Genomic DNA, 56,093 nt, shown 5'->3' on the forward strand with positions numbered 1-56,093 from the left:
GCGCTCGGCGCGGAGGTGATCGCCGTGGCGTCCTCGGCGGCGAAACTGGCCTCCGCGCGGTCCTATGGGGCGGCGCATCTGATCGACCACCGCGCGGACGATCTCCGCGCTGCCCTGCGCGCGGCCGCACCCGAGGGCGCGGCCGCGGTCCTGGACCCGGTCGGTGGTGATCTGTCGGAACCGGCGCTGCGGGCGCTGGGCCGGGGCGGGCGCTTCGTGACCATCGGCTACGCCTCCGGCACCGTCCCCCGTATCCCGCTCAACCTGGTGCTGGTCAAGGGTGTCCGGATTCTCGGGTTCCAGTTCCAGGACGTCCCGCCGGACGAATTCCGTCGCAACGACGAGGAACTCGCGGAACTCCTCGACGAACGCCGGGTCGCTCCGCATATCGGCGCGGTCCATCCCCTGGAGGACACGGCACTCGCCCTCGGCGAAGTGGCCTCGGGCCGGGCGATCGGGAAGATCCTGATCGACCTGACGATCTAGCGACCGCCCGCGTGCTGCACGCGACTCCCGATACCGCGCCGGATCGTCCGGGCGGCCTTCGGGTCCAGTGGGCGCCGCCCGGCTACGACGGTGCCGATCGCGGGCCGGCGCCGTCGAAGTAGGCCGCCGTCAACTGTTCCCGATCGCCGCGCAACCGTTCGGCCTCGCCGGACAGCACCACGCGTCCGTGGTTGAGCACGATCGCGTGGTCGGATACGGCCAGCGCGAGATCGACATGCTGTTCCACCAGCAGGACCGCGATCCCTTCCGCGCGGGCCATCGTGCGTATCGCCGGCAACATGTCCTGCACGACCATCGGTGCCAGACCCAGGCTCATCTCGTCGACCATCAGCACTTTCGGACGGCCCACCAGCGCCGCGGCGATGGCCAGCATCTGCTGCTCGCCACCGGACAGCAGCCCGGCTCTTCTGCCGCGCACGCCTTCCAGCGCGGGAAACCGGTCCAGCACCGCCTTCTCCCGGGCCGGGTCGGGGGTGGGAGCGGCAAGGCGCAGATGCTCGGCGACGGTCAGGGGTGCGAAGAGACCGCGATCGTCGGGGACGAGGCGCAGCCCTCGCCGAGCCGTCCGGTGCGGCCGCCGGTGGTCGACCGGGGCACCGAGTACGGTCACCCGGCCACTGATCAGGGGTAGCAGACCGGCGAGCGCGAGCAGCGTCGTGGTCTTCCCGGCGCCGTTCGGTCCCAGCAGAGTAGTCACCGCGCCGGCGGCGACCGTGAGATCCAGGTCCTGAACCGCGGGTATCCCGTTGTGGCCGACGACGAGCCCTTCTGCCACCAGCACGGCCTCAGACATCGGCCGCCTCCCTCGGCGCTCCCAGATAGGCGGCGATCACGGCCGGATCCACCCGCACCTCGGCCGGCGTCCCCGAGAAGATGATCTGCCCGAACTCCATGACGTAGATCCGGTCGCAGACGCCCAGCACCAGCGATATGTCGTGGTCGATCAGCAGTATGCCCGGACCGCTCGCGGCGATACCGCGCATCCGCTCGGCGAAGTCGAGGCTTTCCTGGCTGTCGAGTCCGGCGGCGGGTTCGTCCAGGAGCAGGATCCGGCAGTGTCCGACGAGCGCGCGGGCGACACCGACCAGCTTCTGCTGTCCCAATGTCAGATCCCGGGCCAGGACGGCGCCCACGTCACCGAGGCCCACCGCGCGCAGAGCTTCGGTGACACCCGGGTCGATCCGGTTACGCCGCCGCCCGAAGAGATCGGTGAGGATGGTGGAGAAGCCGCCGGGACGCAGTGCGGCCGTGACATTTTCGACGACGGTCATATTCCCGAACAGCTCACCCGATTGCCAGGTCCGGGACAGCCCGGCCCGCCGCCTCCGGTGGGGTGCGAGCCGAGTGATATCGGCGCCGTCGAGGGTCACCGCGCCCGCGGATCCGGTGAAGCCGGTGATCGCGTCGACGAACGAGGTCTTGCCGGCCCCGTTGGGTCCGATGAGCCCCACGATCTCCCGCGGCCGCAGCGTGAGTGATACGGCGCTGTTCGCCACCACTCCCCCGTATCGGACGGTCAGGTCCGCGGTCGCCAGCCCCTCCGGCGTCGGATCGGTCATGGTTGTCCCACCGCCTCTTTCGTGTCGTCGGCACTCCGCGCGCGGACCTCCGGCGTCCGGTCCGGAGGCCGTCGGCGGTCCCGCACCCGGTCCGCCATCCGGCGGGCCTCGCCCGCCATCCCGACCGGGTTGAGGATCGCGGTGACGATCAACGCGATACCGGAGATCAGCGCGTAGTAGTCACCGAGTTCGAGGACCTCGTGCAACACCACGTAGAGAATCCCGAGGGGTCCGAGGACACCGGCGAGGGCGGCGCCGCTGAACGAGGTGATCCCGCCGAGGTACGCGACCGCGAGCACCTGCAGCCCCACGAACACCGTGAACGATTCGGCGGACAACTGGCCGGCGCTGTAGCCGATCAGGCAGCCCGCAAGACCGGCGATGAAAGCCGACAGCCCGAAGCCGAGCAGCTTCGTCCGCCGGACATCGATACCCACCGACGCCGCAGCACGCTCGTTCGCCCGGACCGCCAGGAAGGTCCGGCCGGTATCGCCCGAGGCGAGCCGGATGAAAGCCCAGACGACGAGGGCGGCGACGGCAAGCACCAGCAGTGAGAACGGCAGGCGGGCGATGTCACTGCCCTCCCGGATACCGAGGTTCAGCCCGAAGAGGGTCGGGTTGGCGATGGGATTTCCGGAGGCGGGCGTCAGGCTGTAGTTGTTGAAGACGAACCGTTCGATGGCCAGGGCGGCCGCGATGGTGACGATGGCGAGCTGGGCGCCGCGGATGCGGAACGCGGGCAGCGCGACCAGCATTCCCAGCAACGCCGCCACCAGCGCACCGAGAAATACCGCCAGCGGCATCGGCATGGCCCAGTCGGTGGTGAGCTTGGACAGGGTGAACCCCGCCGCCCCGGCGAATGCCGTCTGTGCCAGCGAGATCTGCCCGAGGTATCCGGTGATCACCACGTAGGAGAGTGCGAGCAGCATCAGGATGATCGAGTAGGTCAGCCCGAACCGGTAGGTGCTCGAAGACAAAGCGAGCGCGACGCCCACTGCCACGAGCAGGACCACCGCCGGGACCGGGCGGAACCGGGGAACGGACACATCCGGCAATCTGATCGTCTGCAACGACCCGCGCGACGGCAGCCTGCTGCCGAACACCAGCAGGATCACGATGACCACCACGAACGGCACCACCTGGTCCAACCCCGACGCGGCCCACTCCGGCCACCACTGCTTCCCGGTGAAGAGGTTCACCAGGGATTGGAAGGCACCGAGGACCAGGGCCGCGACCGCGATCACACCCACCGATTCCATCCGGGCGACCAGCAACACCGCCAGGGCCGGCACCACGAGCAGGGTGTAGTTCAGCGGGTTGAGACCGGTCAGGCTGGATCCGAGCAGCACCCCGAGAGTGGCGACGACCGCGGCCAGTACCGTCGCGATCGCGGCCAGCCGGTCCGGCGAGAACCCGAGCAGGACGGCGCCGCGCGGGTTGGCGGCCGCCGCGCGGGTCGCCGCACCCAGCCGGGTGAATCCGAAATATGCCCAGATCAGAACGGATGTCGTCACCATGATCGCCGCCATGACGAGTTCCGACGAGGAGAGCCGGGTGCCGAACAGCTCCACCGACCCCGGCGGGATCAGCGCCTCGACCGGGATGTTGTTGGGCCCGAACCGGATGACCACCAGCGCCTGCACCGTGAGCATCAACGCGACGGATACGACCACCTGCGCCAGCGCCGGCGCGTCGCGCACCGGACGGAACACCAGATAGTGGGTGATCAGTCCGAGCGCGACGGCGGAAAGCAGCCCGATCAGCAGGGCCACCCAGATCGGCGGCGGTTCCGGGAATCGCACGCTCCCGATCGGCAGTACCAGGGTGCCGTCGTCGCCCAGCTGGGCGAAAACATACGCGCCCCACATGGCGGTGGCGCCCTGCGCGAAATTGATGATGCCGGTCGAGCGGTAGACCAGCAGCAGACCGTTCGCCAGACCGATGTATACGGCACCGAGGCCGAGGCCGAGCACTACGAACTGAAGGTACGTCTCCATCGGGTCGCTCCCCTGTCGCCGCGGCTCAGGACTGCGGCAGTACGGACAGATCCAGATCGACGTAGCCGGCCTCGTTCACCGGCGCCAGGGTGCCGTCGTCCTGGACCTCGAAGAAGATCGCCTGGCCGTTGCAGGTGGTCGGCACGCCGGGCCACTGTTTGCCGTCGCAGGTGACGGTGGGTCCCGCGAACGATTCGAAGCCGGCGACCTTCGTGAAGGCCGCGGTGACCGATTCCGCCGTGACCTCGGTGCCGCCGGCCGCGTTCAGGATGTTCGCGATATTGACCAGGGCGGCGAAGGTGTAGAGCGAACGGGACGAGAGTTCGTCACCGTGCCCGGCCGCCTCCATCGACTTCTCGAAGAGGTCCAGCTGTTCCCGGACCTCCGGTGGCGCCGACTCCTTCGCGAGCGGCACCCACAGGCGCGGTTGCGTGACGACACCGGCGCCCTGGGCTCCCATCCGTTCGATGAACTGTGAGCAGGAGCCCGCCAGGATCGTGCCCTGGTAGCCCTGTCGCCGCAGCGCCGTGAACAGGTCGGTGCAGGCGTCCTCGGGCAGCGCGATGACACCGGCGACATCCGGATCGTCGGCGATCTGGGTGGCGGCGACGACATTGAGGTTCGCGCCCGCGGCGGGCGGGTACTGCACCTTGACCTCGATGCCGAGATTTGCGGCGATGGGTTTGATCAGATCGTCCACGTAGGCATGGCTGGTCGGCGATTCGTTGACCGCCAGCGACGCCGACTTCTTACCCATCGAATCGAACAGGGTCATACTGCTCAACGAGGCGAACGACACCGGGCCGGTGAAGTAGAACGCCTTGCCGTAACCCGCCTGGTCGGCGAGGAACGATCCGGCCAGTGTGCCGATGATCGGAATATTCGCCGACCCCAGGATGGGTACCGCCGCGCCCATGCTCTGATCCACCGCGTCGACGACGAGCGGAACCTTGCGGGAGACGAAGCCGTTCGCGCAGTTGATCGACGTCTCCGGGCTGCCGTCGCCGCTGCACACGTCCACCTCGATGGGGCGGCCGTGAATACCTCCCAGTACCTCGTTGATGTAGTACTCGGCGGCGTCGATACCGAAGCCGCTCTGCGGATACGCCGTGGCGCCCTTCAGCGGCGCCTGCGCGCCGATGACGATCGGCTCTCCGACGGCCTGGGTGCCACTGAGTTCGGTCCCCCCGCCGGAACCGCCACATGCCGAAAGGACCAGCGCCGCAGCGAGTCCCAGTGCCCCCATCGGAAGGATCTTCTTCACCACTGCAATACCTCATCGAAATTGCTGTGCTGCCGGTTCCGAGGGGGTCGCGCGGCGCGGTTCACGCCTTGCCGGACGATTGCCCGGACCCGCCGGTGCACGGCACCGATATCGGCCCTCGTGTTCATCTCGGGCACGACAGCGAGAACACCTGCCTGACAAACCTTCCCGGACGGGCAGACACGACTTCAGTGTGACCGACATTACGTCAATCATCGTAAGGATTGCAACGTTTGCCCGAATTTCGCGCACCGCAGCTACAGGCGGGCCGCGCCGATGGCGGCGGGGTCTTCCCCGGAAGCGGTTTCCCGACCATGACCGGACTGTTATCGAGGATCTCTATCATCCGCCGGATGACGTTCTCGATCGTGGCCTGTGACCCGTCGACCGGCTCCTGGGGAGTCGCCACCGCCTCCAGATATCTCGCCGTGGGGTCCATGGTGCCCGCGGCGGAGGGTGGTGTCGGAGCGATCGCCACCCAGGCGCGTACCAACGCCGCGTTCCGGTCACTCGGGCTCGACGCCCTGCGCGCCGGCCGTACCGCCGACGAGGTGCTCACCCGGCTACTGGACGCCGATCCGGGCCGAGCGGCACGCCAACTCGGGATCGTCGACAGCACGGGAAGCACCGCAACCTGGACCGGCAGCGAATGCGGGGGTTACGCGGGCGGGTATGCCGGGGAGGGTTACGTTGTCCACGGAAACCTCCTGACCGGCCCGGAGGTCGTCACAGCGATGCAAGAGGCATGGACGAAAAGCAACCCGGACGATCCGCTGGCGCACCGCCTGCTGGCGGCCCTGACGGCCGGCGACGCGGCAGGCGGCGATCGGCGAGGCAGGCAATCTGCGGCAATTCTGGTCGCGCGCAAGGGTTCCGACTATATCCTGGGTACCGACGTCGAGATCGATCTGCGTGCCGATGACCATATCCGGCCCATAGCCGAACTCGGCCGTCTTCTCACTCTGAGGTACCAAGAGGTATAGCCGTGAGACCAGCGTTCGAACGCCGTATCCGTCGCATCCGAGTCCGCTGGCGCTTGCTCAACCAGCCTTTGCGGCTGACCGTCCAGACCATGACGACCGCGCTGGCCGGCGTCACCGGATTCGTTGTCCTGCAGGCCAATACCGCCATCGATGCGACCGCCGCCTCGGTGATCGTCGCGGGGGTGTTCGGTAGCGTCACCGTGCTGCAGCACCGGCAGGGCCAGCGCCGGCAGTACACCGTCGAACTGATCGCGGCATTCCAGATGACGGATCAGCTCGCGGTGGCCGACGCCTGGATGGCCCGCCGCATCGCGGCCGGCCTGCCGATCACCGCCGAAATCGGCGAAGCCGATGAGCCGTTCGTCATCGCCATGCTCGACTACTACGAATTCCTCGCCGTGCTGGCCGAACAAGGAGTCGTCGACGTCGCGCTGATCCGCAACCTACGGGGCGGCACCATGACCAGGTGCTTCGATCTGTGCCGAAGCTATATCGACGACCGCCGCGACCGGGTGGGGACGGAGCTCTACCGCGGGCTGGAGATATTCACCGATGCCGCGCGACCTCCGGTACCATCCCGGCCGCCCCGCACGACGATCGCCCCGGCGGCGAATGTCGCGCTGAGGGGCCTCCCCGGCACCGACGGCGTCGCCACGCCCTGAAACCGGGAATACCGCACTCCGGGACGAGGTTCCCGCTGAGGCCGACGGTCCGAGCACCGTCTCCGGTCGCCTCGGCGCCGGGTGAGTTACCGGAAGGGAACCATGAAGTACGCCCTCAGCTACAACACCGCCTATTTCGGCACCGACCCCGACCACATCGCGGAGTACGCGCGGCACGCGGAAGCGCTCGGATTCGAGGGGTTGTTCCTGCCCGAGCACCTGGTGCTGTACCCCGGTGCCCGGATGCACACCGTCGAGGTGGACCCCGCCCTGCCGTTCCTCGACCCGCTCGACACCCTGGCCTTCGTAGCCGGGGTGACCGACCGGCTGCTGCTGGGCACCGGCGTACTGCTGCTGCCCTACCGGAATCCGGTCGTTCTGGCCAAACAGCTGGCAACCATCGATGTGCTGTCCAAAGGCCGGATGCGTCTGCTGACCGTGGGTCTGGGGGCGCTCCCGGCCGAGGCCGCGGCGACGGGGGTCGACTTCCGGACCCGCGGGCGTCGCGCGGACGAGGCGATCGACGTGCTGCGCCTGCTCTGGGCGGGCGACGCGGAAGGCGTCACCTACCACGGTGAATTCTTCTCGTTCGACAACCTGGTCCAGTTCCCCAAGCCGTACCGGGCCACGACCCTGCCCATTCACGTGGGCGGCTCGAGCGAGGCCGCCGCCCGGCGCGTGGGCCGGCGCGGCGACGGATATTTCGCGGGCGGCGCACTGCTACCCGACCAGCGGGCCGCCCAGTGGGAGCTGGCCCGCACGACCGCGGCGCAGGCCGGACGCGATCCCGACTCCCTGGAGTACACCCGCTGGAGCGGATTGGACCTCACCGAGGAACGGCTGGCGGCGTTCACCGCGCAGGGCGTCGGCCGGATCGTCGTCAGCGCAACCGCCACCGACCCGGCCGCGCGGCGCGACGAACTGTCGGAATTCGCCCAGCGGTTTCTACCCGCGAATCCCTGATCCGGCGAGACCGAACAGGCGGACCACGGACACACAGCGCCAGAGGGCGCCGGCAGACGGCGCCCTCCCCCGGACCTTCAGACGGCGCGGACCAGGCCCTGCCGGCCGCGCAGGTCGGCCAGCAGTACTTCACCGCTGTGGAACACCTCGACATCCGCGTCGCCCGACTCGGGGACACCCGCCGCGCCGAGGGCGCACCGCTTGAACGCCTGGGCCGCCGAACTCAGCCGATGGTGTGCCGAGGCGACCCGGCAGGCGAGTTCGGCGGGCAGCTCGTCGCCCCAGACCGCGAATTCGGCCAGGCCGTTGTCCAGGCAGGCGATGGCCCCGGTGCGGACCCATTCGTCGGACACGAAAACATCCGGTGCCAGCAAGACGCTCTCGGGCCAGGTGTCGTGCACTGGGGAAGCCATGGCGGTGGGCAGATCCAGGACGGTCGCGCCGAGGATCTCCAGGGGGCGTACGTCGTCGTGTTCGGTGAGCACGGCGATCACCTCCCAGCCGCCCATCATGCGGTCGAAGATGAAACCGCCCGCATAGCGGACCGCGTCCAGTGTGTTCGGCGCGACTATTGCCAGCCGGTGCCGTAGTGGATGACGGCGGGCGTGGGCCCGCATGATATCCACGGGGCGTAGACCCGGGCCGACCACACAGTCGGCGTCCAGTAGGCAATCAGCCCCATGTTCATCCCGCGAACCGATCACCGGGTACTCCGTTCGATAAACCAACTGCTGAAACAGTAGGGTCGAACGGGCATCTGTGACGCACATCTCATCAAATTATTAAGTGTGCTATACATCACAAACCGAGGTCTTTGGCAATGATAACTTTCATAACCTCGCTGGTGCCCGCGTAGATCCGCGCCACCCGGGCGTCGGTGTAGAGCCGGGCGATCGGATACTCCATCATGTAGCCGTAACCGCCGAACAGTTGCAGGCAGCGATCCACGACCCGGGCCTGGGTCTCGGTGGCGAACAGCTTCACCCGGGCCGCGTCGGCCCCGGACAACTCCCCGTCCACCAGATCGCGCACCGCACGATCCACCATGGTCTGCCCCGCCTCGATCTCGGCCGAGATGGCGGCCAGTTCGAATTTGGTGTTCTGGAACGAGGCCACCGGCGTACCGAACGCCTTGCGCTCTTTGACGTATTCGATGGTCGCCGCCAGCGCCGCACGCGCCTGCGCCACCGAACCCACCGCCACCGTCATCCGCTCCTGGGGCAGGTTGTGGCCGAGGTACCCGAACGCGGCGCCCTCCTCGCCCAGGCGGTTCTCCACCGGAACCCGCACATCGGTGAACGACAGCTCCACGGTGTCCTGCACCTTGCAGCCCATCTTGTCCAGCACCCGGCCCCGTTCGAAACCGGCCATCCCGGCCTCCACCACGAGCAGGGTCAGGCCCGCGCGCCGGTTGTCCGGATCGGTGGAGGTCCGCGCGACCACGACCACCAGATCGGCGAGCAGGCCGCCGGTGATGAAGGTCTTCGCGCCGTTGAGCACGTAGTGGTCGCCGTCGCGGACGGCCGTGGTGCGGATCCCGGCGAGATCCGACCCGGTACCCGGTTCGGTCATCGCGACCGCGGTCAGCAGGCTGCCGTCGGCGAGACCGGGAAACCAGCGCTCACGCTGGGCATCGTCGGCGTACTCCAGGAAATACGGCAGGATCACATCGAGCTGGGTGCGCACGGTGCTGAGCGTCACCAGAGCCCGCTGCGCCTCCTCCTGCAACACCACGTTGTAGCGGTAGTCCCGCTGGCCGGTGCCGCCGTACCGCTCTGGAAGGGCGGTGCCCAGCAGGCCGAGTTCGCCCATGCGCCGGAACACCTCCCGCGGCATCCGGCCCTGTTTCTCCCACTCCGGGTAGTGGGGGACGATCTCCTTCTCGATGAATTCGCGGGCCAGGTCCCGGAACGCTTCGTGGTCGGGGGTGAACAGATCGCGACGCATGATCTTCCTAGGAGACGAGTTCGACGACGGTGGCGTTGGCGGTACCGCCGCCTTCGCACATGGTTTGCAGTCCGTAGCGGATCCCGTTGTCCCGCATGTGATGGATCATCCGGGTCATCAGCACCGCCCCCGACCCACCCAGCGGATGTCCGAGCGCGATGGCACCGCCGAGCGGATTCATCCGCTCGGCGGTGGCGCCCGTTTCGGCCAGCCACGCCAGCGGTACCGGGGCGAACGCCTCGTTCACCTCGTAGACGCCGATATCGGAGATGTTCAGCCCGGTTTTGCGGAGTACCTTCTCGGTCGCCGGGATGGGCCCGGTGAGCATGAGCACAGGGTCGGCACCGGCCACCGCGCCGCCTCGATAGCGCACCAGCGGGGTGAGGCCGAGTTCGGCCGCTTTCTCCGGAGTGGTCACCAGCAGCGCGGCCGCGCCGTCGGAGATCTGTGAGGAATTACCGGCGTGGATCACGCCGTCGTCCTGGAACGCAGGTTTCAGATTCGCCAGCTTGTCTGCGGTGGTACCCCGCCGGATCCCCTCGTCCGCGGTCACCTCGCCGCCTTCGGTGAATTCCCCCGATGCCGCGTCCACCGCGACGATCTGATCGGTGAAGGCACCCCGGTCCTGGGCCGCGGCGGCCAGTTCATGCGACCGCGCGGAATATTCGTCCAGCCGGGTCCGGGTGAAACCCCACTTCTGCGCGATCAGTTCCGCGGAGATCCCCTGATTGAACGAGAAATCGTCGTACCGGGCGAGCACCGTCGGACCGTAGGGCTGCCCGGTCGCGCGCGCAGCACCCAGTGGTACCCGGCTCATCACCTCCACCCCGCCGGCGACCACCAGATCCTGCTGTCCCGACAGCACGGCCTGCGCCGCGAAATCCAGCGCCTGCTGGCTGGATCCGCAGGCCCGGTTCACCGTCGTACCCGGAATCGATTCCGGCCAGCCGGCGGCCAGCACCGCATAGCGGCCGATATTGCTCGACTGGTCACCGACCTGCGAGACGCATCCCCAGATCACATCGTCGACCAGTGCCGGATCGACCCCCGTGCGCTCGGCCAACGCGCGCAGTACCACCGCCGAGAGGTCCGCGGCATGCATACCGGACAGGCCGCCCTTACGCTTCCCGACCGGTGTCCGCACCGCACCGGCGATCACAACTTCCCGCATCTACCCGCTCCTTTTCTCACCGCCGGCCGGTGGCAGCGACCAGGTGCCGGTGAACCGCGGTGTGCGTTTCCCGGCGAAGGCCGCATACGCTTCCGGCGCGTCGGCGGTAGCGAAATTGACTCCCTGGGCCCGGGCCTCACCGGCCAGGGCCTCCCGCAATGTCAGATCGGCGCCCTCGTTGAGCAGCGCCTTGGTCTGTGCCAGCGCCACCGGCGGTCCGGCGGCGAGCCGATCGGCGATCTCCTCGGTGAACGTATCGATCTCCTCGGCCGCCACCACCCAGGTCACCAGCCCGAGCGCTTCGGCCTGAGCGGCGTCGATGGTTTCGGCCAGCAGGGCCAGACGTTTGGCCTGCTGCAACCCGACCATTTTCGGCAGTAGCCACGAACCGCCCAGGTCCAGCGACAGGCCGCGCCGGGCGAAGATCTGGGCGAACGACGCCTCCGGGGTGGCCACCACCAGATCGCAGCCCAGCGCGAGGTTCCAGCCCGCGCCGACCGCCACCCCGGTGACCTTGGCGATCGAGGGGGTCGGCAGGTCGTGCAGTTGCTGGGCCAGATCGGAGAAGATCCGCATCTTGTCCATCGGATGCCGGGCATCGGGTACCGAAATATCGGCGCCCGAGCAGAACGCACCCCCGGCACCGGTGAGCACCAGCGCCCGGATCGCCCGGTCATCGCCGGTATAGCGCAGCACATCCGCGAGTTCCCGCCACATCGCCCAGGTCATCGCATTCTTGCGCTGGGGGCGGTTGAGGGTCACGGTGCGCACGCCGTCCCGGTCGGCGACCAGCAGCCCGCCCGCTTCGCCGGTTCCGGCCGCCGCCGGCCCCGCGCTCATCGGCGGTCCCCGAATGTCGGGCGCGTAGGCGCCAGGCCTCGGCCGGTGCCCGGTGGACCGGATCCACCGGCGACGGTCCGGTGCTGCCCGCTCACGATCGCCCGCCGTTCGCCGCGGCGTAGGCGGGCCCGATCACCGATCCCGCACGCAACTCGGCGATCTCGGCGTCGCCGCGCCCGAATTCGCGGAGGATCGCGTCCGTATGTTCACCCAGTCCCGGGACCGCGCCCATCGGCGGCTCGAAACCGTCGATGACCGCCGGCGGCAGCAGGGCCGGCACCGGACCACCGGGGCTGCCGATATCGCGCCACCGATCCCGGGCCGCGAGCTGCGGGTGGTCGATCATCTCCGCGGCGGTGTTGTACCGGGAGTTGCCGATTCCGGCCTCGTCGGCCACCTTCTGCACCTCGGCCAGCGTGTGCCGCGCACACCAGGAACCGATGGCCTCGTCGAGCAGCGAACGATTGCGCACCCGATCGGAGTTGGTGCGGAACCGGGCATCCTCGGCCAGATCCACCCGGCCCAGGATCTCCCGGGCCAGGCGCTGCCATTCCCGGTCATTGGTGGTGCCGAGCACGACGGTCTGGCCGTCCCCGGTGTCGTAGGCGCCATAGGGGGCGACCGCCGGTGAACTCATTCCCAGCGGCTGCTGTTCGACACCGGAGTGCCGGGTGTAGTTCAGGTGGTAGCCCATCATCTCGGCCATGGTGTCGAACAGGCTGATACTGATGGAGGATCCCGCGGCGCCACCGTCACGGTGACGCCCACACAGGGTAGCCAGGATCGACAGCGCCGCATACAGTCCCGTGGTCACATCGGCGACCGCCGGACCGGGTTTCGCGGGTTCGCCGGGTCGCCCGGTCACCGAGCACACCCCGGATTCCGCCTGCACGAGCAGGTCGTAGGCCCTTTTGCGCGAAAGGGGTCCGCCCGTGCCGAATCCGTCTATTTCCAGCGCGATCAGATGTGGGTGCCGCTCGGCCAGATCAGCCGGGGAAAGGCCCAGGCGCGCCGTCGCACCGGGCGCCAGATTCGATACCAGCACATCGGCGCGGGCCAGCAGATCATGCAGAACGGCCAGGCCACGGTCGGATTTCAGGTCCAGTGTCACCGATTCCTTGCCACGGTTGACCCAGACGAAATGCGCCGCCTGCCCCGCCACCACATCGTCGTAGTGGCGGGCGAAATCACCGCCGGCCGGATTCTCGACCTTGATCACCCGGGCGCCGAAATCGGCCAGGGTACGGGTGCACATGGGCGCGGAAACCGCCTGCTCCAGCGCCACCACCAGCACCCCGGCCAGCGGGCCGGAGGAGGTCATCACATCACCATACCGCCGTCGACCGGCAGCACCTGCCCGGTGACGAACGACGCGGCGTCGGAGGCGAGGAAGACGAAAGCACCGGCCACCTCATCGGGTTCGGCCCAGCGACGCAACGGGATCCGGTTGATCATCTGCTCGGCGAATTTCTCGTCGGTGCGGATGGTTTCGGTCATCGACGTCGCGGCCAGCGGCGCCAGCGCGTTCACCAGGATGTTCTTCCGGGCCAGCTCACGGGCCAGCGACTTGGTGATACCGATGATCCCGGCCTTGGCCGCGGAGTAGTTCACCTGGCCCAGGGTGCCGGTCAGCCCCGCGGACGAGGTCACGTTGATGATCCGGCCGGTACCGTCGGCCGGCAGATACGGCAGCGCGGCCTGGCTACAGTTGAACGTGCCCAGCACATGCACATCGAAGATCTTGCGCATGGATTCCGGGGTGGTTTTCGGGAACATCGACGGGGCAGTGATCCCCGCGTTGTTGACCACGATATTCAGCGTGCCGCCGCCCAGTTCGGCGCCCTGGCGGGCGGCCTCCACCGCCGAATCCGGATCGGCGACATTCAACGCGCAGGCCCGTGCCGTCCCGCCGTCGGCGCCGATCTTCTCGGCGACGGCCGTCGCGGCGTCACCGTCGAGGTCGGTGACCAGTACCGCCGCCCCCTGCGCGGCCAATGCCCGCGCCACGGCCGAACCGATACCGCCCGCCGCGCCGGTGACCAGCGCCGTACGCCCGGTCAGATCGAATAGTCCGTTCTTCGCTGCCATCAGTAACTCCTCGGCATCTTCAACACATGCGACCCCAGATAGTTGAGGATCATTTCCTGACTGATCGGCGCGATCCGCATCACGCGCGACTCCCGGAAATACCGGGAGACGTGATATTCCTCCGAATACCCCATCCCGCCGTGCGTCTGCATCGCCCGGTCGGCGGCTTCGAAACCGGCCTCCGCGCACAGATATTTGGCGGTGTTGGCCTCTCGGCCACAGGGTTTGCCCTGGTCGTACAACCAGGTCGCTTTGCGCAGCACCAATTCGGCCGCGTCCAGGCGGGCCAGCGAATCGGCGAGCGGGAACTGGATGCCCTGGTTCTTACCGATCGGGCGCCCGAAGACCACCCGTTCGTTGGCGTACCGGACCGCCCGGTCCAGGGCGACCCGGCCCAGCCCCAGGGCTTCGGCCGCGATCAGCATCCGCTCGGGATTCAGGCCGTCGAGCAAATACTCGAACCCGCGGCCCTCCTCCCCGACCCGGTCCTCCACCGGTATCCGCAGATCGTCGATGAACACCTCATTCGAGGAGACCGCGTTGCGGCCCATCTTCGGGATCGGGCGGATATCGATGTGGTCGCGGTCGATATCGGTGAGGAACAGCGTCATCCCGCTGGTCTTCTTCTCGACGTCCTCGTACTTCTGGGTACGGGTCAGCAGCAGGATCTTCTCCGACTCCAGCGCTTTGGAGATCCAGACCTTGCGGCCGTTGACCACATAGTGGTCGCCGTCGCGGCGGGCGAAGGTGGTGATCCGGCTGGTGTCCAGGCCCGATCCGGGTTCGGTGACGCCGAAGCAGACGTGCAGGTCACCGCGCGCGACCCGGGGCAGGGTGCGCTGTTTCAGCTCTTCGGAACCGTGCACGATCACCGGCTGCATACCGAAGATGGACATATGGATCGAACTGGCGGCGTTCATCCCGCCGCCGGACCGCGAAACCTGTTCGGCCAGGATGGACGCCTCGGTGATACCGAGACCGTGCCCGCCGTACTCCTCCGGAATACACAGGCCCAGCCAGCCGCCGTCGGCGATGGCGCGATAGAACTCCGTGGGGAATTCGTGTTCCCGGTCTTTCTCCATCCAGTACTGATCATCGAATTTGGCGGACAGTTCGGCCACCGCATCCCGGATCAGCCGCTGGTCCTCACTCAGCTCGAAACTCATACCGTCGGACACATCAACTCCCTCTCGTCATGGGTCACCGCCGTTACCGGGCGTGCCGTGCTGGCACGGCACACCCGACACGACCGCACCGCGACCCGGCCGGTTCACTCGCGGTGGCCCTGCGCCGTCCACCTCGGGTGACTCCGGTGCACCGCGGTGACCGCGCTGTTCACCGAGGTGCCCGTGGACATCTCATCGCTGCGTGGCGCCGACCTCCCCGTACTGTTCCGGCGCGGCGCCGGGCACCCGGCCGGCCAGCTGGGCCAGATCGTAGGACTGCCGGGCCATCCAGTAGCGCAGCACACCGGTCAGCGAATAGCGCAGGAACAGCGCCGCGCCCACCACACTCAGTGCCACCCCGGCCAGGGCGATGGTGAGCGCGTCACGCTGCACCAGCGCGTCGGAGGTGTTGTGCGACATGAGGTAGGCCAGCAGCGTCACCACCGGTCCGAGGACCAGCAGGGCGACGCCGAGCCGCAGCCACAGCGCGCCGCGGCCGGCGGCGGGATCGGGGATCTTCAACTCCGCGAGCTCGTGGACGAAACGGTCCGCGCGGGTGGATTCGGTCATGATGAACTTCCTAGATAGAGGGTGGCCAATTCGTTGCGCAGCCCGGCGTCGGGCGGGCCCTGATATTCGACCCGGCCGCGGACCAGCACGGCCGCGGAGTCGGCGATATCCAGTACCGCGGCGGCGAACTGTTCGACGATCAGCACCGCGACACCCTGCCGGGCGATCTCGGCGACCTGCTCGTAGAGCCGGCCCACCACCAGGGGCGCCAGTCCCATGGACAATTCGTCGAGCATCAGCACCGCGGGGTCGGTGGCCAGCCCGCGCGCGAGGGCCAGCATCTGCTGTTCCCCGCCGGACAGCGTGCCGGCGGTCTGACCGGCCCGCTGGGCCAGGATCGGGAACCGGGAGAACGCGATCTCCTCGATCTGTTCCCGCGGCCGGCCGGTGAAGGTCATCATCAGCAGGTTGTCGCGGACGGTCAGATTCGGGAAGACCCCGCGTCCTTCGGGGATCAGGCAGACCCCGGCGCGCGCGAGACCGCGCGGATCGACTCCGTTCACCGGGCGGCCGCCGAGCCGCAGCTCGCCCTCGGCCACCGGATGGACTCCGGCGGCGACCGCGAGGGTGGTGGTCTTGCCCGCGCCGTTGGGGCCGAGCAGCGCCACCACTTCACCGGCCCGCACGCTCAGGTCGACACCGTGCAGCACGGTGATCGCCCCGTACGCCGCACGGATTCCGCGCAGTTCCAGCATGGTGGTCATGCGGCCCCCAGATACGCGGCGAGCACCTGTTCGTCGGCGCGGATCACATCCGGCGGACCGTCGGCGATCACCGTGCCCAGATCCAGGACGTAGACGTGATCGCAGACGCTCATCACCAGCCCCATATCATGTTCCACCAGCACCACCGCGGTGCCGTCGGCGGCCACCGAGCGGAGCAGTCCGGCGAACCTGTCGGTTTCGGTACTGTCCTGGCCGGCGGCGGGTTCGTCGAGCAGCAGCAGGGTCGGCCGGACGGCGAGCGCCCGGCCGACCTCCACCAGCCGGGCCAGACCGGTGGGCAGGGCGTCGGCGAGATCACCGGCGCGCGAACCCAGTTCGAGACGATCGATGATCTCGTCGGCGATCTGTTTGGCGTGCCGCCGGTGCGGGCCGAGTTCGGCGGCGACGAGCAGGTTGTCCCGCACCGACAGCCGGCCGAAGAGTTCGAGCCGCTGGAATGTCCTGGCCATTCCGTGCCGGGCCCGCCGGGCCGGGGCGTGCCCGGTGACGTCCTTGCCGCCCAGATGGATCCGGCCCGCCGCCGGCCGGCGCAACCCGCAGATCACGTCGAACAGCGTGCTCTTCCCGGCCCCGTTCGGCCCGATCAGCCCGGTGACCTGCCCGGCCTCGGCGCGCAATCCCGCGCCGTCGAGCGCCCGGCGGCCGCCGAAGGTGACCGTGATATCGCTAACGTGCAGCAGCGATGGCATTATCCAGCACCTCCTTGTCCGCCGCCCGCCACGGGCGTTTCACACCCCACCATTCGACCGGTACGTCCGCTTCGCCCGCGGCCGCCTTCTGCTCCCGGTTGTCCGCCCAGATCCGTACCGCGAAGACGCCGATCACCGAACCCCAGAACAGGATCCAGCCGTCGACGGCACCGGCCAGCCGCAGCAGCCACAGCACCACCGGGATACCGATCATCGCGGCCAGCGCGAACCGGTTGCGGATCGCGGCCTCGAATCCCTCCCGCATCCGGGCCACGGCGCCGTGGCTCACCACACCGCCGCCGAACGCGATACCGGCGAGCGCCGGAATCACATGGATCAGGTTCTCGGTCGAGGGGAACAGCACCGGCACCGCCAGCAGCGGTCCGTAGAGGGCCACGCCGACGAACAGGCCGTTACCCAGCGCGCCGAGTCCGGCGAACACCGCCACCAGGAAGATCGGCATACCGGCCACGAAATTGAACTGCTCCGGGGTCACCGACCCCATCTGCATCCCGAACAGCGCGCCGCCCAGTCCGGCCAGCCCGGCACTCAGCGCGAACACCGCCACCTTGGCCAGCAGCAGGTTCCCGCCCAGCGTCGCGTAGGCGGCTTCGCTGTCCCGCAGGGCGATGAGCCGGCGGCCGAACCGCCCGCGCCGCAGCACCGCGACGCCGAGGGTGGCGACCGCCAGGCAGACCGCCGCGAAGATCGTGACCCGCTCGACGGTATCGAGATGCAGCCCGAACAGGTTCAATCCGGCGACCTCCACCGACCCTTGATCGAAGAAGGAGATCCGCACCCCGGCCACCTCGAAGGCGGGCAGGTTGAAGATCCACCGGTCCATGATCACCGCGAACGCCGCGGTGCCCAGCGCGAGGTACACGCCCGACAGGCGCAGCGCCGGCACGGCGACCACCGCGCCCGCGACCGCGGCGATCAGCACGGCTCCGATCAGGCCCCACCACTGTCCGTCCGGCGCCAGATGCGCGTAGGCGACGGCACCGATACCGGCCATGGTCAGCTGGGCCAGTGAGATCTGCCCCGCGTATCCGGACAGCGGAACGAACGACAGCGCGATCACACCGAAGGCGAACATCGGCCCGTAGGCGATCAGATCGCTTTCACCCAGTGACGTGGCGACCATGAGCCCGAGCAGCACGATCACCCCGGCGAAGAACACCGCACCGCCGCGCGAGGGTGTGGGGACCGGGCTGAGTTTGCGGTCGCGCCCGCGCAACCGGCCGTGCGGGAACAGCAGCAGCGCCGCCAGCAGCAGCAGCGCCGGCGCCGCCAGGCGCAGACCCGGCAGGTACTCGTTCTGCGGCAGATACCCGGTCAGATAGCTCTCCATCAGCCCGACCACGACCGCGCCGAGGAAGGTCATCGGCAGGCTCCGCAACCGTCCGAAGATGGCGGCGGTGTAGGCGCTGACGATCAGCAGGGAGAGCGTGGCGGCGTCCAGGGACACCGTCGGTGCGATGAGAATGCCACCGATCGCGGCCAGTTCGATGCCGAGGATCCAGGCGACCCGATTGGCGCGGATCGGGTCCGCGCCGGTGAGTCCGGCCAGTGCCCGGTCGTCGACGGTCGCCCGCATCTCCGCGCCGGTGCGGGTGTTGAACAGCAGCACCCGCAACACCACCGCCACCGCGACCGCCACCAGCATGGTCAGCGCCTGATGCCAGCTGACGGTGGCCGATCCGAGCCGGATCGGCTCGGCCCCGGCGAAGAAGGTGGGCAGTGTCCGGGCCTCCATGGGGTCCCAGATCCAGCGCGCGGTGGCGATGAGACCGCTGAGCAGCGCGACGGTCATCACCAGTTTCTCGGCGTCGCCGAGACCCTGCACGGCCCGCAGCGCCCGTTCGACGAGCAGACCGGACAGCGGTGCCAGCACCAGCAGCACCACGGGGATGGCGATCGGTACCGGGACACCCCAGCCGGCGGTGAGCTGCCAGTAGGAGAAGGCGGCCATCATCCCGGCGGCGCCGTGCGCGAAATTGAAGATTCCGGTGGTCGTATGGGTGAGCACCAGGCCGCTGCCGATAACGGCGTAGACGGCCGCGGTGCTCAGCCCCACGATCCCGAAGGCGAGGAATTGATCCATGGCCGGTTACTTGACGTCCGCCATGGTCTTACCGACATCGGCGAGCGTCATCGGCTCCCCGTAGTTGCCGGTGTACCGGTAGGGCGGGGTGCCGCAGCGGACCAGGCCGTTGTTGGCACCGAAATCCGCCGGTTTCCAGCCGTCCGCGGTGGCCTGCATAACGTTGAAGCAGCTCGGCGGTGCGTCGGAATTCGACAGGTCGTTCGGGCTGTGCAGCCCGCCGCCGGTCCATTCGGTTTCCTTCTTCGCCGTATCGATCAGGCAGGTGCGGGTGAGTTCGGAACCGCACGCGCTCGCCGATTTCGCGAACAGCAGCCAGGCCGAGAAGGCGCGGACCGCGGGCAGTGTCATCACGGCGTCCGGGGCGTACTTCTGGTACAGGTCCTGCAGCTGCTTCATGGACGGGGACTGATCGGCCAGCTGCGGCGGCGTCACGCCACCCAGATCCACCAGGTTGTTCTGGTAGCTCGCCGATTGGCCCAGCAGGTCGACGTAGTCGGGCCGGAAAGCGTTGTTGTTCGGGTCGATCCAGTCCAGTTTGTAGTCCATCGAGGTCAGTTTCTCCTCGAGTTTGGCCAGCGGCGCGTCTTCGCCGTACCAGATCAGACCGCGCACCCCGCTGTTCTTGATGGCCTGCGCGTACGGCGTCCAGTCGGTGACCCCGCCCACCGGGTACAGCTGGTTGTAGATGACGTTCGCGCCCATCGCCTTCAGCGATTCGACGGCCTTGTCACCGAGGACCTTGGTCACCGGGGAGTCGCCGTTGATGATCCCGACGGCCCCGGCCGACTGCGGATAGGCCTCCTTGGTCAGCCACTGCCGGAAGGCGTTGTAGGGGTCGTAGTGGGCATAGGTGCTCGGCGACGGGATCACCTGCAGGTCGGTGCCGAGGTTGGGCTGCTGGGAGACCTGCGCCGGAATATCGGGCAGGGTGCACTCCAGCCGCTCCTTGGTGCCGAGGCCGTCGAGGCCCGCGCCACCGCCGACCAGGGCGAAATCGGTACGGCAGGCCTCGACCATCTTCTGGCGGACGGCCATCACCTTCGAATCGTGGGTGACGGTGGTGATGGTGCGCCCGTTGATCCCGCCGGCCGCGTTGCACCAGGAGGTGAAGACCTTGGCGGCGTCGACGAATTCAGGGTTCTTGGAGTAGCCGACATCGGAGAAGACGCCGATCGTGATCTCGGAGTCGGTGACGCCCTGGGTCGGCGAGCCGGTGGCGTCACCGCCCTGGCAGACACCGCTCAGATCGCCGAAATCGGCGACCACGGTGTCGTCCGAGGACGACGACTCGACTTCGCTGCCACTACGGCCTCCACATCCTGCGGTGGCGAGCAGAGCAACGGCCAGCAGTGCTGCGGCGGCTGTTCGCTTCGGTCTCACGACGGTCCTTTCTGCGCTGGGCCCCATCGGCCAGCCGATCGTGATCAGGCGGGACAACAGCCCGCCCGGACACCGAGCTCCGCGTGGGGGCCTTCCCGGGGGACCGGGTCGATTCCGTAGCTCTCGGTGAATGAAAACTAGCTTCTCACTTATCGAGAATCAATATCCTGTTTTTCGGGTACTCCAGCCTCCGGAGGACCGTGTTCAGACAGGACGAGCTTCGTTGTCACCCAGACCCCGCCGATGCCCACGACCTGCTCGGCAAGCCTTCGCGTTGACTATCCGGCCATCCCGTGGAAATCTGTTATCCGAAAGCGAGAATATCATTCTCATCGAGAGGAGGCGCGATGCGGATACCACCGCTACCCGCGGACCGGTGGGACGAGGAAGTCGACAGCGCGCTGCGGGTGATGCTGCCGCGCCGGTTGCGCAATCCGGAGTCGGCGAGCAACGCTCTGTCGACACTGGTCCGGCACCCCGCGCTGACCAAGGCGTTTCTCACCCTGAACGTCCACCTGCTGTTCCAGTCCTCGTTGCCGGCCCGGCTGCGCGAACTCGCCATCCTGCGGGTCGCGCACCTGCGGGACTGTGTCTACGAGTGGAACCACCACCGCGAGGCCGCACTCGCGGAGGGCATCACCGAACCGGAGATCGAGGCCGTGCGCCGCGGGGAGGCCGAAGCCGGACTCGACCGGCTGATCCTGCGCGCGGTCGACGAAATCGATGAGAAATCGAACCTGACCGACGCGACCTGGGACGCGTTGTGCGCAGAACTCGACGAACACCAGCGGATGGATCTGATCTTCACCATCGGCACCTACAACACGCTCGCCGCAGCCTTCAACACCTTCGGCGTCCGATCCGAGTACGAGAGGTAATCCCTTGGCACACTTCAACAAACCGGCAGCGGGTAGCTGGACCGAGCATTACCCGGACCTGGGCACCGATCCGGTCGACTACAGCGATTCCATCGACCCGCAGTTCTACGAGGACGAGCGCGAGGCGATCTTCAAGCGCACCTGGCTCAATGTCGGCCGCGTGGAACGCCTGCCGCGCAAGGGCAGCTATTTCACCAAGGAACTCTCCTCGGCGGGTACCTCGCTGATCATCGTCCGCGGCAACGACGACGAGATCCACGCGTACCACAATGTCTGCCGCCACCGCGGTAACAAGCTGGTCTGGGACGATTTCCCCAACGAGGAGACCTCGGGCTTCTGCAAACAGTTCACCTGCAAGTACCACGCCTGGCGCTACAGCCTCGAGGGCGAACTGACCTTCGTCCAGCAGGAGAAGGAATTCTTCGGCCTGGACCGCGCCGACTACGGCCTCAAGGATGTGCGCTGCGAGGTGTGGGAGGGGTTCATCTTCATCAACCTCGATCACGACGCCGAACCGCTGACCACCTTCCTCGGCCCGATGATGAAGGGCCTGGAGGGTTATCCGTTCCACGAGATGACCGAGGTGTTCAGCTACAAGGCCGAGGTCGGCAGTAACTGGAAACTGTTCATCGACGCGTTCGCCGAGTTCTACCACGCGCCGATCCTGCATATGAAGCAGGCGGTCAAGGACGAAGCCGACAAACTGGCCGGCTACGGCTACGAGGCCCTGCACTACGAACTGCAGGCCCCGCATTCGATGATCTCCTCCTGGGGCGGGATGGCACCGCCGAAGGACCTGAACATGGTCAAGCCGATCGAGCGCATCCTGCGCAGCGGTCTGTTCGGCCCGTGGGACCGGCCCGATATCGAGGGCCTGGACCCGCTGCCCGCGGGCATCAACCCCGCCGGTCACAAGGCCTGGGGCGTGGACGAATTCGAGATCTGGCCCAACTTCTCCCTGCTGTTCTGGGCGCCGGGCTGGTATCTCACCTATCACTACTGGCCGACCGCGGTGAACAAGCACATCTTCGAGGCCAACCTGTACTTCGTGCCCGCGAAGAACGCTCGGGATCGCCTGGCCCAGGAGCTGGCCGGGGTGACCTTCAAGGAATACGCGTTGCAGGACGCCAACACCCTCGAGGCCACGCAGACGATGATCGCGACCCGCACCGTCACCGATTTCCCGCTCAACGACCAGGAGATCCTGCTGCGCCACCTGCACAAGACCGCTCAGAAGAAAGTCGAGGAGTACCGCAATGGCAACTGAGTCGAAACTGCCTGCCGAATTCGCCGATCTCGCGAAATTCGAGGACTGGATCCTGCCCACCGAGCCCGAGCGCTACGCCAAACGGCTGGCCTCGACGATGCCGGAGATGCAGGAGTTCTACGACGCGGGGATGGCCCGGCTCGAGGATGCCATCGCCTACTGCGACCGGTTCGATCTCGACGATCTGCCCGACGACGCCCGCAATCTGTTCCATCTGATGCAGTCGCTGGTGATGGCCTCCTTCCCGGTGGAGGTGTGGAAACAGCCCCGGGTGCCCGACAGCGGCGCGGCCTACCTGGACATCGTGCGGGAGCCGGTGGTCTGACATGTTGACCCTACGAGCCGCCGGGCTGCTCGACGTGGACACCGGCGAGATCATCCGTCCCGGCATCCTGCGTGTCGACGGCGACAGGATCGTCGGTGTCGGGGGAGAGCCCGAAGGCGAGGTCATCGATCTCGGTGATCTCGTCCTGCTACCGGGTCTCATGGATATGGAGGTGAACCTGCTGATGGGCGGCCGGGGCGAAACCGGCCTCAGCTCGTCGGTGCAGGACGATCCGCCGCTGCGGATGATGCGGGCGGTCGGCAACGCCCGGCGCACCCTGCGCGCCGGGTTCACCACCGTGCGAAACCTGGGCCTGTTCGTCAAGACCGGTGGTTATCTGCTGGACGTGGCGCTGGGCAAGGCGATCGACGCCGGTTGGATCGACGGGCCCCGGATCGTGCCCGCCGGTCACGCCATCACTCCGACCGGCGGCCATCTGGATCCCACGATGTTCTCCGCCTTCGCCCCCGATGTGCTGAAGCTGACCCTCGAGGAGGGTATCGCCAACGGTGTCGACGAGGTCCGCAAGGCGGTGCGGTACCAGATCAAACACGGCGCCCAGCTCATCAAGGTCTGTGTATCCGGCGGCGTCATGTCGCTGACCGGGGCGCCGGGGGCCCAGCACTATTCGACCGAGGAACTGTGCGCGATCGTCGACGAGGCGCACCGCCGCGGTCTGCGGGTGGCCGCCCACACCCACGGCGCGGAGGCCGTCAAGGAGGCCGTCAAGGCCGGGATCGACTGTATCGAGCACGGCTTCCTGATGGATGACGAGGCCATCGATCTGCTGGTTCGCGAGGGCACCTTCCTGGTGCCCACCACGCGACTGGCCGATGCGATGGACGTATCGAAGGCGGCTCCCGAACTCCAGGCCAAGGCGGCCGAGATGTTCCCGCGCGCGCGGACATCGGTGAAGGCCGCCTACGACGCGGGCGTCAAGATCGCGGTCGGCACCGACGCGCCCGCGATCCCGCACGGCCGTAACGCCGACGAACTGGTGGCCCTCGTCGAACGCGGACTCGATCCGCTCACCGTGCTCCGCGCCGCGACGGTCACCGCGGCCGACCTCATCCAGGTCGAGGACCGGGGCCGGCTGGCCGAAGGACTGCTCGCGGACGTGATCGGCGTCCCCGGCGATCCGCTGGCCGATATCACCGTCACCCAGCAGGTGCGGTTCGTGATGAAAGGCGGAAAGGTCTATGGCGGCAACCGATGACATCATCGAGATCCAGCAGTTGCTGGCCCGCTACGCGGTGACCATCACCAAGGGCGATATCGACGGTCTGATCGGCGTGTTCACCCCGGACGGCACCTACAGCGCGTTCGGCGACACCTACACCCTGGATGTGTTCCCCGAACTCGTGGACGCCGCGCCGAAGGGTCTGTTCCTCACCGGGACACCGCTGATCGAACTGGACGGCGACGCGGGCACCGGCACCCAGCCGCTGTGCTTCGTCGAGCACTCCAGCCACGATATGCGGATCGGCTACTACAGCGACACCTACCGGCGCACCGATCGGGGCTGGCGGCTGCGCACCCGGGCCATGACGTTCATCCGGCGCAGCGGCCTGCACGATTCCGGTATCCCGCACGCCTTCGAACGGCCCACCGTATGAGCGGGTCGGGCCCGGAGGCGGCAGCGGAGCGTCACCACGCAGGGCCCCCGCTCATACCCCATGGACACAGCATGAGCGGGTCAGGCCCGGAGGCGGCAGCGGAGCGTCACCACGCAGGGGCCCCGCTCATGCCCATGGACACAGCATGAGCGGGTCGGGGCCGGAGGCGGCAGCGGACGTCGGCGATTTCCGGTCGCGGTTGCGCGCCTGGCTCGACGACAACGACCTCTCCCCCGGACCGGAGAGCGGATTCGACGCCCAGGTCGCGCAACTGGCCCGCGTGCGCCGCGCGCTCTACGACGCGGGCTGGATGCGCTACGGCTGGCCGGAGGCCGTCGGCGGTCTGGGCGGCGAACCGCTGCTGCGGGCCGTACTGGGTGAGGAGATCGCCACCCGCGACCTCGCCGAGCCCGGGATCTATTCCATGATCGAAGTGCTGGCGCCGACGATGATCACCTATGCCCGCCCCGAGCTGGCCGCGGAGATGGTGCCGCGCCTGCTCGACGGTACGGAGCAGTGGTGCCAGGGCTTCTCCGAACCCGGCTCCGGGTCCGATCTCGCCTCGTTGCGGACCAAGGCCGAACCGCGGGGTTCGGACTGGGTGATCAACGGGCAGAAGGTGTGGACCAGCTTGGCGCAGTTCGCCTCCCGCTGTGTCCTGCTCACCCGGACCGGGCCCGGCCACGACGGGATCACCGCGTTCTTCGTCGATATGGACACACCCGGCATCACCGTCCGCCCGCTACGGACCATGCACGGTGTGGACGAGTTCGCGGAAGTGTATTTCGACGATGTGGTGGTCGGCAGCGACCGGATGCTCGGCAACCCGGGTGACGGCTGGCGGGTAGCGATGGATCTACTGCCCTATGAACGCTCCACCTGCTTCTGGCATCGGATCGCCCATCTCTTCACCCGGCTGGACCGGGTGCTGGATCAGACAGCCGCCGGCGACGACGCCGAGCTCGGGGCCGCGTATCTGGCCCTGCACACGGTGCGCTGCCGTTCCCGGGAAACCCAGCGGCGCCTGGCCGCCGGCGCCGCGCTGGGGCCCGACACCTCGATCGACAAGGTGCTGCTGGCCACCGCCGAACAGCAACTGTTCGATACCGCCCGGGATCTGCTGCCCGGGGAGATAGAACTCGACGACACCGCATGGCGTTCGGAATTCCTGTATTCCCGGGCGGCGACGATCTACGGCGGCACCGCCGAGATCCAGCGCAACATCATCGCCCGCCGCCTGCTCGATCTCGGGAAGGAATAAGGGTGGATGCCGCCGAACTGACCCTGCTCACCGATACGCTGCGCAAAACCATGGCCGCGACGCCGGGCGCCGAGCTCTATCCCGCGCTGTGCGCGCTGGGCTGGCACGAATTGCTGACCGGCGCGGAGACCGCGGATATCGCTGTCCCGCTGGTCTTCCGGTTGCTCGGCGAAACGGGCACGCACGCCCCGTTGATCAACGATGTGGTCGCGCACGCGGCCGGGCGGCCGTTCGGTGAGACTCCCCCGCTGCCCTTCACCGGCGGAAGCCGGGTGCGCTGGAACACCGAAGCCGTTCCCGGTGGTGATCTCCTCGACCCCGAACTGCCGTTGGCACGTATCGGCGGCACCGCCGAACCGCCCCTCGCCGTCGAGCTGCCACTGGCTCCGGCGCGGCGTGCGCTCGGCTGGTGGCTGACCGGCTCGTCGCGGGCCATGCTCGCCCTGGCCCGGACCCATGCGCTGGAGCGGCAGCAATTCGGCAGGCCGGTCGCCGGTTTCCAGGCGATCCGGCACCGCCTCGCGGAGACGCTGGTCGCCATCGAAGGCGCCGAAGCCACCCTCGCGCTCACCCCGGGCGACGCACACCATCCGGCGCATCCCGATATCCAGCGCTCGCATCCGGAGGAGTCCGACGCGCTCGGGGCGCTGCTGGCCAAGGCGGCGGCGGGCCGTGCGGCGCTGCTGACCGCGCGGCACTGCCAGCAGGTGCTCGGCGGTATCGGTTTCACCGCCGAACACGAATTCCACCGGCATTACCGGCGGGTGCTGGTGCTGGACGGATTACTGGGCAGCGCCCGGGAACTCACCCGTGAAGCGGGCGCGACGCTGCGCGATCTCGGATACGCCCCCCGCCTCGCGCATCTCTGACCCCGTGCCGATCCACTCCGCCCTGGCGGCGCTCCAGGGTGGGGATCGCCGGGCCGCCCGGTACAACGACGCCTGCGCGGCGTTCCGGCCACCGGGCGCCGGTTTCAGGCCGGGGTGCTCAGGCGCAGGCCTGAGAGGTACCCCCGGATATCGCGACCAGCCCGCACATCGTGGTGGCCGCGATCTTCCATCCGTCCGGCTCCCGGACGGCATGACCGAGTTGGTTGGTCACCACCGGATTACCGGAGATGTTCAGGGTGAAACGCAGTTCCGCACTGCTGGAATCGAGCAACGTCACATCGGAGATCTGCACCGTGGTGAGCGCGGTGCGAATGTGACTGACCATACCGCCGATCTCGGTCTCGAAATCCTCGCCCCGTTCGACCAGCGCTATCCGGTCCGCGGTCGAGGTGGCGGGAGCGAAGAAGGTGTCGTAGACGCCTCCGATCGCGGCGGCCGCCGCCGCCGGCGAATCCGATACGGCGGCACCGGCCCCGGGATTCTCCGGTCCCGCGACCGCCACCTCCTTCGGTACCTCGGTCGCCGGTAGTACATAACAGTTGTCGGGGCCGAAGAAATTGCCGCAGCCGGTGATCGCGCTCAGGGAGAGCGCGACCCCGCAGGCCGCGGCGGCTCGGACCACCCGGCGTCTTCGTGACATCTATCCGTCTTTCTGGAGAGTGGTGGTATGCCGCCCGGGAAACGACATTTCCACGGGCGCAGCGGAGTTTAGCCCGAGACCTACCGGGGTACGGGCCGATTCGAGGCTTTGACCGGATGGATATCCGGTAAATATCCGGGCGCGCGAAACCGGGCGGCCGGCGGCGGCCGGATGGCCTATCGATACTGCGCAACCGATACGACACATCCGGCCACCGCCGGACCCCCACCGCGGAACACCCGCCCCACGGAGGGTCGACGCCCCGACCCCGAGGAGGCGGCGAGGTACGGACACCCGCAGGGGTGTCAGCTACACGCGGGAACCGCCTGCCCGCTGCCCTGGACCGCCAGCAGCGCACAGAAGGTCATCGCGGCGACCTTCCAGGTATCGCCCTCCTTGAGCGCCTGTCCGGACTGGTCCGGCAGCACCGGATTTCCACCCAGCAACAGGGTGTAGGTGACATCGGCGGTCTTGTCGTCGACGAGCTGGACGGCCGACACGGTCACACTGGTGCCGGAGGCCCGGGGGTCGGTTGCCATTCCCTCCAGGAACGGTTTGAATGCGTCGCCCTTCTCGACCAGCCCGGCCCGCGTCGCGGGCGGGGCGGTGCCGTCGAAGAAGGTGACATAGGCGTCGGTGATCGCCTTCTCGGTTTCCGCCGAAGCGGTGGCCGGGGCGGCGGAACTGGTGGCGGCCGGGGCGGAGGTGGCCGCGGCGGCGTCCTCCTCGGAATCACCGCAACCGATGACGGCGGTGGCGGTGAGTGCCATCAGGCCGATGAGAGCGGCGGTACGCCGCGTTCTGCTGGAGCGCATGACGGAAACCTTTCCGATGGGCACTTCGTCACCGAATTGTCCATCCGGGGAAATTCAGAAACAGGGTCCCGGGCCGTCGTAATTCGGTTACGCTGCCCGTGTCAGAAAGAATCCCTGATCGCCGGTTTCCTCCGCGGCGCTGAGTTTCTCTTCGATATAGGGGGATCGTCACCGCGGCGAACGGGACGATCCCCCTATCGACATCTACTTGATGTTCGTCTTCATCTGTTCCAGGTCGACCAGGATCGGATATCCGTTCACACTCAGGGCATTTCCGTGCCCGGTCGAGTGAATATCGAAAACCGACTGGATCGCGGCATAGAATCCCTGGACGTCGAGGGTCTGGTTGACCGCCCGCTTCGCCTGCCGCAGCCCGAAGGGCGGCATCTTGGCGATCTGCGCGGCCAGCTCCGCGGTTTTGGCCGGCAGCTCCTCGAGCGGCACGACCGTATTGACCATACCCGCCTGCTCCGCCTCGGCGGCCGTGACAGCCCGCCCGGTGAACAGGATCTCCTTGGCCTTGCGATGGCCGAGTTCCCAGGTGTGACCGTGGTATTCGACCCCGCCGATACCCATCATCGCGACGGGGTCCGAGAACAGCGCGTTATCCGCGGCGATGATCAGATCACACGGCCAGCACAGCATCAGACCGCCCGCGATACAGCGGCCCTGCACCGCGGCGATGGACGGTTTCGGAACGTTGCGCCATCGCAGCGTGTATTCCAGATACCGGCGGCTCTCGGTCTGATAGATCCAGTCGAGCGTGATCTTCTCCGGTGCGGGCCAGCTGGCGTCTTTGAGATCGTGGCCGGCCGAGAAATGTTTTCCGGCCGCATTCAATACGATCACCACGACATCGTCATCGGTCGCGGCCCGGGTCCAGGCGGCGTCCAATTCGTCCAGCAGCGCCGAATTCTGCGCATTGGCCGCCTCGGGGCGGTTCAGGGTGATCGTCGCGATCTTATCGGCGACCGTGTAGTCGATATACGACAAAACAGTGCTCCTCGGTTCCGGGACGCACCGGGGGCGAACCCGATGCTCGTATTCCGTTTACTGCGCCATCCGGCGCCGGGTGGGTCCGGCGGCGGCGCGGGCGCGATCCCATGATGTCGCCGATCACCGCCGGGACGCACGGTGCTCGGCGGCCACCACAGCGCGATGCACGGCGGCACCACCGAACAGCAGTTCGCCGGCCTTGGCCCGTTTGATCGCGAACTGCAGATCGTTTTCCCAGGTGAATCCCATGGCCCCGAACAACTGCACGCCGTGCCGGAACACCAGTGACTGGCATTCGCCCGCGGCGGCCTTGGCCATGGCCGCCGCCAGGGTGCGGCGGGAATCGTTCTCCGCCAGGCACAGTGCCGCGAAGTAGGCGAGCGCCCGGGCCCGCTCGATGGCGATATGCATATCGGTGGCCTTGTGCTGTACCGCCTGGAAGGCGCCGATCGCGGTATCGAACTGCCGCCGCGTCCGCACATGGTCCAGAACGAGGTCCAGCACCCGCTGGCAGGCGCCCACCGTGGTCAGCGCCAAACCCGTCAGGGCGAGCTGGCGGGCGCGCACCGGGTCTCCGGTACCGCGGTCCCCGTCGGTCACCCGCACCGCGTCGAAGGTGACGTCGGCGATATGCAGGACCGGATCGAATACCGCGGCCCGGCGGGTCGTCACCGCGTGCGCGGGGACCAGGAACACACCCGCCTCGGTGACCACGGCGAGGCGATCGCAGCGGTCGCCGTCGAGGACCTGCCGGGCCGTGCCGTTGAGCAACCAGCCGTCACCGTCACGGGTGGCGGTGACACCCTCGAAGACGGCGGCGCCGGTACCGTCCGCGGCGGCGGACTCCCCCGCCAGCGGCGCGAACTGGGTCATCGTGGCGAGATAGGGCGTCGGGTCGGTGGCCCGGCCCAGCCCTTCCAGGACGATTCCGAGTTCGACGGCCGCCTCCGGTTCGAGGAGTTCGGTCCAGCCGAGTTCGACATAGGTCTTCCAGAGCCGGCCGGAGTCCGCACCGGCGTCGACGATCTCGCGGATGACAGACGGCGGGCACTCCTTGGCCGTGACTTCCCGGACCGTATCGCGCAGCAGCCGTTGATCGGCATCGAACTCGAAGAGCATCCGGGCTGCCTCCTGTTGGCGGGGTTGCGTTACGTTCAGGAGAATAGCATTCTCTTGAGATGAAATTAAGAGTCTCCTCACGGGTGCGAACACGCCACGTGCCTGCCCAGACATGGGACGTTCTCCGGTACAGTGCACTCATGTTCTCCACAGATGGGATCGATGGGATCGGACGGGCCGCCCGGTGACCAGTCCGAGCGAAGAACCGGCCTGGAAGCAGCGCGCCGTCGAGCGCTCCATTCGCACTGCCAAATTACGCGCCGAACAGCGGGTGCAGCGCTTCCTCGATGCCGCCCAGGCGATCATCACCGAGAAGGGCACCACCGATTTCACGGTCCAAGAGGTCGTGGATCGGTCGAAGCAGTCCCTGCGCAGCTTCTACCTGCAGTTCGACGGTAAACACGAACTGCTGCTGGCCCTGTTCGAGGATGCCCTGAGCCGCACCGCGGACCAGATCCGCGCGGCGGTGGCCGGCAAGGACGATGCGCTGGACCGGCTACAGCTCGCCGTGGAACTGCTCTACGAGCTCTGCCGCCCGGACCCCACCGCACAGCGCCCGCTGTTCACCGATTTCGCGCCGCAACTGCTGGTGAGCCATCCGGCGCAGGTGAAAGTGGCGCACGCGCCACTGGTCACGCTGTTCATCGAGCTGATGATCGATGCCGACGAGGCCGGATTGCTGCGCGCGGAGATCAACCCGCGACGGATGGCGGCCATGGTCATGCAGACGGTCATGTTCACCGCCCAATCCAACGGCGGAATCGACGACGAGACGGCCCACCCGATCTCGGCCGAGGAGATCTGGGAGTTCTGCGCCCGCGGGTTCAGCCGGACGACATAGCGGAGAATAGCGTTCTCCAAATCAGAGATACGGGTTTACACTCGCTGTATGCCTGATCTCTGGACCGATCTCCTCGCCTGCATGGACCTCCGCCTGCGCCCGTCCGCGCCGCATACCGGTGACGACGCGCCGGAGCCGGACCCGCAAGCCACTCTGTCGGTGTTCGAGGGCCCCAATCAGCAGCTGGAGTACCACCGGCTCTTCGGCGGTCAGCTGCTGGCGCAGTTCCTGCGCGCCGCGGTTTTCGCCTGCCCGGACAAAACCGTCAAATCCGTCCACGTGATCTTCGCGCGCGAGGGCAAGAGCGACGCACCGGTCTACTACGTGGTGCAGCCCCAGCACCGCGGCCGCTCGTTCGCCACCCTGACCATCGTCGCGCGCCAGAAGGGCGATGTGATCGCCACGGCGCTGGTGTCGATGACGGCGATGGAGGAGGGCCGCGAGAACCAGGAGATCGCCGCGGTACCGGCGGTACCGGACGCCGACCGGCGGGTGGAAATCGGCCTGATCCCCTGGGAGACAAGGTCGCTCACCGACCTCGAGGACAAGAACGCCGGACCCGCCGAATACGACCTGTGGATGCGCACCCCGGAGGTCGGCGAGGAACTGGCGCCGGGACTGGTGGCCTACGCCTCGGATCTGAACGTGATCGGCACGGTGCTGCGCCCGGTGGAGGGTTTCGATCACAGCGGCAACGGGACCGAGTTCACCTCGGCCACCACCTCGCACACCCTGTGGTTCCATCGCCCGTTCCGCAGTGACGATTGGCTACTGCTGCGGCACAGCGGCCTGGTCATGGCCCATGGACGCGCCTTCGGCCGCGGCGATGTACTCACCGCCGACGGCACCCTGGTGGCGTCGTTCGCCCAGGAAGCCCTGCTGCGCTTCCGGCCCTGACATTCCGCCGCCCGGTCCCCCGCACTACGGACAGAGAGCCCGATGGACCCGAAACCCCGCACTACTCCCACCACCCTGGACTCCGCCGCGGGTCACCGGGTGGCGCAATGGGCGACCGGCACCATCGGCGCCCGGGCGCTGCGCGCCGTCGTCACACATCCGGAACTCACGCTGGCGGGCCTGTATTCGCACAACCCGGACAAGCACGGCCGCGACGCCGCCGAACTCTGCGGCCTGGACACCCCGACCGGCATCCGGGCCACCGGCGATATCGGCGAAATCCTGCGTGACCCACCGGATTGCGTGCTGTACATGCCGCAGACCCCGGATATCGACGAGGTCTGCCGGATCCTGGCGGCCGGAACGAATATCGTCACCACCTGCGGCCTGTTCCACCATCCGGGCAGTATGGATCCCGAGGTCCGGGCCCGGGTGGAGGCGGCCTGTGCGAGCGGGGGCACCTCGATCCACAGCACCGGCAGCAGCCCCGGGTTCATCACCGAGGCCGTCCCGCTGGTCCTGTCCTCGATCCAGCGGCGCCTGGATCTGCTCACCATCGAGGAATACGCCGATCTGTCCCGGCGCGATTCGCCCGCGATCCTGTTCGACATCATGGGATTCGGCAGTCCACCGGGCGATTTCGCCCAGTGGCGGCTCGACCATCTGCGCAACAGTTTCGGGCCGTCACTACGTCTGCTCGCCGACGGTATCGGGCTGCCGCTCGATACGGTCACCGCGTCCGGTGAAGTCGCCACCGCCGGGCATACTTTCGAGATCGCCGCGGGGACCATCCCCGCGGGAACCGTGGCCGCCCAGCGCATTACGATCACCGGCATCCGGCAGGGCCGGGCCGTGGTGCGTTTCCAGGCCATCTGGCACTGCGGCGCGGACGCGGAGACCGGCTGGGATATCCGGCCGACCGGCTGGCACCTCTCGGTCGAGGGCGACGCGCCGCTGGAGATCGATATGGTCTTCCCGTTCCCGCTCGACCAGATGGCCCAGCACTCCCCCGCGTACACCGCCAACCGCGCCGTGAACGCCGTCCGCCACGTCTGCGCGGCGCCGCCGGGTATCCGCACGGTACTGGATCTGCCACCGATCACCGCGACCCTGGGATGACGATGAACGACCACGAGGCGCTGCGCAGCCTGAAAGGGCGCTATTTCCGCACCATGGACACCAAGGACTGGGCCGGTTTCCGCCGGGTGTTCCACGATGACGTCGTCATCGATGTCTCCGGTTCGGGTGGGGAGGTCATCACCGGCGCCGATACCTTCCTGGCCTTCCTCACCGACCGGATCGGTGAGGTGATCACCGTCCACCACGGTCATACTCCCGAGCTCGAGGTGTCCTCGGCGACCGAGGCCACCGGTATCTGGGCGATGGAGGACCGGCTCATCTGGCCCGACGGCAGCCGGCTGCACGGCTTCGGCCACTACCACGAGACCTACGTGAAGGTCGACGGCAGCTGGCTCATCCGCTCGTCCCGGTTGACCCGGCTGCATATGGACTTCCGGCCCGCGAACGGTTCCTGAGACGCCGCCCGGCGCGTCTGTGCCGGGTCACAAGTTATTGTCGAAAGTCTTGGTTCCGGACCCGAAAATGCCGCACCGGACCGCTCACCGCGTCGAATCGACCGTTCACCGCAGCCCACCGCGCATCCACCGATGATCGTTACCGCGCAGTAATTTTCGACTGTGGCGCTCGCTACCTTCTACGAGCGATGTCGTACACCTCACAGACCTCGCCGACGCTCCGCCATCACCTCGGCGGTCTCCGAGCGCTCACGGTCCTCGCCGGTCGAGCGGCCCACCAGGCCGCGGCAGATCGGCACCCGCTCCCGGGTATCCGACGCCCGCTGAGTGCACCCCTCGCATACGCCTGATACCGGCCACAGCACCGGCTTCGGGATCACCGCCGGCAACAGCCCGGTGTGCGCCGCCGGCCCAGCGACCCGGCCGAGGCCGCGTTCGTATGCGGGCCGAACCGATACCTCGCACCCGAAAGTTCGTATATGCCCCAGCTCTCGCGCCGATCACTGCTGACCGGTCTCACCGTCGGCGGCGCCGTCCTCGCCGGCTCCCACCTTTCGCCCGCGCGAGCGGAGGCCGCGCCACAGGGCGGCGGCAGTGTTCCGCTCACCCGAGAGGAACATCGCGTCGTGGTGGTGGGGTCCGGGTTCGGTGGCGGCGTGAGCGCGTTGCGGCTGGCGCAGGCCGGGGTACCGGTCACGGTGCTCGAACGTGGACTGCGCTGGCCCACCGGGCCCGATTCCGAGACATTTCCCCGCGCGTCGGCGCCGGACAAGCGGCTGCTGTGGTGCCGGTCCAGTCCCAACCTGTTCGGGCAGCCGCTGCTGTTCGAGCCCTACACCGGTCTGGTCGAAGCCGTCCAGGGGACCAATATGACCGCGTTGTGCGCGGCCGGCCTCGGCGGCGGATCGCTCGTCTATCAGGGCATGTCGCTGCAACCCACCGAGGACGTGTTCAACACCCATTTCCCGCAGGAACTGGACTGGGCGCTGATGGACCGGGTGCACTACCCCCGGGTGGCGAAGATGCTCGGCCTCGCCGAAGCCCCCGACGAACTGATCGCCTCCGAGAACTACCGGGTGGCCCGGCTGTTCGCCGATCGCGCCCGCGCGGCCGGGCTTCCCGTATCCAAGATCCCGATGCCCATCGACTGGGACTACGCCCTGGCCGAGCTACGCGGCGAGATGAAACCCTCCTACACCAACGGCGACGGCGCCATGGGCGTCAACAACGGCGGCAAACATACCGTCGACGTCACCTATATCGCCGCCGCCGAGGCCACCGGACGAGTGCGGGTGGAAACCCTGCACGAGGTCACCGATGTCGAACGGGCGGCGGACGGCCGGTGGATCGTGCACGTCCGGCGGCTCGACACCACCGGTGCCGTCGTGGAACACAAGATCCTGACCACCACCGCGCTGATCATGGCCGCGGGCAGCCTCAATACGACCCGGCTGCTGGTCCGCGCCGCCGCGACGGGCCTCATCCGCGATCTGCCCGACGGTCTCGGCGGCGGCTGGGGCACCAACGCCGACCGGATCTACGTCTGGACCGACCCCTCCGCCGAATTCGGCGCGCCCCAGGGTGGCCCCGTCGTCTACGGCAGCAAGAACTGGGACGACCCGGAGGCGGCGTTCACCGTCATCCAGGCCTCCATCCCGCCCCTGTCGCTGGACCCCCGCAGCACCATCATGGTCGGCTACGGCGTCAGCCGGGGCCGGGGCACCTTCACCTACGACGCCACCCGTCAGGACGCCGTGCTGCACTGGCCCGCCGACGGCGATACCGCCATCCAGAACAACTTCATCGATCCCGCGGTCCGCAGAATCGCCGGACCCGACGGCATGCTGCTCGACACCAATGCCCTGTTCCCCTCCACCTGGCATCCGCTCGGCGGCGCCGGTATGGGCCCGGTCTGCGATCTCGACGGCCGTGTCCACGATCAACCCGGCCTCTACGTCCTCGACGGCGCCCTCATGCCCGGCAACACCGCCGCCTGCAACCCTTCGATGACCATCGCCGCCGTCGCCGAACGCGCGCTGGACAATATCGTCGCCCGCGATATCGGCAGCCTCATCTGAAGCGGATCGCCGCCGAGGGGTCCACGGCGCGGAGTCCACGGCGCGGCGAAACGCGGATGCGCCCGCTGCGCTTTTACGGTGACCGCGCATCCATGCACCTGCACCGAAGCGCGCCGCTACCACAACCGACACCGTCAGCCGCCCCGGCAGACGGCAGAAGACAAGGGGTGACTCGACGTTGAGAACCACGAATTCAGGCTCGCCGTACCGACTGTCCGCGACCGCACCCGCAGCCGTGGCGGCCGTGACCGCGGCTGCCGTCGCGATGACGGTGCTGACGGGCTCGGCGCCCGCGGTGGCGCAACCCGATGATCACCACTGCGGCGGCGACCGTTTCGTCGCTTCGTGGACGGCGAGTCCCACCGATTCGCTGACCCCGGTGGACGCGGCCGGTACCCCGGTGCCCCTGGCGGTCGACGATCAGACGTTCCGCATGGTGGTCACACCGCACTTCGGCGGAACGCAGGTCCGTCTGCACCTGACCAACCGGTTCGGGGCGAGTCCGGTCACCTTCGCCGAGGTCACCGTGGGCGAACAGACCGAGGGCGCGGCCGCGACCGGTATCCACGCGGTTGCCTTCGGCGGCAGCCGGTCGGTCACGGTGCCCGCCGGCGGCGATATCGTGAGCGACCCGCTGCCGTTCCCGGTGACCGCCGCGCGGCCGCTGGCCGTCAGCATTCACGTCGCCGGCCCGGCCGGACCACCGACCAAGCACTGGAACGCCAACGCGACCTCCTATTACGCGCCTCCGGGCAGCGGAAACCTCACCGGGCACCCGGAGCCCGACCGGTTCACCGCACGAACCGGGTCGTGGTTCTACATCCACGCGCTGGACGTGCTCGCTCCCGCGGGCACCCATACCGTGGTGGCGTTCGGTGACTCCATCACCGACGGATTCGTCGGCAGCACACCCGTGGGTGTCCCGGTCGACCGCGCGGTCGCCGATACCGACAGCCGCTACCCGGATTTCCTGCAGCGCCGGCTCGACGCCGCGGGGATTCCGGTGTCGGTCGTCAACGCGGGCATCGGCAGCAACCGGGTTGTCACCGGGGGCGAGCCGTTACTGTTCGGGCCCAGTGCCGTCGCCCGCTTCGAGCGGGACGCGTTGCACCAGGCCGGTGTCAGCGGGGTCCTGGTGCAGGAGGGGATCAACGACCTCGGGCTACCGCCGCCTGCCACCGCGGCCCAGGTGATCGCCGGATACGAGCAGCTGATCGACGCCGCCCGCCGGGCCGGGAAGAAGATCTGGCTGGGGACCCTGCTGCCCGCCTCCGACGCGGTGGTCGACGGAGTCCTGCTCACCCCGGACAGCGAAAAGCACCGGCAGGAGATCAACACCTGGATCCGGACCCAGCGGCACGCGGACGGCATCGTGGATTTCGATGCCGCACTGCGGGATCCGGGCAACCACTCGGTTCTGCGGTCCGACCTGTCGAGCCCGGACCGGCTCCACCCCAACCCGGCGGGCTATCGCGCGATGGCCGATGCCGTCGAACTGTCCACGATTGCCCGGCATCCCACCTGCTGACGCCGGGGGAGGCCGGGACTCGGCACGCGGGCCGGGTGCCGCCGGGGCAGTAACATCGTTACTATGTAACGGACGACCTCGCTCGTACTCAGCCGAGCCGAGTCCGCGAGCCGGCCGCGTTCGAATCGAGCCGGGACTCTCGCGATAGGAAGCGGAGGGGGAGCGCACATGGAACCGGACACCGATATCGGCAGGCCGGCGATCCACCGGCTGCGGCGGCAATTCGCCGGCCTGACGGCACATACCGTCGACGGCGCGGCGATCCTGGCCGAGTTCTTGGATCCACCGGCCGATCCGAGAAGTATCCGGTCCAGACTCGCCGCGGCGAGTCGCGCCGGGGCGAAGGACGCTCGCGCCCTCCGCGCCAACACCGCCTCCGAGGACATGGATCTGCCGCGCCGGGCGGATCTGTACCGCCTGGCCTACCTTCTCGAATTCACCGTCGAACATATGGAGGTCACCGGCGATTTCGCCGCTGGGCACGACATCATCGCGCTACCCGACGAACTGCTCATCGCCGTCGAGGCGATACAGGACTGCACGCGCGCGGCGCACCGATTCGTCGGCACCACCCTCGGCGATCGTCGCGCGCGGGACCGCATCGCGGTATCGGCGCCGGCCGAATTCGCCGCGAGCACCTCGACCGGACCGTTCCACAGCACCGCGGGCCGTTCGGGTTTCGACCTGACCATCGAGGAGGTCGGCGAAGGTATCGGTCATATCGCTCGCTGCCTGGGGCAGGTCGCGAAGCTCCTGCCGGTCGTCGACACGCTGGCCTGATCGAGACCCTGCACCGGCGGCCGGCTCGGGACCGTGACCGGCGAACCGGACACCAGCGCCCACGAACGACCTAGTCTTGAGGATCCCGGCCGCCACCCCGAAGGATCCGACCACTATGCAGCGCCGCAGCGAAGCCGCATCCGCGGAGCAGATCATCGTCGTCGTCCAGGAGATGCTGGAATCGCAGGGTTACGCCGCTGTCCAGCTCAGAGCGGTGGCGCGGCGCGCCCACGTTTCCCTGGCGACCGTCTACAAGAGTTTCGCCACCCGCGACGAGCTGATCGTGACCGCGGTCGAGCGGTGGATGGCGGTCAACAATTTCTCCCCGGCCGCGCCCACACCCGACGGGGAGAACCCGCGCTCCGGGCTGGTCCGCATCCTCCGTCATATCCTCGCGCCCTGGGAAACGCATCCCCGCATGCTCGAGGCCTACCACCGCGCACGGCTGGGCCCCGGCGGCCGCAGACTCGACGAACGAGCGATCAGCGAGGTGCTCCCGGCGATCTCCGCGCTGTTCGCCGGAGCGGAACCCGACTACGTCAGCGATGTGGGATTGATCCTGTCCAATATGATCTACGCCCTGATCGGGCGATTCGTCGACGGCGCCCTCGAGGTCACCGAAATCCTGCCCGCGCTGGAGCGCACCGTGATCCGGCTGACGAGCGATAACGAGGCACCGAGCAACTCCGGCGCCGCGCGCCTGTCGCAGCCCGAATCCGATACGGTGGTCGACGCGTCGCTCGCGGGGCCCTACGGCCCGAAGAGGCCGTCGTAGACCGACTTCATCCGCGCCCACAGTCGGCAGGTTCGGCGAGGGCTTCCCCGCGGCCACGGATCTCCAGCGCCTACTTGTCGACGGTACCGAGTTCCGCGGGTCGAGGCGCCAGCAATTCCGCCGCGGTGTAGGGGTCGCACTGCCCGGCCGCCACGGCAGCGGCGAGGTCATCCAGTTCCGGATGCGCCCGGAGCCTGCTGTGGGCCAGCGACAGGATCTGCGATCTCGCGCGCGCGGCCCGGCGATCCCGGCTGTCGGCGCGGTGATGTTCGTCGACGGCCGCGACCAGTTCCGGTATCCCGGTGCCGTCGGAGGCGACCGTGGTCAGGATCGGGACATCGGATTCGGCGCGCAGTTCCCGGACGGTCTGATCGGCGCCGGGACGGTCGGCCTTGTTCACGACCAGCAGATCGGCCACTTCCAGCAGCCCCGCCTTCGCGGCCTGTACGGCGTCACCCGCCCCCGGCGTGAGCACCACCACCGTCGGATCCGCGACCGCGGCGATCTCGATCTCCGATTGCCCCACGCCCACCGATTCGACGACGACCAGGTCGTAGGACAGCGCGCCCAGCAACCTGATCGCCGCGGGCACCGCCGCCGACAACCCGCCCAGGTGGCCACGGGTGGCCATCGAGCGGATCAGCACCTGCGGATCGTCGATATGGGCGGCCATCCGGATCCGGTCACCGAGCAACGCACCGCCGCTGTAGGGCGAGGACGGGTCCACGGCCAGCACCGCCACCCGCAACCCTTGCGCGCGGTAGGCCGTGACCACCGCCGCGACGGTGGTGGATTTACCCGCGCCCGGAGGGCCGGTGAGGCCGACGACGCGGATGACCGCGGGCGCCAGCAGTTCCAGCACCTCGGCCCGGCGCGATCCTTCGACCAGGGTGAGCAGGCGGCCCGCCGCGCGCACCGATCCGGCACGCGCGGCGGCGATCAGTTCCGCCGGGGAGCGTCCACCGTCCCCGGCGGAACCGTTCACGCTCACGGCGCGGCGACCTCGAGCACCGTCGCCGAACCCATACCGCCGCCGGCGCACATGGCGACGATCGCCAGGCCGCCACCGCGGCGGCGCAGTTCGTGGATCGTGGTGACGATCATGCGGGCGCCGGTGGCCGCGACCGGATGCCCGAGCGAACAACCGCTGCCGTTCACGTTCACCAGTTCGGGGTCCAGGTCCAGTGCCCGGATCGCGGCGATCGGCACCGAGGCGAAGGCCTCGTTGATCTCGAACAGCTTGACCTCGCCCAGCGAGATCCCCGCTTTACGGGCGGCCTTGGTGATGGCCTCGATCGGCGCCAGCCCGGTATCGGCGGGGTCCACGCCCACCGAGGCCCAGGACCGGATGGTGGCCAATGCGGGCAGACCCAGGTCGTCGCTGGCGACGGTGAGCAGGGCGGCGCCGTCGTTGGCCCCGGCGGCGTTGCCGGCGGTGATCGAGAATCCCTCGATCTCCGGGTGCAGGACCTTCAGCGAGGCCAGCTTCTCCAGGGTGGTGGTGCGGCGGGGGTGCTCGTCCACCGCGAATTGGCCGAACGGCGTATCGATGGGCACCACCTCGTCGGCGAACCGGCCCTCGTCGATCGCCGCGATCGCGTGGCGATGCGACCGCAGTGCCCAGGCGTCCAGTTCCTCCCGTGAGATCCCGGATTTCACCGCCGCGTTCCAGCCGACCGTGATGGACATGTCCAGGTTCGGCGCGTCCGGCCGGTCCGGATGCGAGGGCGAGGTCCACGGATCGACCCATTCGTCGGGGCCCACCCGGAACCGCGATTTGGGCGCGGTGGAATCGGCGTTCACCCCACCCGCCAGCACCAGCCGGTCCATCCCCGCCCGGATACCCGCCGCCGCGGTCTGCACGGCGGCCATTCCCGCCGCGCAGTGCCGGTTGTGCGCCAGACCCGGCACACCGGTGAGCCCGGCGGTGACGGCCGCGTGCCGCGCGATCACCCCGCCGCCGTACCGCCCCTCACCCAGGATCAGGTCATCGATGGGGGCGTCGGTTTCCAGCTGTTTGGTGGTCGACTCGACCACGTGGTGCGCAAGGTCGAATGCGGTGGTTTCGCGCAGGGTTCCCTTCACGGCGGTCCCGATCGGGGTGCGCAGCGCGGATACGATCACGGCTTCGGGCATCAGTTCTCTCCAGTTTCCGCCACGTCGACGATCTTGCCTATATACATGAGAATAGTATTCTCTCAATCTGAGAGCGAGAATCGCAAGAGAGGGTAGTGCTATGCAGATCGAAGGTAGTTCGGCGATCGTCGTCGGCGGCACGGGCGGGCTGGGCGAGGCGACCGTCCGTCGTCTGCATGCCGCGGGTGCGAAGGTCGTGGTGGCGGATGTGGCCGACGACAAGGGCAAGGAACTGTCCGACGAGCTCGGTATCCGCTATGTGCACACCGACGCGACGAGCGAGGAATCGGTCCGGGCGGCGATCGAGGAAGCGAAATCACTCGGACCGCTGCGCATCTCGGTCGATACCCACGGTGGGCCGGCCGCCGGTGGGCGGCTGGTGGGCAAGGACGGCTCCCCGCTACCGCTCGACGGGTTCCGCACCACCATCGAGTTCTATCTGATCGCGGTGTTCAACGTGATGCGGATGTCCGCGGCGGCCATCGCCGAATCCGAACCCACCGAGGAAGGTGGGCGCGGGGTCATCGTCAATACGGCCTCGGTGGCCGGCTACGAGGGCCAGATCGGCCAGCTCCCCTATTCCGCCGCCAAGGGCGGCGTGATCGGCATGACCCTGGTCGCGGCGCGTGACCTGTCCCCGCTCGGCATCCGGGTGGTGACCATCGCCCCCGGCACCTTCAACACCCCGGCCTACGGTAAGGCCGCCGACCAGCTGGAACAGTACTGGTCCCCGCAGATCCCGTTCCCGAAGCGGATGGGCCGGTCCCCGGAATACGGGCAGCTGGTGCAGTCGATCGTGGAGAACGACTACCTCAACGGCGAGGTGATCCGCCTCGACGGCGCGCTGCGCTTCCCGCCGAAGTAGACGAACCCGCCCGCTCGCCTCGGGGTGAGCGGCGCGGCCGGTCCCGGGATGTATCCGCGGGAGAGGAATTCACGTCGACGACCGGCCCCTCGGCCTCATGACGCCGATCCGGGCTCATGAGGCCGGTCCGGTGATGCCCGGGTGAGCCGGCTCCGGAACATCCGGGCGGCGTTCGGCGCCCTTGTTGCCCCGGGCGGTCACCACGGGCTGCGCTCGCTGTGGAAAGGCGGCGAGGTCGGTGTGCTGACGCAGCCGGTGCAATTCCCACAGCGATATCGCGATCACCACTACCGCCCCCAGCAGCAGAACCGATAGCGGATAGACGGTTCGCAGCACTTCGCGGCGGCCCTGCCGGGCGAGGATATCCAGCCAGGCGGGGACCCTCCAGGCACACAGCGCGGCCACCACGGCGAGGGCGACCGATCCGAACGCCGCGCGCAGGTATACGGACCGCCGATAGGCCAGCGCCACATGGTAATCCGCCCACCGCGCGTTGGGTGAGGTGTCGAGGTGGGTGGTGTCGCCCTCGAGCTGCCGGATCTGCGCCAGCGTGTAGGCCACCGACCGGTCCAGCGAGTCCCGCCCTTCCAAGCCTTCGGGCCACGCCGCCCGGACCTTCACCAGCCCGTCGAGACGCTCATACGGCGTGGCGCGGGCAAGCCCGGAGGCGTACCGGCCAACGATCCACGCGGCGAGGACCACCGCCAGTGGGGCCCCGACGGTCAGGACGTCCTTCCACGCCGAACCGGATGGCACGGTGTCGGCTTCTGCGGCAAGCCAGTCGAACACGAGCCGATTTTCGCACTCCCCCATCCCGGACGGGGCCGGTTCGGCAAACCCGGACAAACCAGCTTGGATAGCCTGGTTTACTCCCGCCGTTTCCACTCGGCAACTTTCGAGCATCCAAGCCATCGGCGCCCGCTCCGGACACACCGCCACTCCGCCGACCTGTCCGGATCTCCACTCGCCCCCCCCGCGAGGGATGCGGCCGACTCGCCCGAAACACTTAGTAAGTTACTGAGTATTCTATTCAATACAACAATGGAAGCAGGGCATATAGGTAATTATGTAACCGTAGATACCGCCTTCGAACGGCCGCCCGCCGGCGACCGTGGGGTGAGTACCCGATGATTGGAGGGAACACGCACATGAGCACCACACTCCCCGCGCTCGGTCGACAGCACGCCGAGATCGTGCGCGCCACCCTGCCCCTGGTCGGGGCCCATATCGATGAGATCACCGACGTGTTCTACCGCGGACTCTTCGACCGTCACCCCGAACTCGGACGCGACCTGTTCAACCGCACCGATCAGGCGGCGGGCTCCCAGCCCCGCGCGCTGGCCGCGTCCATCGCACGCTTCGCGGCGCGCCTGGTCGACCCCGCCGCCCCGCAGCCGGATGCCATGCTGGCCCGGATCGGCCACAAACACGCGTCGCTCGGGGTGACCGCCGGGCAGTACGAGGTCGTGCACGAGCACCTGTTCGCCGCGATCGGAGCCGTGCTCGGCGCCGAGGTGGTCACCGAACCCGTCGCCGCCGCCTGGGACCGCGTCTACTGGCTGATGGCCGACGCCCTCATCGAACAGGAGAATCGGCTCTACACACGGGCCGGGGCGGCACCCGGCGCGGTCTTCCGGGAGGCCGTCGTGGTGGCCCGCGACGAAGATCCGGCCGGAGTCGCGGTGTTCACGGTGGAGTCCGCCGATCCGGCCCGGCCGCTGCCCGGATTCACTCCGGGACAGTACATCTCGGTGGCCGGACGACTTCCCGACGGCGCCCGCCAGCTGCGGCAGTACAGCCTCCTGGGCCCGGCCGAGGGCGGGCGTCTGATGTTCGCGGTCAAACGCGTCGACGGCGAGCCGGGGTTCCCGGCGGGTGAGGTGTCGACGTGGTTGTACCGTCATATCGCGCCGGGCGACACCCTCACTCTCACCCTGCCCTTCGGAGATGTCACGGTCGATCCCGCGGCCACCACCGCGCTGGTCCTGATCTCGGCCGGTATCGGTATCGCGCCGATGATCGCCATCCTCGAGCAGCTGGCGAGCGATGCCCCGCACCGGCGGGTGCTGCTGGCCCACGCCGACCGTTCCCCGCACGCTGTCCCGCTGCGGGCCCGGCTGCTCGAGCTGGTCCCGCGGCTACCCGCACTGACCCTGGAGTTCCACTACAGCGAACACGGCACAGGCGCCCACTTCACGGTGAATCCCGGTGCGCTCGACCTGCCCGCGAATGCCGACTTCCTGCTCTGCGGCCCCACCGGGTTCCTGACCACCGTGCGCGCCGCGCTGCGCGAACACGGTATTCCGGACGCGCGGATACGCACCGAACAGTTCACTCCGACCGACTGGCGCGAGGGCACGGCCTGACCTCGGATCCAGACCTGGCCTGCGGCACCGGAGGCCGGGCCCCTGTGACAACCCGCTGGCCGGGCGCTATTTCTTGCCGGCGGTGAGCCGGGCGATGGTCGCCTGGAAATCGTCGGTCTGGAACGACTGGTATTCCGCGGTGAGGGCGTAGTCGAGGGTGGTGAGCACCGCCTTCTCCAGCTGCATGTTCAGCACCCGTTTGGTGGCCTCGACAGCCTGGCGCGGCATTTCGGCGATCCGCTTGGCACAGGCCAGCGCCTCGGCCATCGGATCGGCGACCACATGGTTGGCCAGTCCCATCTCGCGGGCGCGTTCGGCGGAGATCCGGGCGCCGGTGAGCGCGTACTCCTTGGCCAAGAGCAGACTCGTGTGCAGCGGCCAGGTCAGCGGGCCGCCGTCGGCGGCCACCAGCCCCACCTGGACGTGCGGGTCGGCGAGGTAGGCGCTCTCGGCGATGTAGACGATATCGCTGAGCGAGACGAGGCTGCATCCCAGACCGACCGCCGGGCCGTTGACCGCCGTCACCACCGGAACCCGGCACCGCGCCATTCCGAGGACGATATCGCGCCCGTGCGCGATGGTCTTCTCCCGCAACGCGGTATCGCGCCCCAGCTCGGCGAGATAGGTGAAATCACCGCCGGCCGAGAAGGCCTTCCCGGCGCCGGTGAGCACCACCGCCCGCACCTCGGGATCCTCCGACAGCCGCGGCCACAGGCGCGCGAGCCCCGAGTGCAGGGCGTCGTCGACCGCGTTGAGCGCGTCGGGACGGTTCAGCGTGACGATGCGCAGAACGCCCTCGGCCCGGACATCGATTTCCGCTGGCATATCGTACATTTCAGACTCCCAATCCGAGGATCCGCGAGGCGATGATGTTCTTCTGGATCTGCGACGTCCCGCCCATCACGCTCTGCGCGCGGCTGTACAGATAGGCGCCGAACATCTCCGCGTCGGCGGTGCCCGCGACGGTGAGCGCGGCATGTCCGACCGATTGATCCACCCAGGTCATGAGCAATTTGTCCAGCGACCCCTGCGGACCGTGCGTCACACCGTCGAGCTGTTCGGACAGCCGCCGCCGGACGTGCAGGCGCAACATCTCCGATTGCACCGCGGCCCAGGCGAGATCGTCGGGCAGCGGGCCGTCCACCCGGGACGCCAGCTGCCGCACCAGTTTTCCGTAGCGGGCGGCGTAGCCGAGGGTCGAGGGTTCGCGTTCGTGCCCGACCACCGTCATCGCGAGTTTCCAGCCCTCGCCGGGCGCGCCGATCATCTGATCGGCGGGTACGCGCGCGCCGTCGAACAGCACCTGCCCGAATTCGGTGGTCACCCCGCTCATCATCTCCAGCGGACGCTGCTGGACACCTGTCTGTTTCATCGACAGGACGAACGCCGAGATCCCCTTGTGCCGCGGCGCGTCCGGGTCGGTGCGGGCCAGCAGCAGGCACCAGTCGGCCACATCCGAGTAGCTGGTCCAGATCTTGTGGCCGTGGATGACGTAGTCGTCGCCGTCACGGGTGGCGGTGGTGGTGAGCGAGGCGAGGTCCGAGCCGGCGCCGGGTTCGCTGAAACCCTGGCACCAGCGCTGGCTGCCGTCGATCATCCCGGGCAGGAACCGGCGGCACAGATCGGGGCTCGCATGCCGCCCCAGCCCCTGGATCAGGTAGCCGAGGCTCGGCCGGGGCGGAGCGCCGGCGATGGCGAGTTCCTCGTCGAGGATCACATCGAAGACCGGTGCGAGATCCTGGCCGCCGTACTCCTGCGGCCAGGACAGCCCGAAGAACCCGGCCTGGTACAGCTCGGCATGCCATTCGCCCTGCCGGGCCCAGTACTCGTCACCGGAGGTCGGGTATTTACCGGCGATATCGGTGAGCCAGCCGCGCAGCCTTTCCCGGAACGCGGCTTCCTCCGGGGAATCACGAAAGTCCAAGGCCGGCCTCCTCCAGTCGGACGGGAAACAGTTCGGTGGACACCAGTGCCCGCCGCAGATACACGTGGGCCAGGCATTCCCAGGTATTGCCGATACCGCCGTGCACCTGGATGGCGGTCTCGCAGACGGTGCGGGTGGCGCGGGCGGCGTAGATCTTGGCGATCCGGGCGGCCTGCAACGCCTCGGCCGGGTCGAGTTCGTCGACGGCCCACGCGGCATGCCAGAGCACGCTGATCGATCCTTCGATCAGCGCCTCGCTCTCGGCCAGCAGATGCGCCACGGCCTGGTAGGAGCCGATCGTATTGCCGTACTGGGCGCGCATTTTCGCGTATTCGACCGCGAGCCGCTGCGCACCCCGGGCGGTGCCGACCAGATCGGCGCAGGTCGCGGTCAGCGCGAGGGCGTGCCAGCGGTGGCGGTGCCGGTCGGAGATATCCCCCCGCGATTCCCAGGGCCCTTCCGCCGCGGCGCCGGCACGGGTGAGGTCGGCTCCGGGCACCGGTGCGCCGACCCGGCCGGCCAGCAGCGTACTGCCGTCGAGCCGCAGCACCCGCTCGCATCCGGTCGCGTCGATGGCGAGTCCGTCCACCGAGACCGTCCACAGCGCGGTCTCACCGTCGGCCCGCCCGTGCAGATCGTCGGCGAGGATCGGGCCGAGAAACGGCACGTCGACCAGGCCGCGGCCGAATTCCTCCGCTACCAGCGCGACCTCGACGCCGGTGGCGCCGTCGGACCGCAGTTCGCGGAACCCGGTACCGGATACCGCCTTTTCCAGCCGGGCCCGGCGGGTGGTGTCCGCCAGGTCCAGTACCGACCCGGGCCCGAGTTCATCGGCCAGTTCGGCCGCCGCGTCCCGGAGTTGGCGTTGTTCACTCGTCAGCCGGACGTCCATAACGCTCCTTCAGCACTCGCCGCAGCACCTTGCCCGAGGGCAGGCGGGGGATCTCGTCCACGAACAGCACCCGGTGCAGGCGCTTGTAACCGGCCAGCCGCTCCTGCACGAGCGTCGTCAATTCCGCGGCCGTCACCGGCGCCGCGATCGCGACGGCCGCCACGATGGCCTCGCCGTTGGCGCCGTCGGGCACCCCGAAAACCGCGCAGTCGGCCACCGCGTCGTGCCCGTGCAGCACGGCCTCGATCTCGGCGGGCGCCACCTGGAATCCGCGGACCTTGATCATTTCCTTGGATCGGTCGGTGAGCCGGATCCAGCCGTCGCCGTCCACATTTCCCACATCGCCGGTGCGATACCAGCCGTCGTCGAGCGCGCCCGCCGTCGCCGAATCGGGCAGGTACCCGGCCATCAGCGAGTCCGCGCGCAACTGGATCTCGCCGTCCTCGCCGGGCGGCACCGGTGCACCGTCGTCGAGGGAGACCACCCGGACCCGCACGCCCGGCACTGCCTTGCCCACGCTGTCGAGCCGCGGCCCGTCGATCGGATTGCAGGCGATCACGGGGAGTTCACTCGCGCCGTAGGCCGGCAGCCAGGTGACGCCGGTTCGCCGGGTGACCGTTTCGGCCACGCTGGGCGTCACCGGGGTGGCCCCCCACATGATGTAGCGCAGCGAAGACAGGTCGTAGGACTCCAGATCGGGGTGCTGGGCGATGGCGAGCGCGATCGGCGCCACCGCCATCTCCACGGTGATCTTGTCGGCTTCGATGGTGCGCAGTACCCGCTCGAGGTCGAACCTGCGGTGCAGGCGCAGCCAGGACCCGCATTCCAGCGCGGTGATGATATTGAGAATGCCCAGGATGTGCGAGGGCGGCGTCGCCACCTGGATCCGGTCGCCGGGGCCCAGTCCGAGGGCCTCGCGCCAGTGCACGACCGCGACCGCGAACGACGCGTGGGTGTGGCGCACCGCCTTGGGCAATCCGGTGGTGCCCGAACTGAATACGAGAACCGCGTCGCTACCGGGGTCCGGCGGATCGAAGGTCCGGGTGGTGGGGGGCACCGGTTCGTCCAGGGACAGCATGTCCATGAGTTCACCCAGCACCGGATGATCGCCCAGAGCATGCTGCGCGCCGGTGATCTCGAGCGCGTGCGCGACCTCGGCACGTTTCCACGCGGGGCTCAGCAGCACCACCGCCGCGCCCAGCCGCCAGACCGCCAGCACCGCGGTGACGAATTCCGGACGGTTGGACGACATCAGCGCCACCCGCTGCCCCGGCCGCACCCCGCGCCCGGCCAGCATCTCGGCCAGGCCGTCCGCCGTCGCGTCCAGTTCGGCGCGGGTGTACTCACGCTCCTCGAAGGCGAGCACTGTGGGACCTGTCATCTGCGTCCCCCGATCCGGTACGACTTCATCGCTGTTCCTATCCGAATTTGAGAATACTATTCTCGCTTGGATAGAATCTTAATACCAGAAGGAGGCGACCATGGCGAGACCACCGTTGTTCCGGCGCGCGAAGGTGACCCGGATCGTCAAGGAGACACCGGACACCCGCACCTTCGTGCTGGAACCGGAGGACGGGCCGTTCTCCTACCAGGCCGGGCAGTTCTGCACGTTCAAGTTCACCGTCGACGGCAAACCGTTCTTCCGGTCCTACTCGATGTCGAGCGCCCCCGAGACCGATACCGAGTTCATGACCACGGTCAAACGGGTACCGGGCGGCACGGTGTCGAACTGGATGCACGACAACCTCAGCGAGGGCGACGAGGTCGAACTGACGGTGCCCACCGGGCGTTTCTGCCTGCGCGAGGCCGATGTCCCCCTGCTCGGGTTCTCCGGCGGCAGCGGCATCACCCCGATCATCTCGCTGGCCAAGAGCACCCTGGCCACCACCGGCCGCAGTGTCCGGTTGCTCTGCGCGGACCGCGACCGTACCTCCGCGATCTTCGAGGCCGCTCTCGACGACCTGGTCGCGAAGTATCCGGGCCGGTTGACGGTGCTCCGGCACCGCGACGACGAACACGGCTACGTCGACGCCGCCAAGGTCCTCGAATTCGTCGGCTCCGATACCGCCGGCGACGCCTATATCTGCGGGCCGGAACCGTTCATGGAACTGGTCGAGAACGCGCTACCCGGACCGGGGCGAATCTTCTCGGAACGCTTCGGCGCCGCTACCCCCGCCAAACCGGCCGATACCGCCCCGGCTCCCGCCCACACCGCGGAACCGCAGGGCGCCCCGGCCGGCACCGTCTCACCGGCGGCCGCCCCGGCCACCGCCGAGGAAGAGGGCACGATCACGATCTTCCTGAACCGGAAGAAGAAATCGGTCCCCCGGCGCGACGGCGAAACCCTGCTGGAGAGCGCCCGCCGCGCCGGGCTGACCCCGCCGTTCTCCTGCGAATCCGGTAACTGCGCCACCTGCATGGCAAAACTTACCGACGGTAAGGCCACCATGCGCGTCAACGACGCGCTCACCGACGACGACCTCGAGGAGGGTTACATCCTCACCTGCCAGGCCGTCCCCGACACCCCCTCGGTGACGGTCCGCTACGAGTGACAGCGAGTTGGCTTTCTGATACCGATCAGCCGGCGGCCTGGGCCTTGCCCCACAGCACCAGCGCCCAGCCCAGGCACGCGAAGGCCACGGTGCTCGTCACGGTGCGGACGAGGTTCCAGGTCACCCACCGTTCCTCGTGGAAATCGGCCCGCACGGCCGCCGGATCGGCCATCTCGGCCGGCACGCCGGCGGCCTTCAACGCGTCGTTGAGCGGCAGATGCACGGCGACGGTGATCGCGACCGCCGCGAAGTAGAGCACCGCGGCCACCGCGGTCCACACCAGCACCCCACCGCGGCCACCGCCGATCTGCAGCAGCGCCGCGATCACCGAAAGCACCAGCGCACCCATGAAAGTCAGCAGGAACAGCGGATTCACGATGGCCCGGTCGATGGCCTGGAAGGAACCGATGAACGTCCGGTCGTCGGCGGTCCGCAGACCCGGCATGATCGCCAGCGCGTAGATCCCGAACACCCCCGCCATCAGTCCGGTGGCCAGGGTCGCTGCGAGCAGCGTGGCCGTGCGGAGTCCGTCGAGCACGACATCACCTCGTCCGAGTAGATCCCGGATGCCTCGGCCGAGGCGTCCACTCGCAGCGCGAGACGCGATCGAGCAGAGTCACCGTACCGGCGCCGGGGCGCGATCACCAGCGCTGGGCCGACCCGGGGTTCAGGTCGCCACAGCCCACCCGCATCGGCCTCACTCTCGTCCATCGAGGACCTCCCGCAGCCTGCGCGCGAATTCTCGTTCACGCGAAGCCGCGGAACACTCCGTCCGGTCCGGCGGCGTCGGCGAATTCCCAGAAGTCCATATTGGAGATGGACAGGTTGTTTTCGATGGCCGGCATTTCCGACGGGAGCACACGGAGCGTACGACCGCGTTCGTGACCGGTCTCCTCGGGGCCGGTATCGACGGCAAGGATCGGATGTTCGGGGTCGGTGAGGGTGACGGTATCGGCGAGGAAGGCATAGAAGGTCGGCCGCGCGCCGATCTTGCCGAGGAGCGCATCGATTGACAAACCGTCGTTCTCCGGATTATCGATGCAGGTCAGCGTAGCTACGAATTCGGCATCCCCGCCCACGCCGGGCGCCATCGCCAATGCGGCCACGACCCGCCACGCGTCGTCGTCACCGAAGTCGGTCCGGATGAACAGCGACGCGTCTTCTTCGAGGTAGTCGTCCAGATTGCGCCCCGTACCGAGTGCCTCGGTGAGTTCCGCCGCCGCCCGCGCGGCCGCATCGGCTGCGATATCTCCGTGGTGCCGTCCGGCCCCGTCCGGTGACACGATAGAGGCGATGATCCGTTGACAGTCGACCGGCGACAGGGGTACAGCGCTGCGGATCTCGAATACCCAGGGACCGATCGACTCTCGGTGTGCCACCGGCGTATTCCGCACCGGAGGTTCCGGCTCGGGTTCGCTGGTATCGGCGGGCCACTGGCGCAGGGTGAACGACATTCGGCGATGGTAAGGCGCCTCACCGACATCCTGGCTTGCCACTTGGCACGGACGACGCGACACGATCTCGCCGCGAGCGGCCCCGGCCACGCTTTCTTGTACGCCGAAGACATAGCCGACAAGTTTCGGCAGGATCCTGCCGAAACCGAATCTCATGGCAGCCCAGGAGTCAACCTCAAGAGAAATCGGCAGCATATTGCCGATTCAGGACTGATGACGTAGCCTCTAACCTACTTATCGGCATTTTCGGCAGAATTCTGCCGATTAGGAGGCTGTATGGATCGGGTGCAGCGCATCGGCGCCGATATTCGTGCTGCCCGTCGCCGGTACCAGCTCACTCAGGAACAGCTCGCCGAACTCGCCGGGACATCGACCCGCACGGTCCGTGATATCGAGCACGGAACCGGGAAAGCCGGGATCAAAACGGTTGCCGAAGTCGCCGACGTCCTGGGTCTCGCACTGGAACTCAACGGATGACGGACCTGACCCGCCTTCGCACTATTCGCGCCGCGGACGTCTACAAGTCCGGCCGACGAGCGGCGGAGCTGACCAAGAGCACCGACGGCACACTCGAGCTCCGTTACCTACCCGAATATCTGACGGCAGCCGAACGACCGATCGCCACCACACTGCCCCTGACGGACGAGCCGGTCCGCACCTTCGGAGGCAGCGTGCCCGCCTATTTCGCGGGATTGCTCCCCGAAGGGCACCGGCTGTCGGTGCTGCAACGAGCGGTGAAAACCGGCCTCGACGACGAGCTCACACTGCTACTGGCGGTCGGCGCAGACGCGCCCGGGGATGTGCAGGTGATACCTCATGGAGAACCTCTGGTCGAGGTTCCGGCGCTTGTCGACGGCGAGTCACCCGCCGAGCTGGACTTCACAGCCCTGGTGGAGAAGGTCGATCCTCATGCACTCCCCGGTGTGCAGCAAAAGGCCAGTACATCCATGATCAGCACGCCGCTCGCGGCCGGTTTCGGACGGTTCATACTGAAACTCTCGCAAAACGGATTTCCGTATCTGGTGGAGAACGAAGCGCTTCACCTCGATGCGGCGCGGATGCTCAAAGTCCCTGTCGCCGCCGCACAGTTGATCACGGACCGCGTAGGCACATCCGGTTTGCTGGTGCAACGATTCGACCGAATCGAACAGGACGGCACATGGACCCGGCTGGCATTCGAAGACGCCACCCAGGTCATGGGAATCCCGCCTGCGGGCAAATACACGGTGGATGCGATCGAGGTCGTCCAGGCACTCGCCGCCGTGGTACCGGCGTCGCGAGTCGCCGTACGAAACCTGTACCTGCAGTTCTTGTTCGCCTGGCTCACCGGGAACGGTGATCTGCACGGCAAGAACCTCGGTGTGCTCGAAAGACCGGACGGTCGATGGGCAATCGCACCGATATACGACATCCCCGGCACACTGATCTACGACGATGATTCGATGGCATTGCCTGTCGGCGGCCGAACCCGGAAGCTGAAAGCACGAGACTGGATCGGCTTCGCCGCCGAGATCGGGCTGCCCGAGCGTGGCGCAGCCTCCGCGCGCGCCGTCGCACTGCGTGCCGCGGAATCTGTCGACTACGCCCGGCTACCTTTCACCGGCTCCCCCGTCCGCAAAGTGGAACGCGAACTACGATTCCGCCGCAGCGAACTGCAGCGACTGTGACTTCGATTCCGACCGCGTTGACCAGCGCGATCTGTTCGAGGAGGCTGCGGCGGCAGAGCCTGACCCAGTATCGACGAACTCGCAGAATCGGTGAAACGCGAACGCTCCCGCGCGGCGGCGGGAGCGTTGTCGGTACATCCGGATCACACAGGTTGCTCAGACTGTCGGCTCTGATCCAGCCGCGCGCAGACCAGCGGTGAATGTGTCCCACTCGCCCGGACCGAAAACCAGGGCCGCGCCGCTGGGGTTCTTGGAATCTCGCACACCCACCATCCCTGACCGGAGATGGGCCACCTCAACGCATTCCTTTCCGCTGGCGCTGCGGCTGCTCTTGAACCAGGCTGCGTCGGTTAGGTCAATGCTCATGCCCGATACTCCCTTGCCGTCGCCTCGATCAGGCGCTGTGTGTCTGGCTCGTCCAATGCTACTTGCAGAATGGAACTCCGAGCTGCTTGATACCGAGCGATCTCACTCGGCTTGTCCAGGTACAACGCTCCGCTGTAGCCCTCGACGTAGACCACAGGAGGTTCGGTCAGGACCGGATTCAGATGGTCGGGAAATTCCAGCAAAATGAAGTCCTTCGCTGTCAGCCCGAGGTGGTCCGGGGTGAAAAAAGGAAGAACTCGAAGCGAAACGTTGGGCATCGCGCACATCTCGGCGAGGTGATCCAACTGGTCTGCCATAGTCCCGACACCACCGGTGGGATGACGAAGCACGAACTCGCTCAGCACAACGCTGAGGGTGAACCCGGACGGTTCCCTCAGCCGCTCTTGCCGACGTTGCAGCAGAGCGATCTCACGGTCGAGATCGACCGGCTTCCCCAGCGACTTCGAAATCTCCCACAGTGCACGACGGTAGTCTGCGGTCTGAACTAGACCCGGCAAGGTGGCCGTCTGCCATGTGAAGACCCCAGACGCCGCTTGTTCGAGACCGAAGTACATCTCAACCTCCGGCACCATCGCGTCGGCATACGACTGCCACCACCCGTCCTTGCGGGATTCGTCTACGAGCCACAGCAGTTCACGGCGTTCTTCAGCGCTCGCACCGTACGTGTCACACAGCGCGTTGACCACCATCTTCTTCGTCTCGCTGTTGCGCCCGGATTCCAAGCGCCACAGCGTCTGCGCGCCCATCTCGCACTTCCGCGCCGCGTTCGCCCTGCTCATCCCCGCCAGCTCGCGCAGTTCGCGCAGGCGGCGGCCCAGTACCCGGCGCGGCAGCGTCGGCGGATTCGTGGGGTTGGATTCGATCGACATAGTTCTCTCCCCTTCGTAGGCGTTACTCGCGGTTATTCCAACTCGAATGGAACGGTCGAACAGTTCGGAATTACCTGGCCACCCGGTGCAATTCCGTTGTGCCCCCGAATCTTACGTAGGGATTCACAATCGGGAAAGAGGATGCTTGACTGAATGCGCGGCCGATGACATGGAAAATTCCGTGGCGGAATTTTCCATATCGCACACCACCATCCCCGACATTGCGAGGTGACCATGCTGTTCGGACTGCCGGTAGTCGACCACCGGAGGGTGCCGGTGATGAGCGTCGATCACGCCCACCGGGTGATGCAGACCCATATCGAGTGCCCGTCGACGGCGTGTCCGATAAAAAGGCAAGCGCGGGCCCGACTGGTCGAGGAACGCAGAATGGTTCCCGGCCTATGGGAATTCTCCGAGTACTGATCCGGCCATGCGAAGGGAAATATGTCAGTGAAAGAAGAATTGCCGCGCCGCATTCCCGGTGCGACTCATGTGCCCCGGGGAAGGAATGGGGGACCCGCGACCAACCTCGCCACACTCATCCGGGTGTCGAACGCCTTGCGTCGGTGGCCGCCGCGGGAAACCGGGCCGGCACGGTGAACGGTTCCCCGGAGCGCGACGATCGCCAGGCACCATTCGACTCGCTCGCCGCGCAGGCCGGGAGCCTCGGTTACCGGCTCGTCCGTGAACCTGGCACACCGGCCGGTTGGGCGCTGCTGGACGCATCGGACGGTGAACGACTCTATGGGGCAACCGCTCTCATCGATATCGCGCGGTATCTCGATGGATAGCGGCAGACCGCTCCCCTGTCCTGGCGCCCGATCGGGCCGGTCCGCACCGCCTCGGGTATCCGGGCAGCCGAGGACGGTACTACCAGGTATCCGGCTCGTCCTCCCGCAGCCGGACGAGCGCGCGGTCGATCCAGTCGGCGAAACCGGCCGCGAGGTCGGCAGCACCGACCGGTCGCACCATGACGTGTTCGCGCGTCCGCTTCTCCAGGTAGCGGCCGTCGCCGGTGATATCGAACCACTGGGTTCGGTACCAGGGTTCGGGACGATCCAGGATCGACCCGACCCGCAGGCCCGCGCTGCCGCTGCCGTCCGCAGGCCGCTGCGCGAGCCGCCGGTACTGTTCGCCGGGACCGCGCCGCAGGGACCGCTGCTGATCGCGGCCGGGCGCGAGATCGTCGATATGGAAGGTGGCCGCCGCTTCCCGGCCGGGATCGCACGGCGACACCAGGCCGGCGAGACGTTTCGGCAGCTGTTCGGGGGCGAACAGCTGGGCATGGATCGAACCGTCGACGCCGTCGATCGCCGACTGGGCCAGCACCACCCCGTAGTGGTTGTCGCGCGCGCCGGCAACGCGATATTCACGCACCCGGCCCTTGGTGGTCGCGGTCGAGGCACCCCGGATCTCGATCCGCAGATCGCCGTCGGAAACGGTGTGCAGTGCCCGCCGGATCAGTTCGCGCTCGTCCCGGTCGTACCGCTCCCGCACAGCCGCCGCGTGTGCCTCGTACGGGTTGCGGGTCTTGTAACGGCTCAGATAGTGCAGCGGGCGGGGGAATCGGTCGATTGCGTCGCGATACCAGAGCGCGGCGAAATCATCCGGCTCCCAGATCCATGTGCTCATTGTCGGTGGTATTTCCTCGATTACGTCACGGCTGCCGAAGCGTCGGCTCCGGCAGCCGGGCACGGTCCGGATCGGGCAGGTCACTCATTCGCGTTCCGGTGGCCGCGCCGCCGGAGCCTCGCCGCCCAGAACCCCGCCGGGAATCGTGGGCGGCAATTCCCCGATCAGTTCCTCGGCGTTCTCGGCGGTGATGAGATAGTCCGGAATCTCGTGTTTGTCGTCCTCGCCGCCCTGCTGCCCGCGACCGGCCCCCGGCGACATCATCCCCGGCATGCCGCTGCGCGCCGCGCCCGAACTGGTGGTCCCCGCGGCCGCCGCCACCGGCGGAGCACCGGTGGTGTTCGGGGTACCTGGCACACTGCGGCCGGGATCGCCGGTGGTCACCGGACTTCCGCTCGGCGACCCGGGAGACCCCGGGCCGGTAGTGGTCGTGGTGCTCGGCATGGTCGTGGTACTGGGTGTGGTGGATACCGGGCTATCCGTGGTGGAC

Annotated in this window: 57 protein-coding genes (1 of these 57 running past the window's edge); 24 read left to right on the forward strand and 33 right to left on the reverse strand. The window is 68.0% G+C overall.

All coding sequences use genetic code 11. The features are described from left to right. On the forward strand, window positions 1-486 hold a 486-nt coding region (locus tag AB0F41_RS09535; protein ID WP_357422330.1), incomplete at its 5' end, for a zinc-binding dehydrogenase. Window positions 487-568: 82 nt separating this feature from the next. On the opposite strand, the gene AB0F41_RS09540 is transcribed toward AB0F41_RS09535, so the two are convergent. Genes AB0F41_RS09540 through AB0F41_RS09555 form a run of 4 tightly spaced genes read right to left on the reverse strand, consistent with a single transcriptional unit; the run spans window position 569 to window position 5,330 of the window. Then, window positions 569-1,300 (reverse strand): ATP-binding cassette domain-containing protein, encoded by a 732-nt coding sequence (locus tag AB0F41_RS09540; protein WP_357422331.1) that lies wholly within the window; start codon window positions 1,298-1,300, stop codon window positions 569-571. Further along, entirely contained in the window at window positions 1,293-2,066 is a 774-nt protein-coding gene (locus AB0F41_RS09545; protein WP_357422332.1) for an ABC transporter ATP-binding protein, read from the reverse strand. The genes AB0F41_RS09540 and AB0F41_RS09545 overlap by 8 nt, the downstream gene beginning before the upstream one ends. Next, a complete protein-coding gene (locus AB0F41_RS09550; protein ID WP_357422333.1) occupies window positions 2,063-4,063 on the reverse strand; it encodes an ABC transporter permease in 2,001 nt (666 codons plus the stop codon). The genes AB0F41_RS09545 and AB0F41_RS09550 overlap by 4 nt, the downstream gene beginning before the upstream one ends. 25 nt (window positions 4,064-4,088) lie before the next feature. Beyond that, entirely contained in the window at window positions 4,089-5,330 is a 1,242-nt protein-coding gene (locus AB0F41_RS09555; protein WP_357422334.1) for an ABC transporter substrate-binding protein, read from the reverse strand. Between the two features lie 350 nt (window positions 5,331-5,680). On the opposite strand from AB0F41_RS09555, the gene AB0F41_RS09560 reads away from it, so the two are divergent. From AB0F41_RS09560 to AB0F41_RS09570, 3 genes are all read left to right on the forward strand, one after another. Further along, window positions 5,681-6,310, forward strand: coding sequence for a DUF1028 domain-containing protein (locus tag AB0F41_RS09560; protein WP_357422335.1), 630 nt, complete (start codon window positions 5,681-5,683; stop codon window positions 6,308-6,310). Window positions 6,311-6,312: 2 nt separating this feature from the next. Continuing rightward, window positions 6,313-6,972, forward strand: coding sequence for a hypothetical protein (locus AB0F41_RS09565; protein WP_357422336.1), 660 nt, complete (start codon window positions 6,313-6,315; stop codon window positions 6,970-6,972). 102 nt (window positions 6,973-7,074) lie between these two features. Further along, window positions 7,075-7,935: a TIGR03619 family F420-dependent LLM class oxidoreductase gene (locus AB0F41_RS09570; protein ID WP_357422337.1), complete on the forward strand. Its 861-nt coding sequence runs from the start codon at window positions 7,075-7,077 to the stop codon at window positions 7,933-7,935. 77 nt (window positions 7,936-8,012) lie between these two features. Here AB0F41_RS09570 and AB0F41_RS09575 read toward each other — a convergent pair whose 3' ends face one another. The 12 genes from AB0F41_RS09575 to AB0F41_RS09630 form a co-directional block, all read right to left on the reverse strand. After that, window positions 8,013-8,561, reverse strand: a complete 549-nt coding sequence (locus tag AB0F41_RS09575) for a hypothetical protein (protein ID WP_357422338.1) — start codon at window positions 8,559-8,561, stop codon at window positions 8,013-8,015. Between the two features lie 172 nt (window positions 8,562-8,733). Continuing rightward, complete coding sequence (locus AB0F41_RS09580) at window positions 8,734-9,882, reverse strand: acyl-CoA dehydrogenase family protein (RefSeq protein ID WP_357422339.1); 1,149 nt, start codon at window positions 9,880-9,882, stop codon at window positions 8,734-8,736. Window positions 9,883-9,889: 7 nt separating this feature from the next. Beyond that, window positions 9,890-11,053, reverse strand: coding sequence for a thiolase family protein (locus tag AB0F41_RS09585; RefSeq protein ID WP_357422340.1), 1,164 nt, complete (start codon window positions 11,051-11,053; stop codon window positions 9,890-9,892). Continuing rightward, entirely contained in the window at window positions 11,054-11,893 is an 840-nt protein-coding gene (locus AB0F41_RS09590) for an enoyl-CoA hydratase-related protein (RefSeq protein ID WP_357422341.1), read from the reverse strand. It abuts the gene before it with no gap. 91 nt (window positions 11,894-11,984) lie between these two features. Beyond that, a complete protein-coding gene (locus tag AB0F41_RS09595) occupies window positions 11,985-13,214 on the reverse strand; it encodes a CaiB/BaiF CoA-transferase family protein (RefSeq protein ID WP_357422342.1) in 1,230 nt (409 codons plus the stop codon). After that, window positions 13,214-13,981 (reverse strand): SDR family NAD(P)-dependent oxidoreductase, encoded by a 768-nt coding sequence (locus AB0F41_RS09600; protein WP_357422343.1) that lies wholly within the window; start codon window positions 13,979-13,981, stop codon window positions 13,214-13,216. The genes AB0F41_RS09595 and AB0F41_RS09600 overlap by 1 nt, the downstream gene beginning before the upstream one ends. Further along, window positions 13,981-15,147 (reverse strand): acyl-CoA dehydrogenase family protein, encoded by a 1,167-nt coding sequence (locus AB0F41_RS09605; RefSeq protein WP_357422498.1) that lies wholly within the window; start codon window positions 15,145-15,147, stop codon window positions 13,981-13,983. The genes AB0F41_RS09600 and AB0F41_RS09605 overlap by 1 nt, the downstream gene beginning before the upstream one ends. Before the next feature lie 192 nt (window positions 15,148-15,339). Next, window positions 15,340-15,717, reverse strand: a complete 378-nt coding sequence (locus AB0F41_RS09610; RefSeq protein ID WP_357422344.1) for a hypothetical protein — start codon at window positions 15,715-15,717, stop codon at window positions 15,340-15,342. Continuing rightward, a complete protein-coding gene (locus AB0F41_RS09615) occupies window positions 15,714-16,421 on the reverse strand; it encodes an ABC transporter ATP-binding protein (RefSeq protein ID WP_357422345.1) in 708 nt (235 codons plus the stop codon). The genes AB0F41_RS09610 and AB0F41_RS09615 overlap by 4 nt, the downstream gene beginning before the upstream one ends. After that, complete coding sequence (locus AB0F41_RS09620) at window positions 16,418-17,131, reverse strand: ABC transporter ATP-binding protein (protein ID WP_357422346.1); 714 nt, start codon at window positions 17,129-17,131, stop codon at window positions 16,418-16,420. Before AB0F41_RS09620 ends, AB0F41_RS09615 begins: the two co-directional genes overlap by 4 nt. Continuing rightward, entirely contained in the window at window positions 17,109-19,235 is a 2,127-nt protein-coding gene (locus AB0F41_RS09625; RefSeq protein WP_357422347.1) for an ABC transporter permease, read from the reverse strand. The genes AB0F41_RS09620 and AB0F41_RS09625 overlap by 23 nt, the downstream gene beginning before the upstream one ends. Window positions 19,236-19,241: 6 nt before the next feature. Beyond that, the gene (locus AB0F41_RS09630) at window positions 19,242-20,618 is read right to left on the reverse strand and encodes an ABC transporter substrate-binding protein (RefSeq protein WP_357422348.1); all 1,377 of its coding nucleotides are present in this window, start codon (window positions 20,616-20,618) and stop codon (window positions 19,242-19,244) included. Between the two features lie 347 nt (window positions 20,619-20,965). On the opposite strand from AB0F41_RS09630, the gene AB0F41_RS09635 reads away from it, so the two are divergent. The 7 genes from AB0F41_RS09635 to AB0F41_RS09665 all read left to right on the forward strand — a co-directional run bounded on the left by AB0F41_RS09635 (window position 20,966) and on the right by AB0F41_RS09665 (window position 26,834). Next, window positions 20,966-21,496, forward strand: coding sequence for a carboxymuconolactone decarboxylase family protein (locus AB0F41_RS09635; RefSeq protein WP_357422349.1), 531 nt, complete (start codon window positions 20,966-20,968; stop codon window positions 21,494-21,496). Between the two features lie 4 nt (window positions 21,497-21,500). After that, window positions 21,501-22,763 carry an aromatic ring-hydroxylating dioxygenase subunit alpha gene (locus tag AB0F41_RS09640; RefSeq protein ID WP_357422350.1) on the forward strand — a complete coding sequence of 421 codons (1,263 nt, stop codon included), beginning with the start codon at window positions 21,501-21,503 and terminating at the stop codon, window positions 22,761-22,763. Continuing rightward, window positions 22,753-23,088 (forward strand): hypothetical protein, encoded by a 336-nt coding sequence (locus AB0F41_RS09645; protein WP_357422351.1) that lies wholly within the window; start codon window positions 22,753-22,755, stop codon window positions 23,086-23,088. Before AB0F41_RS09640 ends, AB0F41_RS09645 begins: the two co-directional genes overlap by 11 nt. Before the next feature lies 1 nt (window position 23,089). Next, window positions 23,090-24,304, forward strand: coding sequence for an amidohydrolase family protein (locus tag AB0F41_RS09650; RefSeq protein WP_357422352.1), 1,215 nt, complete (start codon window positions 23,090-23,092; stop codon window positions 24,302-24,304). Then, the gene (locus AB0F41_RS09655) at window positions 24,288-24,704 is read left to right on the forward strand and encodes a nuclear transport factor 2 family protein (protein WP_357422353.1); all 417 of its coding nucleotides are present in this window, start codon (window positions 24,288-24,290) and stop codon (window positions 24,702-24,704) included. Before AB0F41_RS09650 ends, AB0F41_RS09655 begins: the two co-directional genes overlap by 17 nt. 145 nt (window positions 24,705-24,849) lie before the next feature. Then, window positions 24,850-25,965 (forward strand): acyl-CoA dehydrogenase family protein, encoded by a 1,116-nt coding sequence (locus tag AB0F41_RS09660; RefSeq protein WP_357422354.1) that lies wholly within the window; start codon window positions 24,850-24,852, stop codon window positions 25,963-25,965. Further along, window positions 25,962-26,834, forward strand: a complete 873-nt coding sequence (locus AB0F41_RS09665) for an acyl-CoA dehydrogenase family protein (RefSeq protein ID WP_357422499.1) — start codon at window positions 25,962-25,964, stop codon at window positions 26,832-26,834. Before AB0F41_RS09660 ends, AB0F41_RS09665 begins: the two co-directional genes overlap by 4 nt. Window positions 26,835-26,952: 118 nt before the next feature. Here AB0F41_RS09665 and AB0F41_RS09670 read toward each other — a convergent pair whose 3' ends face one another. The 4 genes from AB0F41_RS09670 to AB0F41_RS09685 all read right to left on the reverse strand — a co-directional run bounded on the left by AB0F41_RS09670 (window position 26,953) and on the right by AB0F41_RS09685 (window position 30,425). Continuing rightward, window positions 26,953-27,495, reverse strand: a complete 543-nt coding sequence (locus AB0F41_RS09670) for a hypothetical protein (RefSeq protein ID WP_357422355.1) — start codon at window positions 27,493-27,495, stop codon at window positions 26,953-26,955. A gap of 305 nt (window positions 27,496-27,800) precedes the next feature. After that, window positions 27,801-28,310: a hypothetical protein gene (locus AB0F41_RS09675; protein ID WP_357422356.1), complete on the reverse strand. Its 510-nt coding sequence runs from the start codon at window positions 28,308-28,310 to the stop codon at window positions 27,801-27,803. Between the two features lie 204 nt (window positions 28,311-28,514). After that, on the reverse strand, window positions 28,515-29,303 hold the full coding sequence (locus AB0F41_RS09680) for an enoyl-CoA hydratase (protein ID WP_357422357.1): 789 nt from the start codon (window positions 29,301-29,303) through the stop codon (window positions 28,515-28,517). A gap of 123 nt (window positions 29,304-29,426) precedes the next feature. After that, on the reverse strand, window positions 29,427-30,425 hold the full coding sequence (locus tag AB0F41_RS09685) for an acyl-CoA dehydrogenase family protein (protein WP_357422358.1): 999 nt from the start codon (window positions 30,423-30,425) through the stop codon (window positions 29,427-29,429). Window positions 30,426-30,609: 184 nt separating this feature from the next. On the opposite strand from AB0F41_RS09685, the gene AB0F41_RS09690 reads away from it, so the two are divergent. The 8 genes from AB0F41_RS09690 to AB0F41_RS09725 all read left to right on the forward strand — a co-directional run bounded on the left by AB0F41_RS09690 (window position 30,610) and on the right by AB0F41_RS09725 (window position 38,859). Next, on the forward strand, window positions 30,610-31,266 hold the full coding sequence (locus tag AB0F41_RS09690) for a TetR/AcrR family transcriptional regulator (protein ID WP_357422359.1): 657 nt from the start codon (window positions 30,610-30,612) through the stop codon (window positions 31,264-31,266). A 48-nt stretch (window positions 31,267-31,314) separates the two neighbouring features. Further along, on the forward strand, window positions 31,315-32,163 hold the full coding sequence (locus AB0F41_RS09695) for an acyl-CoA thioesterase domain-containing protein (protein ID WP_357422360.1): 849 nt from the start codon (window positions 31,315-31,317) through the stop codon (window positions 32,161-32,163). Window positions 32,164-32,205: 42 nt separating this feature from the next. Beyond that, window positions 32,206-33,282: a dihydrodipicolinate reductase gene (locus AB0F41_RS09700; protein WP_357422361.1), complete on the forward strand. Its 1,077-nt coding sequence runs from the start codon at window positions 32,206-32,208 to the stop codon at window positions 33,280-33,282. A gap of 2 nt (window positions 33,283-33,284) precedes the next feature. Beyond that, on the forward strand, window positions 33,285-33,698 hold the full coding sequence (locus AB0F41_RS09705) for a nuclear transport factor 2 family protein (protein WP_357422362.1): 414 nt from the start codon (window positions 33,285-33,287) through the stop codon (window positions 33,696-33,698). Between the two features lie 479 nt (window positions 33,699-34,177). After that, a complete protein-coding gene (locus AB0F41_RS09710; RefSeq protein WP_357422363.1) occupies window positions 34,178-35,776 on the forward strand; it encodes a GMC oxidoreductase in 1,599 nt (532 codons plus the stop codon). A gap of 244 nt (window positions 35,777-36,020) precedes the next feature. After that, window positions 36,021-37,304: a GDSL-type esterase/lipase family protein gene (locus AB0F41_RS09715; protein ID WP_357422364.1), complete on the forward strand. Its 1,284-nt coding sequence runs from the start codon at window positions 36,021-36,023 to the stop codon at window positions 37,302-37,304. A gap of 168 nt (window positions 37,305-37,472) precedes the next feature. Further along, entirely contained in the window at window positions 37,473-38,084 is a 612-nt protein-coding gene (locus AB0F41_RS09720; RefSeq protein WP_357422365.1) for a hypothetical protein, read from the forward strand. 115 nt (window positions 38,085-38,199) lie between these two features. Beyond that, a complete protein-coding gene (locus AB0F41_RS09725; RefSeq protein ID WP_357422366.1) occupies window positions 38,200-38,859 on the forward strand; it encodes a TetR family transcriptional regulator in 660 nt (219 codons plus the stop codon). A gap of 70 nt (window positions 38,860-38,929) precedes the next feature. Here AB0F41_RS09725 and meaB read toward each other — a convergent pair whose 3' ends face one another. Further along, a complete protein-coding gene (meaB, locus tag AB0F41_RS09730) occupies window positions 38,930-39,850 on the reverse strand; it encodes a methylmalonyl Co-A mutase-associated GTPase MeaB (protein ID WP_357422367.1) in 921 nt (306 codons plus the stop codon). After that, window positions 39,847-40,995 carry a thiolase family protein gene (locus AB0F41_RS09735; protein WP_357422368.1) on the reverse strand — a complete coding sequence of 383 codons (1,149 nt, stop codon included), beginning with the start codon at window positions 40,993-40,995 and terminating at the stop codon, window positions 39,847-39,849. Before AB0F41_RS09735 ends, meaB begins: the two co-directional genes overlap by 4 nt. Window positions 40,996-41,095: 100 nt before the next feature. On the opposite strand from AB0F41_RS09735, the gene AB0F41_RS09740 reads away from it, so the two are divergent. Beyond that, a complete protein-coding gene (locus AB0F41_RS09740) occupies window positions 41,096-41,860 on the forward strand; it encodes an SDR family NAD(P)-dependent oxidoreductase (protein ID WP_357422369.1) in 765 nt (254 codons plus the stop codon). A 114-nt stretch (window positions 41,861-41,974) separates the two neighbouring features. Here AB0F41_RS09740 and AB0F41_RS09745 read toward each other — a convergent pair whose 3' ends face one another. After that, entirely contained in the window at window positions 41,975-42,649 is a 675-nt protein-coding gene (locus tag AB0F41_RS09745) for a hypothetical protein (RefSeq protein WP_357422370.1), read from the reverse strand. Window positions 42,650-43,008: 359 nt separating this feature from the next. Here AB0F41_RS09745 and AB0F41_RS09750 point away from each other — a divergent pair, with 359 nt between their 5' ends. Next, the gene (locus AB0F41_RS09750; RefSeq protein ID WP_357422371.1) at window positions 43,009-44,226 is read left to right on the forward strand and encodes a globin domain-containing protein; all 1,218 of its coding nucleotides are present in this window, start codon (window positions 43,009-43,011) and stop codon (window positions 44,224-44,226) included. A 66-nt stretch (window positions 44,227-44,292) separates the two neighbouring features. Here AB0F41_RS09750 and AB0F41_RS09755 read toward each other — a convergent pair whose 3' ends face one another. From AB0F41_RS09755 to AB0F41_RS09770, 4 genes are read right to left on the reverse strand one after another with little or no spacing between them, the layout of a single operon-like run. Continuing rightward, window positions 44,293-45,060 carry an enoyl-CoA hydratase/isomerase family protein gene (locus AB0F41_RS09755; RefSeq protein WP_357422372.1) on the reverse strand — a complete coding sequence of 256 codons (768 nt, stop codon included), beginning with the start codon at window positions 45,058-45,060 and terminating at the stop codon, window positions 44,293-44,295. Window position 45,061: 1 nt separating this feature from the next. Continuing rightward, a complete protein-coding gene (locus tag AB0F41_RS09760) occupies window positions 45,062-46,150 on the reverse strand; it encodes an acyl-CoA dehydrogenase family protein (RefSeq protein ID WP_357422373.1) in 1,089 nt (362 codons plus the stop codon). Continuing rightward, on the reverse strand, window positions 46,137-47,042 hold the full coding sequence (locus tag AB0F41_RS09765) for an acyl-CoA dehydrogenase family protein (RefSeq protein ID WP_357422374.1): 906 nt from the start codon (window positions 47,040-47,042) through the stop codon (window positions 46,137-46,139). The genes AB0F41_RS09760 and AB0F41_RS09765 overlap by 14 nt, the downstream gene beginning before the upstream one ends. Then, window positions 47,020-48,423, reverse strand: coding sequence for an AMP-binding protein (locus AB0F41_RS09770; RefSeq protein ID WP_357422375.1), 1,404 nt, complete (start codon window positions 48,421-48,423; stop codon window positions 47,020-47,022). The genes AB0F41_RS09765 and AB0F41_RS09770 overlap by 23 nt, the downstream gene beginning before the upstream one ends. A 100-nt stretch (window positions 48,424-48,523) precedes the next feature. Here AB0F41_RS09770 and AB0F41_RS09775 point away from each other — a divergent pair, with 100 nt between their 5' ends. Then, window positions 48,524-49,594 carry a ferredoxin--NADP reductase gene (locus AB0F41_RS09775; protein WP_357422376.1) on the forward strand — a complete coding sequence of 357 codons (1,071 nt, stop codon included), beginning with the start codon at window positions 48,524-48,526 and terminating at the stop codon, window positions 49,592-49,594. 25 nt (window positions 49,595-49,619) lie between these two features. On the opposite strand, the gene AB0F41_RS09780 is transcribed toward AB0F41_RS09775, so the two are convergent. Together AB0F41_RS09780 and AB0F41_RS09785 are read right to left on the reverse strand one after the other, a co-directional pair. Beyond that, a complete protein-coding gene (locus AB0F41_RS09780; RefSeq protein ID WP_357422377.1) occupies window positions 49,620-50,132 on the reverse strand; it encodes an anthrone oxygenase family protein in 513 nt (170 codons plus the stop codon). A 208-nt stretch (window positions 50,133-50,340) separates the two neighbouring features. Beyond that, on the reverse strand, window positions 50,341-51,048 hold the full coding sequence (locus AB0F41_RS09785; protein ID WP_357422378.1) for a hypothetical protein: 708 nt from the start codon (window positions 51,046-51,048) through the stop codon (window positions 50,341-50,343). Between the two features lie 276 nt (window positions 51,049-51,324). On the opposite strand from AB0F41_RS09785, the gene AB0F41_RS09790 reads away from it, so the two are divergent. Continuing rightward, entirely contained in the window at window positions 51,325-51,525 is a 201-nt protein-coding gene (locus AB0F41_RS09790) for a helix-turn-helix domain-containing protein (RefSeq protein WP_357422379.1), read from the forward strand. Next, window positions 51,522-52,715, forward strand: a complete 1,194-nt coding sequence (locus tag AB0F41_RS09795; RefSeq protein ID WP_357422380.1) for a HipA domain-containing protein — start codon at window positions 51,522-51,524, stop codon at window positions 52,713-52,715. Before AB0F41_RS09790 ends, AB0F41_RS09795 begins: the two co-directional genes overlap by 4 nt. Before the next feature lie 156 nt (window positions 52,716-52,871). Here AB0F41_RS09795 and AB0F41_RS09800 read toward each other — a convergent pair whose 3' ends face one another. From AB0F41_RS09800 to AB0F41_RS09815, 4 genes are all read right to left on the reverse strand, one after another. After that, complete coding sequence (locus tag AB0F41_RS09800) at window positions 52,872-53,081, reverse strand: DUF397 domain-containing protein (protein WP_357422381.1); 210 nt, start codon at window positions 53,079-53,081, stop codon at window positions 52,872-52,874. Further along, a complete protein-coding gene (locus AB0F41_RS09805) occupies window positions 53,078-53,971 on the reverse strand; it encodes a helix-turn-helix transcriptional regulator (RefSeq protein WP_357422382.1) in 894 nt (297 codons plus the stop codon). The genes AB0F41_RS09800 and AB0F41_RS09805 overlap by 4 nt, the downstream gene beginning before the upstream one ends. 870 nt (window positions 53,972-54,841) lie before the next feature. Then, window positions 54,842-55,603, reverse strand: a complete 762-nt coding sequence (locus tag AB0F41_RS09810) for an ESX secretion-associated protein EspG (RefSeq protein WP_357422383.1) — start codon at window positions 55,601-55,603, stop codon at window positions 54,842-54,844. Window positions 55,604-55,687: 84 nt separating this feature from the next. Continuing rightward, window positions 55,688-56,093: the end of a hypothetical protein gene (locus tag AB0F41_RS09815; RefSeq protein ID WP_357422384.1), read on the reverse strand. 764 nt of this gene lie beyond the right edge of the window; 406 of the gene's 1,170 nt are visible here — the last part of the coding sequence; its start codon lies beyond the right edge, outside the window; its stop codon occupies window positions 55,688-55,690.

The organism is Nocardia sp. NPDC024068 (assembly GCF_040638875.1).
Classification (GTDB): Bacteria; Actinomycetota; Actinomycetes; order Mycobacteriales; family Mycobacteriaceae; genus Nocardia.

What these genes read in the sequence shown, in the direction of transcription:
- AB0F41_RS09590 (WP_357422341.1), bottom strand. Translation starts at nt 11,893, where the DNA reads ATGAGCGCGGGGCCGGCGGCGGCCGGAACCGGCGAAGCGGGCGGGCTG.
- AB0F41_RS09800 (WP_357422381.1), bottom strand. Translation starts at nt 53,081, where the DNA reads ATGAGCATTGACCTAACCGACGCAGCCTGGTTCAAGAGCAGCCGCAGC.
- AB0F41_RS09755 (WP_357422372.1), bottom strand. Translation starts at nt 45,060, where the DNA reads ATGTACGATATGCCAGCGGAAATCGATGTCCGGGCCGAGGGCGTTCTG.
- AB0F41_RS09545 (WP_357422332.1), bottom strand. Translation starts at nt 2,066, where the DNA reads ATGACCGATCCGACGCCGGAGGGGCTGGCGACCGCGGACCTGACCGTC.
- AB0F41_RS09540 (WP_357422331.1), bottom strand. Translation starts at nt 1,300, where the DNA reads ATGTCTGAGGCCGTGCTGGTGGCAGAAGGGCTCGTCGTCGGCCACAAC.
- AB0F41_RS09675 (WP_357422356.1), bottom strand. Translation starts at nt 28,310, where the DNA reads ATGCGCTCCAGCAGAACGCGGCGTACCGCCGCTCTCATCGGCCTGATG.
- AB0F41_RS09650 (WP_357422352.1), top strand. Translation starts at nt 23,090, where the DNA reads ATGTTGACCCTACGAGCCGCCGGGCTGCTCGACGTGGACACCGGCGAG.
- AB0F41_RS09615 (WP_357422345.1), bottom strand. Translation starts at nt 16,421, where the DNA reads ATGACCACCATGCTGGAACTGCGCGGAATCCGTGCGGCGTACGGGGCG.
- AB0F41_RS09580 (WP_357422339.1), bottom strand. Translation starts at nt 9,882, where the DNA reads ATGCGTCGCGATCTGTTCACCCCCGACCACGAAGCGTTCCGGGACCTG.
- AB0F41_RS09805 (WP_357422382.1), bottom strand. Translation starts at nt 53,971, where the DNA reads ATGTCGATCGAATCCAACCCCACGAATCCGCCGACGCTGCCGCGCCGG.
- AB0F41_RS09725 (WP_357422366.1), top strand. Translation starts at nt 38,200, where the DNA reads ATGCAGCGCCGCAGCGAAGCCGCATCCGCGGAGCAGATCATCGTCGTC.
- AB0F41_RS09620 (WP_357422346.1), bottom strand. Translation starts at nt 17,131, where the DNA reads ATGCCATCGCTGCTGCACGTTAGCGATATCACGGTCACCTTCGGCGGC.
- AB0F41_RS09670 (WP_357422355.1), bottom strand. Translation starts at nt 27,495, where the DNA reads ATGTCACGAAGACGCCGGGTGGTCCGAGCCGCCGCGGCCTGCGGGGTC.
- AB0F41_RS09785 (WP_357422378.1), bottom strand. Translation starts at nt 51,048, where the DNA reads ATGTCGTTCACCCTGCGCCAGTGGCCCGCCGATACCAGCGAACCCGAG.
- AB0F41_RS09645 (WP_357422351.1), top strand. Translation starts at nt 22,753, where the DNA reads ATGGCAACTGAGTCGAAACTGCCTGCCGAATTCGCCGATCTCGCGAAA.
- AB0F41_RS09700 (WP_357422361.1), top strand. Translation starts at nt 32,206, where the DNA reads ATGGACCCGAAACCCCGCACTACTCCCACCACCCTGGACTCCGCCGCG.
- AB0F41_RS09705 (WP_357422362.1), top strand. Translation starts at nt 33,285, where the DNA reads ATGAACGACCACGAGGCGCTGCGCAGCCTGAAAGGGCGCTATTTCCGC.
- AB0F41_RS09795 (WP_357422380.1), top strand. Translation starts at nt 51,522, where the DNA reads ATGACGGACCTGACCCGCCTTCGCACTATTCGCGCCGCGGACGTCTAC.
- AB0F41_RS09595 (WP_357422342.1), bottom strand. Translation starts at nt 13,214, where the DNA reads ATGACCTCCTCCGGCCCGCTGGCCGGGGTGCTGGTGGTGGCGCTGGAG.
- AB0F41_RS09810 (WP_357422383.1), bottom strand. Translation starts at nt 55,603, where the DNA reads ATGAGCACATGGATCTGGGAGCCGGATGATTTCGCCGCGCTCTGGTAT.
- AB0F41_RS09750 (WP_357422371.1), top strand. Translation starts at nt 43,009, where the DNA reads ATGAGCACCACACTCCCCGCGCTCGGTCGACAGCACGCCGAGATCGTG.
- AB0F41_RS09710 (WP_357422363.1), top strand. Translation starts at nt 34,178, where the DNA reads ATGCCCCAGCTCTCGCGCCGATCACTGCTGACCGGTCTCACCGTCGGC.
- AB0F41_RS09560 (WP_357422335.1), top strand. Translation starts at nt 5,681, where the DNA reads ATGACGTTCTCGATCGTGGCCTGTGACCCGTCGACCGGCTCCTGGGGA.
- AB0F41_RS09570 (WP_357422337.1), top strand. Translation starts at nt 7,075, where the DNA reads ATGAAGTACGCCCTCAGCTACAACACCGCCTATTTCGGCACCGACCCC.
- AB0F41_RS09695 (WP_357422360.1), top strand. Translation starts at nt 31,315, where the DNA reads ATGCCTGATCTCTGGACCGATCTCCTCGCCTGCATGGACCTCCGCCTG.
- AB0F41_RS09610 (WP_357422344.1), bottom strand. Translation starts at nt 15,717, where the DNA reads ATGACCGAATCCACCCGCGCGGACCGTTTCGTCCACGAGCTCGCGGAG.
- AB0F41_RS09550 (WP_357422333.1), bottom strand. Translation starts at nt 4,063, where the DNA reads ATGGAGACGTACCTTCAGTTCGTAGTGCTCGGCCTCGGCCTCGGTGCC.
- AB0F41_RS09685 (WP_357422358.1), bottom strand. Translation starts at nt 30,425, where the DNA reads ATGCTCTTCGAGTTCGATGCCGATCAACGGCTGCTGCGCGATACGGTC.
- AB0F41_RS09605 (WP_357422498.1), bottom strand. Translation starts at nt 15,147, where the DNA reads ATGAGTTTCGAGCTGAGTGAGGACCAGCGGCTGATCCGGGATGCGGTG.
- AB0F41_RS09660 (WP_357422354.1), top strand. Translation starts at nt 24,850, where the DNA reads ATGAGCGGGTCGGGGCCGGAGGCGGCAGCGGACGTCGGCGATTTCCGG.
- AB0F41_RS09600 (WP_357422343.1), bottom strand. Translation starts at nt 13,981, where the DNA reads ATGGCAGCGAAGAACGGACTATTCGATCTGACCGGGCGTACGGCGCTG.
- AB0F41_RS09790 (WP_357422379.1), top strand. Translation starts at nt 51,325, where the DNA reads ATGGATCGGGTGCAGCGCATCGGCGCCGATATTCGTGCTGCCCGTCGC.
- AB0F41_RS09740 (WP_357422369.1), top strand. Translation starts at nt 41,096, where the DNA reads ATGCAGATCGAAGGTAGTTCGGCGATCGTCGTCGGCGGCACGGGCGGG.
- AB0F41_RS09765 (WP_357422374.1), bottom strand. Translation starts at nt 47,042, where the DNA reads ATGGACGTCCGGCTGACGAGTGAACAACGCCAACTCCGGGACGCGGCG.
- AB0F41_RS09655 (WP_357422353.1), top strand. Translation starts at nt 24,288, where the DNA reads ATGGCGGCAACCGATGACATCATCGAGATCCAGCAGTTGCTGGCCCGC.
- AB0F41_RS09585 (WP_357422340.1), bottom strand. Translation starts at nt 11,053, where the DNA reads ATGCGGGAAGTTGTGATCGCCGGTGCGGTGCGGACACCGGTCGGGAAG.
- AB0F41_RS09625 (WP_357422347.1), bottom strand. Translation starts at nt 19,235, where the DNA reads ATGGATCAATTCCTCGCCTTCGGGATCGTGGGGCTGAGCACCGCGGCC.
- AB0F41_RS09720 (WP_357422365.1), top strand. Translation starts at nt 37,473, where the DNA reads ATGGAACCGGACACCGATATCGGCAGGCCGGCGATCCACCGGCTGCGG.
- AB0F41_RS09770 (WP_357422375.1), bottom strand. Translation starts at nt 48,423, where the DNA reads ATGACAGGTCCCACAGTGCTCGCCTTCGAGGAGCGTGAGTACACCCGC.
- AB0F41_RS09735 (WP_357422368.1), bottom strand. Translation starts at nt 40,995, where the DNA reads ATGCCCGAAGCCGTGATCGTATCCGCGCTGCGCACCCCGATCGGGACC.
- AB0F41_RS09635 (WP_357422349.1), top strand. Translation starts at nt 20,966, where the DNA reads ATGCGGATACCACCGCTACCCGCGGACCGGTGGGACGAGGAAGTCGAC.
- AB0F41_RS09775 (WP_357422376.1), top strand. Translation starts at nt 48,524, where the DNA reads ATGGCGAGACCACCGTTGTTCCGGCGCGCGAAGGTGACCCGGATCGTC.